The 56203-nt window shown below is 68.7% G+C and carries 56 protein-coding genes, 2 tRNA genes, 1 other RNA gene and 2 pseudogenes (1 of these 61 cut by a window edge); 41 read left to right on the top strand and 20 right to left on the bottom strand.

The window, feature by feature from the left end:
- From QMK34_RS27365 to QMK34_RS27350, 4 genes are all read left to right on the top strand, one after another.
- A protein-coding gene (locus QMK34_RS27365) for a type 1 glutamine amidotransferase (RefSeq protein WP_326417323.1) crosses the window boundary here: on the top strand, positions 1 to 35 show its 3' portion. It extends 721 nt beyond the left edge of the window; 35 of the gene's 756 nt are visible here — the last part of the coding sequence; the start codon falls outside the window, past its left edge; its stop codon occupies positions 33 to 35.
- Positions 36 to 127: 92 nt separating this feature from the next.
- A complete protein-coding gene (locus QMK34_RS27360) occupies positions 128 to 1261 on the top strand; it encodes an inorganic phosphate transporter (protein WP_326417322.1) in 1134 nt (377 codons plus the stop codon).
- 102 nt (positions 1262 to 1363) lie between these two features.
- Complete coding sequence (locus QMK34_RS27355) at positions 1364 to 4339, top strand: bifunctional [glutamine synthetase] adenylyltransferase/[glutamine synthetase]-adenylyl-L-tyrosine phosphorylase (protein WP_326417321.1); 2976 nt, start codon at positions 1364 to 1366, stop codon at positions 4337 to 4339.
- Positions 4340 to 4451: 112 nt separating this feature from the next.
- Positions 4452 to 4886 (top strand): acyl-CoA thioesterase, encoded by a 435-nt coding sequence (locus QMK34_RS27350; RefSeq protein ID WP_326417320.1) that lies wholly within the window; start codon positions 4452 to 4454, stop codon positions 4884 to 4886.
- Here the strand turns inward: QMK34_RS27350 and QMK34_RS27345 are convergent, their stop codons facing one another.
- Positions 4887 to 5198: an EthD family reductase gene (locus QMK34_RS27345; RefSeq protein WP_326417317.1), complete on the bottom strand. Its 312-nt coding sequence runs from the start codon at positions 5196 to 5198 to the stop codon at positions 4887 to 4889.
- 110 nt (positions 5199 to 5308) lie between these two features.
- Positions 5309 to 6733 carry a type I glutamate--ammonia ligase gene (gene glnA, locus QMK34_RS27340; protein ID WP_326417316.1) on the bottom strand — a complete coding sequence of 475 codons (1425 nt, stop codon included), beginning with the start codon at positions 6731 to 6733 and terminating at the stop codon, positions 5309 to 5311.
- Between the two features lie 269 nt (positions 6734 to 7002).
- Between glnA and QMK34_RS27335 the strand changes: the two genes are divergently transcribed.
- Positions 7003 to 7392 carry an RDD family protein gene (locus tag QMK34_RS27335; RefSeq protein WP_326417328.1) on the top strand — a complete coding sequence of 130 codons (390 nt, stop codon included), beginning with the start codon at positions 7003 to 7005 and terminating at the stop codon, positions 7390 to 7392.
- A gap of 44 nt (positions 7393 to 7436) precedes the next feature.
- Here the strand turns inward: QMK34_RS27335 and QMK34_RS27330 are convergent, their stop codons facing one another.
- Positions 7437 to 8372 carry a hypothetical protein gene (locus QMK34_RS27330; protein WP_326417315.1) on the bottom strand — a complete coding sequence of 312 codons (936 nt, stop codon included), beginning with the start codon at positions 8370 to 8372 and terminating at the stop codon, positions 7437 to 7439.
- Positions 8373 to 8483: 111 nt separating this feature from the next.
- Positions 8484 to 9212: a DUF4191 domain-containing protein gene (locus tag QMK34_RS27325; protein WP_326417314.1), complete on the bottom strand. Its 729-nt coding sequence runs from the start codon at positions 9210 to 9212 to the stop codon at positions 8484 to 8486.
- A gap of 65 nt (positions 9213 to 9277) precedes the next feature.
- Here QMK34_RS27325 and QMK34_RS27320 point away from each other — a divergent pair, with 65 nt between their 5' ends.
- From QMK34_RS27320 to QMK34_RS27295, 6 genes are all read left to right on the top strand, one after another.
- Positions 9278 to 11365: an ATP-dependent DNA helicase UvrD2 gene (locus tag QMK34_RS27320; RefSeq protein WP_326417313.1), complete on the top strand. Its 2088-nt coding sequence runs from the start codon at positions 9278 to 9280 to the stop codon at positions 11363 to 11365.
- Positions 11366 to 11581: 216 nt separating this feature from the next.
- A complete protein-coding gene (locus tag QMK34_RS27315) occupies positions 11582 to 11851 on the top strand; it encodes a hypothetical protein (protein WP_326417312.1) in 270 nt (89 codons plus the stop codon).
- 166 nt (positions 11852 to 12017) lie between these two features.
- On the top strand, positions 12018 to 12440 hold the full coding sequence (locus QMK34_RS27310; RefSeq protein ID WP_326417311.1) for a WhiB family transcriptional regulator: 423 nt from the start codon (positions 12018 to 12020) through the stop codon (positions 12438 to 12440).
- A complete protein-coding gene (locus QMK34_RS27305) occupies positions 12437 to 12697 on the top strand; it encodes a hypothetical protein (RefSeq protein WP_326417310.1) in 261 nt (86 codons plus the stop codon). Before QMK34_RS27310 ends, QMK34_RS27305 begins: the two co-directional genes overlap by 4 nt.
- Before the next feature lie 90 nt (positions 12698 to 12787).
- On the top strand, positions 12788 to 13660 hold the full coding sequence (locus QMK34_RS27300; protein WP_326417309.1) for a class I SAM-dependent methyltransferase: 873 nt from the start codon (positions 12788 to 12790) through the stop codon (positions 13658 to 13660).
- Positions 13657 to 13842 carry a hypothetical protein gene (locus QMK34_RS27295; RefSeq protein ID WP_326417308.1) on the top strand — a complete coding sequence of 62 codons (186 nt, stop codon included), beginning with the start codon at positions 13657 to 13659 and terminating at the stop codon, positions 13840 to 13842. Before QMK34_RS27300 ends, QMK34_RS27295 begins: the two co-directional genes overlap by 4 nt.
- 6 nt (positions 13843 to 13848) lie before the next feature.
- On the opposite strand, the gene QMK34_RS27290 is transcribed toward QMK34_RS27295, so the two are convergent.
- The 3 genes from QMK34_RS27290 to QMK34_RS27280 all read right to left on the bottom strand — a co-directional run bounded on the left by QMK34_RS27290 (position 13849) and on the right by QMK34_RS27280 (position 17386).
- Entirely contained in the window at positions 13849 to 14799 is a 951-nt protein-coding gene (locus QMK34_RS27290; RefSeq protein WP_326417306.1) for a hypothetical protein, read from the bottom strand.
- 128 nt (positions 14800 to 14927) lie between these two features.
- Positions 14928 to 16271, bottom strand: coding sequence for an ABC1 kinase family protein (locus QMK34_RS27285; protein ID WP_326417304.1), 1344 nt, complete (start codon positions 16269 to 16271; stop codon positions 14928 to 14930).
- A 77-nt stretch (positions 16272 to 16348) separates the two neighbouring features.
- Positions 16349 to 17386, bottom strand: coding sequence for a ThiF family adenylyltransferase (locus tag QMK34_RS27280; protein WP_326417302.1), 1038 nt, complete (start codon positions 17384 to 17386; stop codon positions 16349 to 16351).
- Between the two features lie 180 nt (positions 17387 to 17566).
- On the opposite strand from QMK34_RS27280, the gene QMK34_RS27275 reads away from it, so the two are divergent.
- Entirely contained in the window at positions 17567 to 18115 is a 549-nt protein-coding gene (locus QMK34_RS27275; RefSeq protein ID WP_326417301.1) for a M48 metallopeptidase family protein, read from the top strand.
- A 7-nt stretch (positions 18116 to 18122) separates the two neighbouring features.
- Here QMK34_RS27275 and QMK34_RS27270 read toward each other — a convergent pair whose 3' ends face one another.
- Positions 18123 to 19481, bottom strand: a complete 1359-nt coding sequence (locus tag QMK34_RS27270; RefSeq protein WP_326417300.1) for a zinc-dependent metalloprotease — start codon at positions 19479 to 19481, stop codon at positions 18123 to 18125.
- Positions 19482 to 19582: 101 nt separating this feature from the next.
- On the opposite strand from QMK34_RS27270, the gene QMK34_RS27265 reads away from it, so the two are divergent.
- Positions 19583 to 20704: a YlbL family protein gene (locus QMK34_RS27265; protein ID WP_326417298.1), complete on the top strand. Its 1122-nt coding sequence runs from the start codon at positions 19583 to 19585 to the stop codon at positions 20702 to 20704.
- Between the two features lie 86 nt (positions 20705 to 20790).
- Here QMK34_RS27265 and QMK34_RS27260 read toward each other — a convergent pair whose 3' ends face one another.
- The gene (locus tag QMK34_RS27260) at positions 20791 to 21345 is read right to left on the bottom strand and encodes a PPA1309 family protein (RefSeq protein WP_326417297.1); all 555 of its coding nucleotides are present in this window, start codon (positions 21343 to 21345) and stop codon (positions 20791 to 20793) included.
- A gap of 158 nt (positions 21346 to 21503) precedes the next feature.
- Between QMK34_RS27260 and QMK34_RS27255 the strand changes: the two genes are divergently transcribed.
- Both QMK34_RS27255 and QMK34_RS27250 read left to right on the top strand, forming a co-directional pair.
- Entirely contained in the window at positions 21504 to 24500 is a 2997-nt protein-coding gene (locus tag QMK34_RS27255; protein WP_326417295.1) for a UPF0182 family protein, read from the top strand.
- A gap of 70 nt (positions 24501 to 24570) precedes the next feature.
- Positions 24571 to 24644: transfer RNA gene (locus QMK34_RS27250), tRNA-Met, on the top strand.
- A 300-nt stretch (positions 24645 to 24944) separates the two neighbouring features.
- Here the strand turns inward: QMK34_RS27250 and QMK34_RS47925 are convergent.
- Positions 24945 to 25289 carry an FAD-dependent monooxygenase gene (locus tag QMK34_RS47925; protein WP_442785228.1) on the bottom strand — a complete coding sequence of 115 codons (345 nt, stop codon included), beginning with the start codon at positions 25287 to 25289 and terminating at the stop codon, positions 24945 to 24947.
- On the bottom strand, positions 25222 to 25365 hold the full coding sequence (locus QMK34_RS27240; protein ID WP_326417294.1) for a hypothetical protein: 144 nt from the start codon (positions 25363 to 25365) through the stop codon (positions 25222 to 25224). Before QMK34_RS27240 ends, QMK34_RS47925 begins: the two co-directional genes overlap by 68 nt.
- 322 nt (positions 25366 to 25687) lie before the next feature.
- On the opposite strand from QMK34_RS27240, the gene QMK34_RS27235 reads away from it, so the two are divergent.
- From QMK34_RS27235 to QMK34_RS27205, 7 genes are all read left to right on the top strand, one after another.
- Positions 25688 to 25764 (top strand) — tRNA-Met (locus QMK34_RS27235).
- 313 nt (positions 25765 to 26077) lie between these two features.
- Positions 26078 to 26578: a PadR family transcriptional regulator gene (locus QMK34_RS27230; protein ID WP_326417293.1), complete on the top strand. Its 501-nt coding sequence runs from the start codon at positions 26078 to 26080 to the stop codon at positions 26576 to 26578.
- 78 nt (positions 26579 to 26656) lie between these two features.
- Entirely contained in the window at positions 26657 to 27760 is a 1104-nt protein-coding gene (gene prfB / locus QMK34_RS27225; RefSeq protein WP_326417292.1) for a peptide chain release factor 2, read from the top strand.
- A 142-nt stretch (positions 27761 to 27902) separates the two neighbouring features.
- On the top strand, positions 27903 to 28592 hold the full coding sequence (gene ftsE, locus QMK34_RS27220) for a cell division ATP-binding protein FtsE (RefSeq protein ID WP_326417291.1): 690 nt from the start codon (positions 27903 to 27905) through the stop codon (positions 28590 to 28592).
- 63 nt (positions 28593 to 28655) lie between these two features.
- Positions 28656 to 29555: a permease-like cell division protein FtsX gene (gene ftsX / locus QMK34_RS27215; protein ID WP_326417290.1), complete on the top strand. Its 900-nt coding sequence runs from the start codon at positions 28656 to 28658 to the stop codon at positions 29553 to 29555.
- A 53-nt stretch (positions 29556 to 29608) separates the two neighbouring features.
- Complete coding sequence (gene smpB, locus QMK34_RS27210) at positions 29609 to 30091, top strand: SsrA-binding protein SmpB (RefSeq protein ID WP_326417289.1); 483 nt, start codon at positions 29609 to 29611, stop codon at positions 30089 to 30091.
- The gene (locus QMK34_RS27205; RefSeq protein WP_326417288.1) at positions 30088 to 30984 is read left to right on the top strand and encodes an amidohydrolase family protein; all 897 of its coding nucleotides are present in this window, start codon (positions 30088 to 30090) and stop codon (positions 30982 to 30984) included. The genes smpB and QMK34_RS27205 overlap by 4 nt, the downstream gene beginning before the upstream one ends.
- Here QMK34_RS27205 and QMK34_RS27200 read toward each other — a convergent pair.
- On the bottom strand, positions 30981 to 31403 hold the full coding sequence (locus QMK34_RS27200; RefSeq protein WP_326417287.1) for a winged helix-turn-helix transcriptional regulator: 423 nt from the start codon (positions 31401 to 31403) through the stop codon (positions 30981 to 30983). The genes QMK34_RS27205 and QMK34_RS27200 overlap by 4 nt on opposite strands.
- Positions 31404 to 31503: 100 nt before the next feature.
- On the opposite strand from QMK34_RS27200, the gene QMK34_RS27195 reads away from it, so the two are divergent.
- From QMK34_RS27195 to QMK34_RS27180, 5 genes and pseudogenes are all read left to right on the top strand, one after another.
- A complete protein-coding gene (locus QMK34_RS27195) occupies positions 31504 to 32331 on the top strand; it encodes an NAD(P)H-binding protein (RefSeq protein WP_326417286.1) in 828 nt (275 codons plus the stop codon).
- A gap of 27 nt (positions 32332 to 32358) precedes the next feature.
- A complete protein-coding gene (locus tag QMK34_RS27190) occupies positions 32359 to 32694 on the top strand; it encodes a hypothetical protein (protein WP_326417285.1) in 336 nt (111 codons plus the stop codon).
- Positions 32609 to 33004: a DUF5753 domain-containing protein gene (locus tag QMK34_RS47920; RefSeq protein WP_442785229.1), complete on the top strand. Its 396-nt coding sequence runs from the start codon at positions 32609 to 32611 to the stop codon at positions 33002 to 33004. The genes QMK34_RS27190 and QMK34_RS47920 overlap by 86 nt, the downstream gene beginning before the upstream one ends.
- Positions 32931 to 33125 carry a Scr1 family TA system antitoxin-like transcriptional regulator gene (locus QMK34_RS27185; RefSeq protein ID WP_326417284.1) on the top strand — a complete coding sequence of 65 codons (195 nt, stop codon included), beginning with the start codon at positions 32931 to 32933 and terminating at the stop codon, positions 33123 to 33125. The genes QMK34_RS47920 and QMK34_RS27185 overlap by 74 nt, the downstream gene beginning before the upstream one ends.
- Before the next feature lie 59 nt (positions 33126 to 33184).
- Positions 33185 to 33310: pseudogene (locus QMK34_RS27180) on the top strand (DUF397 domain-containing protein); the annotation flags it as partial.
- A gap of 443 nt (positions 33311 to 33753) precedes the next feature.
- Here the strand turns inward: QMK34_RS27180 and QMK34_RS27175 are convergent.
- The 4 genes from QMK34_RS27175 to QMK34_RS27160 all read right to left on the bottom strand — a co-directional run bounded on the left by QMK34_RS27175 (position 33754) and on the right by QMK34_RS27160 (position 36711).
- Positions 33754 to 33981, bottom strand: a complete 228-nt coding sequence (locus QMK34_RS27175; protein WP_326417282.1) for a hypothetical protein — start codon at positions 33979 to 33981, stop codon at positions 33754 to 33756.
- 194 nt (positions 33982 to 34175) lie between these two features.
- Positions 34176 to 34817, bottom strand: a complete 642-nt coding sequence (locus QMK34_RS27170; RefSeq protein ID WP_326417281.1) for a response regulator transcription factor — start codon at positions 34815 to 34817, stop codon at positions 34176 to 34178.
- Between the two features lie 59 nt (positions 34818 to 34876).
- On the bottom strand, positions 34877 to 36019 hold the full coding sequence (locus tag QMK34_RS27165; RefSeq protein ID WP_326417279.1) for a sensor histidine kinase: 1143 nt from the start codon (positions 36017 to 36019) through the stop codon (positions 34877 to 34879).
- The gene (locus QMK34_RS27160) at positions 36016 to 36711 is read right to left on the bottom strand and encodes a sensor domain-containing protein (RefSeq protein ID WP_326417277.1); all 696 of its coding nucleotides are present in this window, start codon (positions 36709 to 36711) and stop codon (positions 36016 to 36018) included. The genes QMK34_RS27165 and QMK34_RS27160 overlap by 4 nt, the downstream gene beginning before the upstream one ends.
- A 167-nt stretch (positions 36712 to 36878) precedes the next feature.
- Here QMK34_RS27160 and ssrA point away from each other — a divergent pair.
- Positions 36879 to 37253, top strand: a transfer-messenger RNA (tmRNA) gene (ssrA, locus tag QMK34_RS27155).
- Positions 37254 to 37619: 366 nt separating this feature from the next.
- Positions 37620 to 39659 (top strand): NB-ARC domain-containing protein, encoded by a 2040-nt coding sequence (locus QMK34_RS27150; protein WP_326417275.1) that lies wholly within the window; start codon positions 37620 to 37622, stop codon positions 39657 to 39659.
- 7 nt (positions 39660 to 39666) lie between these two features.
- Here the strand turns inward: QMK34_RS27150 and QMK34_RS27145 are convergent, their stop codons facing one another.
- Positions 39667 to 41241, bottom strand: coding sequence for a hypothetical protein (locus QMK34_RS27145; protein ID WP_326417274.1), 1575 nt, complete (start codon positions 41239 to 41241; stop codon positions 39667 to 39669).
- Positions 41242 to 41554: 313 nt separating this feature from the next.
- On the opposite strand from QMK34_RS27145, the gene QMK34_RS27140 reads away from it, so the two are divergent.
- Positions 41555 to 42574 (top strand): serine hydrolase domain-containing protein, encoded by a 1020-nt coding sequence (locus tag QMK34_RS27140; RefSeq protein ID WP_326417273.1) that lies wholly within the window; start codon positions 41555 to 41557, stop codon positions 42572 to 42574.
- A gap of 339 nt (positions 42575 to 42913) precedes the next feature.
- Positions 42914 to 43129: a hypothetical protein gene (locus QMK34_RS27135; RefSeq protein ID WP_326417272.1), complete on the top strand. Its 216-nt coding sequence runs from the start codon at positions 42914 to 42916 to the stop codon at positions 43127 to 43129.
- Here the strand turns inward: QMK34_RS27135 and QMK34_RS27130 are convergent.
- On the bottom strand, positions 43117 to 43902 hold the full coding sequence (locus tag QMK34_RS27130) for an IclR family transcriptional regulator (protein ID WP_326417271.1): 786 nt from the start codon (positions 43900 to 43902) through the stop codon (positions 43117 to 43119). The genes QMK34_RS27135 and QMK34_RS27130 overlap by 13 nt on opposite strands.
- A gap of 188 nt (positions 43903 to 44090) precedes the next feature.
- On the opposite strand from QMK34_RS27130, the gene hutH reads away from it, so the two are divergent.
- From hutH to QMK34_RS27090, 8 genes are all read left to right on the top strand, one after another.
- Positions 44091 to 45617, top strand: coding sequence for a histidine ammonia-lyase (gene hutH, locus QMK34_RS27125; protein ID WP_326417270.1), 1527 nt, complete (start codon positions 44091 to 44093; stop codon positions 45615 to 45617).
- Positions 45617 to 47269, top strand: coding sequence for a urocanate hydratase (gene hutU, locus QMK34_RS27120; protein ID WP_326417269.1), 1653 nt, complete (start codon positions 45617 to 45619; stop codon positions 47267 to 47269). The genes hutH and hutU overlap by 1 nt, the downstream gene beginning before the upstream one ends.
- Positions 47266 to 48465, top strand: a complete 1200-nt coding sequence (locus QMK34_RS27115) for an allantoate amidohydrolase (RefSeq protein WP_326417267.1) — start codon at positions 47266 to 47268, stop codon at positions 48463 to 48465. The genes hutU and QMK34_RS27115 overlap by 4 nt, the downstream gene beginning before the upstream one ends.
- Entirely contained in the window at positions 48462 to 49766 is a 1305-nt protein-coding gene (locus tag QMK34_RS27110; RefSeq protein ID WP_326417266.1) for a formimidoylglutamate deiminase, read from the top strand. The genes QMK34_RS27115 and QMK34_RS27110 overlap by 4 nt, the downstream gene beginning before the upstream one ends.
- Entirely contained in the window at positions 49754 to 50899 is a 1146-nt protein-coding gene (gene hutI / locus QMK34_RS27105) for an imidazolonepropionase (protein WP_326417265.1), read from the top strand. Before QMK34_RS27110 ends, hutI begins: the two co-directional genes overlap by 13 nt.
- Positions 50900 to 51026: 127 nt before the next feature.
- Entirely contained in the window at positions 51027 to 52196 is a 1170-nt protein-coding gene (locus tag QMK34_RS27100; RefSeq protein ID WP_326417264.1) for an FAD-dependent oxidoreductase, read from the top strand.
- A gap of 406 nt (positions 52197 to 52602) precedes the next feature.
- Positions 52603 to 53730 (top strand): inorganic phosphate transporter, encoded by a 1128-nt coding sequence (locus tag QMK34_RS27095; protein ID WP_326417325.1) that lies wholly within the window; start codon positions 52603 to 52605, stop codon positions 53728 to 53730.
- A 10-nt stretch (positions 53731 to 53740) separates the two neighbouring features.
- A complete protein-coding gene (locus tag QMK34_RS27090) occupies positions 53741 to 53962 on the top strand; it encodes a hypothetical protein (protein ID WP_326417263.1) in 222 nt (73 codons plus the stop codon).
- Here QMK34_RS27090 and QMK34_RS27085 read toward each other — a convergent pair.
- Complete coding sequence (locus tag QMK34_RS27085; RefSeq protein ID WP_326417262.1) at positions 53944 to 54693, bottom strand: hypothetical protein; 750 nt, start codon at positions 54691 to 54693, stop codon at positions 53944 to 53946. The two genes, QMK34_RS27090 and QMK34_RS27085, sit on opposite strands and share 19 nt — an antisense overlap.
- Positions 54690 to 54899, bottom strand: a complete 210-nt coding sequence (locus tag QMK34_RS27080) for a hypothetical protein (RefSeq protein WP_326417261.1) — start codon at positions 54897 to 54899, stop codon at positions 54690 to 54692. The genes QMK34_RS27085 and QMK34_RS27080 overlap by 4 nt, the downstream gene beginning before the upstream one ends.
- 37 nt (positions 54900 to 54936) lie before the next feature.
- On the opposite strand from QMK34_RS27080, the gene QMK34_RS27075 reads away from it, so the two are divergent.
- Together QMK34_RS27075 and QMK34_RS27070 are read left to right on the top strand one after the other, a co-directional pair.
- A complete protein-coding gene (locus QMK34_RS27075; RefSeq protein ID WP_326417260.1) occupies positions 54937 to 55644 on the top strand; it encodes a dienelactone hydrolase family protein in 708 nt (235 codons plus the stop codon).
- A 46-nt stretch (positions 55645 to 55690) separates the two neighbouring features.
- Positions 55691 to 56203, top strand: a pseudogene (locus QMK34_RS27070) (sensor histidine kinase); the annotation flags it as partial.

Here is a 56203-nt window from a genome sequence, read left to right as displayed (position 1 = left end):
CTGCGAGCGGTCAACACACCTTGCCATTGGTTTAACGCGGAAAAGCCTTCATCCAGACGGCGCCTTAACGGTTGACGTCACCCGTCAGGTACCTTGCGGAAGGAGTCTCAAGGGTTCGGAGGTCGGGGTGGAGCCCTCGCTGCTGGTCGTGCTCGTTGTCGCCACGGCCCTCATTTTCGATTTCACCAACGGGTTCCACGACACGGCGAACTCGATGGCGACATCGATCGCCACGGGGGCGCTGCGCCCGAAGGTGGCGGTAGCGATTTCGGCGGTGTTGAACCTCGTCGGAGCGTTCTTGTCGGTCGAGGTGGCCAAGACGATTTCGAGTGGTCTGGTAGACGACACCAAGGTCGGGCCGTCCATCGTGTTCGGTGGTCTCATCGGTGCGATCGTCTGGAACCTGTTCACTTGGTTCGTCGGCCTTCCGTCCAGCTCGTCGCACGCACTGTTCGGCGGGCTCATCGGCGCCACTTGGGTTTCGGTCGGGGCGGATTCGGTCCATTTCGGCAAGATTGTGGAGAAAGTCCTTATCCCCGCGGCCGTATCCCCGGTTATCGCCGGACTGGTCGCCATGACCGCGACCTATCTCGTCTACCGATTCATCGTGCGCCGTCGCGGCGGGGGCGTGGGATTCCGGACCGGCCAGGTCATTTCGGCTTCGCTGGTCTCCCTCGCCCACGGGACGAACGACGCGCAGAAGACCATGGGTGTCATCACCTTGACCCTGGTCAGCGCGGGCAGTCTTGCGCCCGGTTCCGCTCCGCCCACCTGGGTGATCATCAGCGCTGCCTGCGCACTCGCGCTGGGCACCTACCTGGGCGGCTGGAGGATCACTTACACCCTGGGCAGGGGACTCACTGACATCGAAGGCCCGCAAGGGTTCGCCGCGCAGACCAGTTCGGCCGCGGTCATCCTGGTGTCTTCGCACCTCGGCTTTCCCCTCTCGACCACGCACGTGTGCTCCGGCGGCATCATCGGCTCGGGTGTCGGCCGCAAGGAAGCGCCGGTGCGCTGGAAGATGGCCGGCCGCATGGTGGTGGCCTGGCTGTTCACGCTGCCGGCCGCTGCGGTCATGGGCGCGATCGCGGGCAAGCTGGCGTCGCTCGGCACCGCCGGCACCATCGGTGTCGGCGCCGGCGGAATCGCCATCGGCGTGACCATCTACGTGCTTTCCAGGCGGCGCCCGGTCACGGCCCACAGCTTCCACGTCCCGGAACCCTCGGCCCCGGATCCCGAACCCCGCCAACTCGCCGCCTGAAGCGGGAGCAAAGGACCTTTGCTCCCGCCGCGCGGCAGTAAGGGTCCCCTGCTCCGCGCGCCCGGATGTTGGGGTGGGTGAGGCCCGCTACGGTGGTGGGCGATGGTAGAGCGTGTTCGGCCGACCGCGTCCGCGGCGAGGTACGGCTTCACCGATGTCCGTGCCGATGGGCAGCTGCGTGCTGCCGGTTGGTGGGCCGAGGGCGGGCCGGTGGAGTCCGCGGCCGATGTGCTCGTGGCGCTCTCCCGATCCGCCGATCCGGATCTCGCCCTGCGGGGGTTCGATCGTATCCGCGAAGCCGACGAAGCCGGCTGGGATGAGCTCGACCAGGCGTTGCGTGCGAATCGCACGTTTCGCGGGCGCCTCATCGGTGTGCTCGGCACGTCCACGGCGCTCGCGGATTTCCTGGCCGCCAATCCGGCCGAGTGGCGTGGCCTGCTCGGCAAGAAATGCACGGATCCGGCTGAGTACGCGGACACCCTGCTTGCCCGACTGCGGCGTGACGGCGAATCGACGGTCACCGGAAACGAGGCGGAACATGTGCTGCGAGCCGGGTACCGCGGTCTCCTGCTCGGCATCGCCGCCGCGGATCTCGGACATCTCGTCGAACCCGGGCTCGAGCAGCCGCCCTATGCCGAGGTCGCCAGCCAGCTGACCATCCTGGCGGAAGCCGCGCTCAAAGCGGGCATCGCCGTCGCCGAAACAGAGACCGGCTCGACCACCGAGGGTTGCCTGGCGGTCATCGCCATGGGCAAATGTGGCGGACGCGAGCTGAACTACGTCAGCGATGTCGATGTGATCTTCGTCGGCGAGGGTGATCTGCAGGCAGCCACCCGGCTTGCCAGCACCATGATGCGAGTGGTCGGCAAGGCCTGTTTCGAGGTCGACGCCGCGCTGCGTCCGGAAGGCAAAGCCGGCGCGCTGGTCCGCACACTTGAAGGTCACACCGCCTACTACAAGAAATGGGCGAAGACCTGGGAGTTCCAGGCGCTGCTCAAGGCCCGGCCGGTCGCCGGAGACGCGGGCCTGGGCCGCCAGTACGCCGAGATGGTCGCGCCCATGGTGTGGTCGGCCGCGGATCGCGACAACTTCGTCTCCGAAGTGCAGAAGATGCGCCGCCGCGTCGAAGGACATGTGCCCGCCGAACACGCGGAACGCGAGCTCAAGCTCGGCCGGGGTGGGTTGCGGGACGTCGAGTTCGCCGTCCAGCTTCTTCAGCTCGTGCACGGCCGCGTCGACCCCGAGCTGCGGTCTCCGTCCACTATGGATGCCCTCGCCGCGCTGGGTGAAGGTGGTTACGTCGGCCGCGAGGACGCCGCGGAGCTCGGCATCTCGTACGAGTTCCTGCGTACGATCGAACATCGGCTCCAACTGAGGCAAATGCGCCGGACCCACCTCTTTCCTGAGGCTTCCGACTCAGCCGAGCTGCGGATTCTCGCTCGCGCGAGCGGTGTGCGCCCGGCCAAGGGCCGTGGCGAGGGCGACGTTTTGCTCTCCGAGTTCCGCCGTCACCTGCAGCGCATCCGGCGGTTGCACCAAAAGCTCTTCTACCGGCCGTTGCTGCAGTCCGTGGCCAATGTGCCGACCGAGGCGTTGCGGCTGACCACGAAGCAGGCGACCAGCCGCCTGGCGGCACTCGGCTACGCGGCGCCGGATGGAGCACTGCAGCACATCAAGGCGCTGACAGCGGGTATGTCCCGCCGTGCCTCCATCCAACAGGCCTTGCTGCCTGTCCTGCTCGAAATGCTCGCCGACACCCCTGATCCCGACGGCGGGCTCCTTTCCTACCGGAAGGTGTCCGAAGCGCTCGAGGAGACGCCCTGGTACCTCAGGGTGCTGCGCGACGAAGGTGCTGTCGTCGAGCGGCTGGCGTTCTTGCTCGGCTCCTCGCATCTGGTGCCGGATCTACTGGTCAGAGCCCCGGAGGTGCTTCAGCTGCTGGGCGATCCGGCCCGTCTCACCGGCCGGTCCCCCGCGGACGTCGCGACGTCGCTGCGTGCTGCGGTGCGTCGGCAGCCTGGGTTGAACGCGGCCGTCACGGCTGCCAGATCTCTCCGTCGGCACGAGCTGCTCAGGGTGGCGTGCGCGGATCTGCTGGGCCTGCTCGACGTGCCCGCGGTGTGCGAGTCCTTGTCGAGCGTGTGGGTCGCGGTCCTGCAGGGGACGCTGGCCGCCGCGTACCGGCAGCGTCAATCCGAGCTGGGGAGCACTCCGGCGACCATCGCTGTCATCGCGATGGGACGGCTCGGTGGGGCTGAACTCGGCTACGGCTCGGACGCGGACGTGCTGTTCGTTTGTGAGCCGACGGAAGGTGTCACTGATGCCGAAGCGGCGAAGTTCGCGTCGTCGGTGGCGGAGACCGTGCGCAAGATGCTGGGAGCTCCCAGTCCTGATCCCGCCTTGGTCGTAGACGCCGATTTGCGGCCCGAGGGCCGCAGTGGGCCTTTGGTGCGCACCCTCGAGTCGTACCGTGCCTACTACCGGCGCTGGGGCGAGGTCTGGGAATCCCAGGCCCTGTTGCGTGCTCGATTCGTCGCAGGTGACACCGATCTGGGTGATCGATTCCTCGCGATGATCGCTCCCCTCCGGTACCCGGACGGTGGGCTTGACCTGACGCGGGCGCGGGAGATCCGCCGAATCAAAACGAGAGTCGAGAAGGAGCGGATGCCCAAGGGCGCCGATCCGACCCGGCACACCAAGCTCGGTCGCGGCGGGCTCGCCGACGTCGAGTGGACGGTTCAGCTGTTTCAGCTCCAGCACGCGTATGCGGTGCCCGGCCTGCGGACGACGTCCACCTTGGCAGCCCTGGCCGCGCTCGAGGAGGCAGGTCTCGCCGAGCCCGCCGAGGTCGAGTCCCTGACCGAGGCGTGGTTGCTGGCGACCAGGGTGCGCAATGCCGGGATGCTGGTCCGCGGCAAGGCAGTGGACGAGGTGCCGAGTTCGGGACGCGACCTCGCCGCGGTGGCGAGGGTGCTCGGCTACTCGGCCGACGACGACCCCGGAGAGTTCCTCGACGCCTACCGCCGGACCACTCGCCGGGCGCACGCCGTGGTGGGACGCCTCTTCTATGAGGACTGAGTCACTCAGCCCGGCGTGGTATCAAGGCCTCTTTGCTGCTGCCCCGGCGACAGCAAAGAGGCCTTGATACCGCTGCGCGAGGATGGGGAGGGCTTCGGCTTACAGTGGTCGGGTGACTGAGCGCGAACCGTTTCGTACCCGGATTAAGGTGCGTCACTACGAGTTGGACACTCTGGGCCATCTCAACCATTCCGTGTACCACTCGTACGCGGAGGTGGCCAGACTCGAACTTCTTGAGCTGTCCGGAGCTCTTGGCGGAGGCTTGCGAGACGCCAGGCTCGCGTCGGTCCTGCTGGAATCGCACATCAGCTTCCGACGAGAACTGCGTGCAGGTGACGTCGTCGACGTCACCTGCGAGACCAAGTTCGGCAGTGGCAAGACGTTTCACATGGACTCGAACATCTACAAGCTCGACGGCACACTCTCCGCGGAGATCACCTGCACACTCGGGCTCATGGAGCTGGACCTGCGGAAACTGGTCGCGGATCCTCGGGGCCGCCTCGAACTGGCCGGTGTCGACACCAAGGTGCTCTCCGGCTCGGAGTAGTCAGCCCTCGTCCGTGTGCACCGGGTAGTTCAACGCGATGCTGCCACCGGTGGCGTAGTTCTCCACGTCAGCGAGGGTCGCCGCACCCTCCGGTGAGGACAGGGCCTTGCCCAGCGCCGCTGAATCCGCGAAATCGCCTTCGAAGATCGCGAAATACGGCGATTCGCCCGGGCCGGATGCGACCTCGAAGCTGTAGCGCCAGTCGAGCAGCCCTGGCAGCTTCTTGACCAGCGGCAGGTGCGTCGAGACGTAGTACTCGCGGAAGTGGGCTGGATCGGTCGGCGCCGGGTACAGGACAACGAGTTTGTGCATACCGGGAACCGTAGTCCCAGGAGTACGCCGGCGGGCACTCAAAAGAAACGCCGGCGGTGAGGGCGTTCAGCTCCTCACCGCCGGCGTGCTCGGTGTGCGTTACCGCAAGGTCACACGTCGTAGTACAACGCGAACTCGTACGGGTGCGGACGCAGCCGCAGCGGGTCGATCTCGTGCTCACGCTTGAGCGCGACCCAGGTTTCGATCACGTCGGGGGTGAACACGCCACCCTCGAGCAGGTAGTCGTGGTCGGCCTCTAGCGTCTCGAGCACAGTGCCCAGGTCGCCGGGAAGGACCTTGACGTTCTTGGCTTCCTCGGGCGGAAGCTCGTAGAGGTCCTTGTCGATGGGGTCCGGCGGCTCGATCTTGTTCTTGATGCCGTCGAGACCGGCCATCATCATGGCCGAGAACGCGAGGTACGGGTTGCCCGACGAGTCGGGGCAGCGGAACTCGGCGCGCTTCGCCTTCGGGTTGTTGCCCGTGATCGGGATACGCACACAGGCGGAGCGGTTGCGCTGCGAGTACACGAGGCTGACCGGCGCTTCGAAGCCCGGCACCAGGCGGTGGTACGAGTTCACCGTCGGGTTCGTGAAGGCCAGCAGGCTCGGGGCGTGCCGCAGCAGGCCACCGATGTAGTGACGCGCCGTGTCGGACAAGCCCGCGTAGCCGGACTCGTCATGGAACAGCGGCGTGCCGTCCTTCCACAGCGACTGGTGGCAGTGCATGCCCGAGCCGTTGTCGCCCGCGAGTGGCTTCGGCATGAAGGTCGCCGTCTTGCCCGCGTTGAAGACCGTGTTCTTCACGATGTACTTGAACAGCTGCAGGTCGTCGGCAGCGTGCAGCAGCGTGTTGAACTTGTAGTTGATCTCGGTCTGACCAGCGGTACCCACCTCGTGGTGCGCGCGCTCGATCTCGAAACCGGAACCGGTCAGGGCGCGGACGATGTCGTCGCGCAGGTCGGCGAAGTGGTCGACCGGCGGGACGGGGAAGTAGCCGCCCTTGAACTTCGTCTTGTAGCCCTGGTTGCCACCGGGCTCGTCGGTACCGGTGTTCCACCAGCCCTCGACCGAGTCGATCTCGTGGAACGAGGCGTGCTCGGCGGAGTCGAAGCGGACCGAGTCGAAGATGTAGAACTCGGCCTCGGGACCGAAGTACACGTTGTCGGCGACGCCGTACTCGGCGATGTACTGCTCGGCCTTGCGCGCGATGTTGCGCGGGTCGCGGCTGTACGCCTCCCGGGTGAACGGGTCGTGCACGAAGAAGTTCAGCGAAAGCGTCTTCGCCTTGCGGAACGGGTCGATGCGTGCCGTCTCCGGGTCGGGGAGGAGCAGCATGTCCGACTCGTGGATCGACTGGAAGCCGCGCACGGACGAGCCGTCGAACGCGAGGCCCTCTTCATACGCATCCTCGGTGAAGGCCTTCGCGGGAACCGTGAAGTGCTGCATGACACCGGGAAGATCGCAGAACCTGACGTCGATCGACTCAACTTTTTCGTCGGTGATCAGGCGCTGAATGTCGTCTGGAGTAGTGGGCACCCTCGGTGACTCCTTCTCGTTCGTTGCCGGCGGCAGTACTCTCTTCGGCTCACGCTAAGAGCGCGGTGTTGCCCGACCGTCACCCGAATGTTTCGCCGGTGTTAACGGGAGGTCGGATACCGGGTATCCGACCAGGGCGAACACCCTCAGCGCCACCGGCATACCCTGGATGGGTGGCGAGATGGACCGGTGAGTGGCTGCCCGGAACCGGCGATGGCGTGGCAGCCAGTAATGAAGGTACGCAACGCTGGCGTGGTGAGCGGCTCGGCCTGCCGGAAACCGGGGTCGGTTCGGTCGCCGCCGGCGGCGCCAGATTGCTGGGGCTTGTCCTCGACCTGGTGCTGGCGTCGCTCGTGACGACGCTGTTCGTCCACCCGAATGTGCAGGATCCTGCCGTGATGCAGTCGTTCAACCTCTGGTCAGGGCTCGTGTGGGCGGTGATCACCATCGTTTCCGCGGCCTTCTTCGGCTTCACCCCCGGCATGGGGGCGGTCGGCATCCGGGTCGGACGGCTCGACGGAGCCGCGCTGGTCGGTTTGTGGCGTGCTCTCGTACGCACGGCGTTGACGTTCGTGATCATCCCGGCCGCTGTCCGCAATATCGACGGCCGAAGCTGGCTCGACCGGCTGACCGGCACTGTCGTTGTGCGTATGCGCTGAGCAGAGGTGCAGCAAAGGACCCCTGCTGCTGCCTCCGGGCCCGCTCAAGCAGCCGGGTCGACGGTCACCTTGGGTGGTGGCCGCTGCGACGCGCGGTGGTAGGCGTTGCGGAGCTGCTGGACGGCTACGACAGGCTGGTTGCGCAGCTGTGACGGGTGCAGGGGCACCACTATCAGGCCGTCGGCTTTAAGTTGACGGTCTTCGACACGGGTGTTCGGCTCCAGCGCGTCTTCGCTGTGGAGCACCTGGACGGCCATCCCGACGTTCGACCACCAGGCGTCTGCGACACCAAGGGACGTCCCGGCAGGATCCCGCAGCTCCACATGCCAGGCGGGTGCAGGCAGGCCACTGTGCCCGACGACCTGTCGAAGTGAGTGCTCGGTTGCCGAGCGGACTCCTTCGTTCATCTCGCCCACCACTATGCGGGGCAGCGCCGAGCCGATGGTGCTCGCCTGGGCCAGCTCGTCCCGGAGATCCCGGGGATCGCACAGGCCCCTCTGGACAGCGTCGGCGATCATCGCGCGTACTGCCACCAGATCGTTCATGCGACGTGCCGCGTCTATCAGTGCGCGGGCAAGCGGTGCCACCGGCAGGTCGTCGACCGTCATCGGTTCGGGGAGGTGGATCGTCCGTTCGGTGACGGCGAAGCCCCAGGTGGCGACCTTGCTCTTGTGCGCGATCAGGGTGTGCACGCGCGGATCGGACGGCAGCTTGCGCACGCCGTGCAGCCGGGCCGCCGGAATTCCGGTGAGCATCGCCCGTGGACCGGCGTGAGCCAGCGCCGCCCGCATCAGCTGACCACGCGTGAGCGTGCCACCGGTGAAAGCGATGACGCCGGGGATGGGCCGCGACCATTGGCCGCCCTGCCTGCAGCGCCGGGAAATGCTCGAATGCGACCAGCCGAGCGCGACCAGGTGCGCCCGAGGGGCCACGCCACCCGGGAACAGTTCTGCCAACTCGTCGGCCTTCGGTCTACCCACACCGTCATGGTGCGACTACCCACCGACATTTCCTGGCGAAAACGAAGCAGGGGACCTTTGCTGCCGCCCGGAGCGGCAGCAAAGGTCCCCTGATGCTGTTTGGTGGGTCGGTCAGCGGCGGCGGATGGTGCGCTGCACGTTGCGCATCTTGGCGCCGGCGGGCATCGGGCCCTTGGGCATTGCCGCGCCGCGGTTGCCCAGTGCGGCCAGTTTGGCCTCGAGCGCGTCGACCTGGGCGGGCTTCAGGTTTCGCGGCAGCTTCATCAGGTAGCTCTGGAGCTTCTTCAGCGAAAGCTGGCCCTCTTCGTGGCCGATGATCACGTCGTAGATCGGGGTTTCGCCGATCAGCCTGGCGACGCGCTTCTTCTCCTGCGCGAGCAGCGCCTTCACCCGATGCGGCGCGCCCTCGGCGACGAGGATCACGCCGGGGCCGCCGAGCACGCGGTGCACCGCGTCGAGCTGGGTGGTCGCGGCGACCGTCGGGGTCACCTTCCACTTGCCTCGGAGGTTCTCCAGTGCCCAGGCGGCCGCGCCGGGCTGGCCGTCCGCCTTCGAGTACACGGTCTTCTGCACGCGCCGACCGAAGATGATCATGGCGGCGAGCAGGCCGAGAACGATGCCGAAGGGCAGCAAGGCCCATTCGATGCCGAAGATGAAGCCGATCCCGAACACCACACCGGCGATGACCACGATGGAGCCGGCCATCCAGGGAATGAGCGCCTTGTCTTCCTTGCGCTGCATCTTGAAGGCCTCGAAGATCTGCCCGCGCCGAGCCTTGCTCGCCGCGCGCTTCTCCTTCTTCGCCTGCTTGGCAGCTTCCTTGTCCTGCGTTCCCGCCATCTGGCCAGGATACGGCCGCGTGCCCTGCCACGGATCCGTCGGCCCCCTCTGCGAGGATCGGGGACGTGGCTAGCGCATCTTCACCGAAGACTCGTCCGGGCCTGCTCGACGGGCTTGACCCCGAGCAGCGTGCTGCGGCATGCGCGCCGAGGGGGCCGGTCTGTGTACTCGCGGGGGCGGGTACGGGCAAGACGCGCACGATCACCCATCGCATCGCCCACCTCGTCGGTTCCGGGCACGTCGCCGCCGGGCAGGTACTGGCGGTGACCTACACCGCCAGGGCCGCCGGCGAGATGCGTACCCGCCTGCGCGGGCTCGGGGTCGACGCCGCGCAGGCGCTGACCTTCCACGCGGCCGCCCGCCGTCAGCTGCGGTACTTCTGGCCGCGGGTGATCGGAGACCGGCCGTGGGACCTGCTCGAGAACAAGTTCCGGTACGTCGGCCAGGCCGCCAACCGGGCCGGTCTGAGCAGCGAGACCGAGGTGCTGCGGGACCTGTCCAGCGAGATCGAATGGGCGAAGGCCTCGCTCGTCGGCCCCGACGACTACCCGCTCGTCGCCGCGCGCACCCAGCGGGACATCCCGGCGCCCGCCACGCAGGTCGCCGAGGTCTACCGCAACTACGAGAAGCTCAAGACCGCCGCCCAGGTGCTCGACTTCGACGACCTCCTCCTGCACACCACCGCGGTGCTGGAGGAACACGGCATGGTCGCCGAGGAGTTCCGCGACCGCTACCGCTGTTTCGTCGTCGACGAGTACCAGGACGTCACGCCACTGCAGCAGCGGCTGCTCGACGCCTGGCTCGGCGGCCGTGACGACCTGACCGTCGTCGGCGACGCCAACCAGACCATCTACTCCTTCGGCGGGGCGTCCCCCCGTCCCCTCCTGGAGTTCACCCGCCGCTTCCCCGAAGCCACGGTCGTCCGCCTCGAACGGGACTACCGGTCGACGCCGCAGGTCGTGGCGCTGGCGAATCAGGTGATCGGCGCCGCTCGCGACCGGCCCGCCGGGTCCAGGCTGAAGCTCGTCGGGCAGCGGGAGCGAGGTCCTGAGCCCCGCTTCGCCGAGTACGACGACGAAGCCGCGGAGGCGGCAGCGGTCGCCGGGCGGGTTCGGGAACTCATCGACGGTGGCGTGGCCGCGAGCGAGATCGCGGTGCTCTACCGGGTGAACGCGCAGTCCGAAGCCTATGAACGGTCGCTGTCCGAGGTCGGCATCCCCTACCTCGTCCGTGGCGGCGAGCGGTTCTTCGCCCGCGCCGAGGTCCGGCAGGCGATGTCCGCGCTGCGAATGGCGTCCACCGACCAGAACGGCAGCGACCTGGTGACCACGGTCCGTTCCGTGCTGTCGCGGGTCGGCCTCACCGAGCAGCCGCCGGCCGGCGGCGCGGCCAAGGAACGGTGGGACGCGCTACTGGCACTGGTCGAGCTCGCCGAGGAACTGGCGGCGACGGTCGAGGACGCGGATCTCCTGCGCTTCGCGGCCGAGCTCGAACAGCGCGCCGCGGCCCAGCACCCGCCGACGGTCGAGGGCGTCACCCTCGCCTCCCTCCACGCGGCCAAGGGCCTTGAATGGGACGCCGTTTTCCTGGTCGGGCTGGCCGACGGAACGGTGCCGATCACGCATGCCGACGGCGACGACGCCGCCGTCGAGGAAGAACGGCGGCTATTCTATGTGGGCGTCACCCGTGCGCGCGAACATCTGTGGCTGTCCTGGGCGCTTTCGCGTACTCCCGGTGGTCGCAAAAACCGGCGCCGCAGCCGTTTCCTCTACGGCCTGATCCCGGAGGACCACCCCGCGGCGCGGGTCGCCCGCGCCCAGCAGAACAGGACGCCCGGTCTCAAGGCGCGCTGCCGGGTCTGTGGTGGTGCGCTGCTCGAAACGCTCGAAGTCAAGCTGGGCCGCTGTGGCCGCTGCCCGTCCAATGTGGATGAAGGTCTGCTCGAACAGCTCCGGGCCTGGCGTGGTGAGCGATCCCGCGAGCTCAAGGTGCCCGCCTTCGTGGTGTTCACCGACGCGACACTCGTCGCGATCGCCGAGCAGCGCCCGACCGACGACAGGGCACTGGTGGCGATCTCCGGGATCGGTGCCACGAAGCTCGAACGCTTCGGCGCGGAGGTACTCCAGGTCGTGCGCGCTTCGGTCGCTTCTTGACCGCGTTCCGACCATGATCCACGCGGCGAACCCGCTGCTCAGGGGTGATCTTCGTAGCTTCGATGAGTTTTCTCTAAAATAAGTTGCCCTGGCGTACCCAGGGCACATAACCTGCATGCACTGGGCGCGAAGCGCTCGGATGGGGATGACGATCGGGATGACAACGTCGGCCGCGGAGCGGTTGAGCGTGTGACAGCGAAAGGTGGTGCTGGTGAAGTGATCAACTCGATGAAGACGACGGAGCCGGGCACCTTGCTGTCTTGCGCCACCGAAATCCCGCCGGCCAAGCGCCGGGGTATCGGCGTGTTCGTGAGTGGCATGCCCGCGCGGGCCAATCAGGGCCTGGAGCAGTCGCGTTGGACCACGTTCAACGGGGCCATCGCGCACACCACCGCTGTCGTCCTGGGTTACGCCCAGGCCGACGCCGATCTTCCGACTATCAAGCAGTTCCGTGTTCCGTTGTCTCTACGGGAGCGAAGTCCCTGACGTCATAGTCAGGACGACAGGCTCACGAAGGCCGCGGAACCGGTAACCCGGATCCGCGGCCTTCGTGCTTTTTGGGGTACGAGGTTTGGCTGCACAACTGTAGGGGTCAGTTTTGTCCAGTTCCAAAGCCACTACGAAAACCGTTGCGACACAAAGGAGCATGGAAATGTCATCGGCAATCGCCTTCGCGGAGGCGCCACCCATCGTTTTCGCCGACACCGGAGTCGGCGACCTGCTCGACGCGATCAGCTCGCCTGAGCTCGACCTTCCCTGCCGGTCCGGGGACGCCGACCTCTGGTTCGCCGAGTCGCCTGCCGAGCTCGAGCGAGCCAAGGGCTTCTGCGGGGACTGCCCGGTCCGCGCGGCTTGCCTCGCCGGGGCTCTTGCCCGGCGTGAGCCGTGGGGTGTCTGGGGTGGCGAGATCTTCGAGCGCGGCGTCGTCGTCGCGCGCAAGCGCCCCCGTGGCCGGCCCCGGAAGAACCCGGTCCTCGAGCCCGCGGTCGCCGAGCGGGTCGTCGAGCCTCGTTCGGTCGGGCGCAACTCCGAGCGCGAGCAGCCGGTCGTTCGTGAGCGGAGTGCCGCCGCATGATCGCCGAACCGCTGACCACCAGGGATTACGAAGCGCGCACAGTCCACCAGGACATCGCGCCGTCCAAACTGAACGAGATCAAGGTCGAGGAGACCAGCGAGATGTTGCTGTACGAAGAACTGTCGAAGGCCCGAATACGAGACCTCGAAGAGGGTGTCCGCAGGCAGCGGGTACGTAGCGGCCCGCGCGCCGCGCGCCGGTGGCACCGGGTCGCCCGCTGGGCGGCTCGGCGCGCCGAAAGCTACAGCCAGGTCTGATGGCGAGGAGGTGGGGAAGGGACAGGCGTTCCTTCCCCACCTCCCGTTTTCGTACCCGCGGCCGCCCGGCCGGTCGTGTTGAATGTCGTCATGGCGGCACACGCGCACGACGGCATCGACTGGGGCGAACGACTGCGCTGGCTTCAGCTGGCCGAAGCCCTGGACGCGGACGCGCTTTCCCTGGCGGCTCTGCGCCTTGCCGCCGAGCTGCCTGATTCGCCGACGATCGTCGACGTCGGTTGCGGTACCGGTGGCATGAGCGTGCTGCTGGCGCGCGAGCTCGTCGGGCGAGCAGGCGGCCGGATAGTCCTCGTGGACGTGACCGAGCCGTTGCTGGCTGAGGCGCGTCGCGCCGTCGAAGCCGCCGCCGGAGGTGTGGTGACGGTGGAAACTGTGCACGCCGACGTCTCGGACCCTGCCTTGCCGGGCCGGGTGCCCATGGCTGACCTGCTCTGGGCTTCCTCGATGGTGCACCACCTTCCCGACCAGCAGGCCGCGCTCGGCACCCTCGCCGAGATGGTGCGGCCGGGAGGCATGGTCGCCATCGCCGAAGGCGGCTTGGAAACCCAAGGTCTGCCCTGGGACCTCGGCCTCGGCAGGCCGGGGCTGGAACGCCGGTTGCTCACTGCGCAGGCCGAGTGGTTCGCCGGAATGCGCGCCGGGATCACGGACTCCGTCTCCATGCCCTACGGCTGGAATACGGCGATGCGCCAGGCCGGGCTCACCGGGGTCACCTCGTTCGGGGTGCTGATCGACCACCCGGCGCCGGGTGATGACCAGGTGCGGGAGTACGTCGTCCAGCTGGTCCGGCGGGTCGCCGAGACGGCCGGGGAATGGCTGGCCGCGGACGATCAGGAGGTGCTGGCGGCTCTGCTCGACCCGGACGGCGCCCACTATCTCGGTGCTCGGACAGACCTCTTCCTGCTGGGAGCCCGGACGATCCACCACGGGCGGCAGCCATGACCGAACCCGGCCCCGTCCTCTGCTCGCGGTGCGGGCTGGCCCGCCCGTCCGACGAAGCTCCGGCCGTCGCGCTGGCCTGGGCTTCGAGCCGTGAGCGGGGCGAGCTGCGCTGGCTGTGCCCCGGCTGCGCACGTCAGCACGTGCGGGACATCGAGGGAAAGCTCCCCGACGAGTACTGGTGAGCACGGTCATGCCGCCGCGTTGTCGATCCGCCGCAGCGCCCGCACCTTCGGGCGTGCTCGGCGTCCTGCGTCCCCGAAAGCGGCGGCCAGCTCACGGGTGACCTCCAGCGTGGAGTTCTCGAGCTGTTCGGCCGTACACCGCACGAGAACGATCCCGGTCGCGAGCAGGGCGAGATGGCTGAAGCTCGGCTGGCCCTCGTTGGCGCCCGGCGCGCGGAACTGCCAGGCCAGCCCGATCTCGTCCCACCAGGCGTCCGCGATGCCGAGCTGCTTGCCACGGAGGTCGCACACCGAGACGTCCCAGCTCGGCGGGGGGAACGGGGCGAGGTCGAGGATCTTCCTGGCCAATCCCTGGGCGTAGGTGTCGTCGGTTTTCAGTTGGTGAAGCGCCCTTCGCACCTTCGCCGAGCCGCGCTGGTTTCCCTCGTCGAGTTCGGTGCGAAGCTCGGCCGCGGTGCACGCGCCCCAGTACAGCGGCAGGGTCAGCAGGTGCTCGATCCGCTGGGGATCGAGCTCGGACCGGGCCATGTCGAGCACCGCCCGGGCCGGCGGCGCGTAGGGGATGCCGTCGACCACCTTGGCCACCTGCAGGCGCGCCGTCCGGTGCGCCACCATGCCCGGATCCGAGGTGAGCCTGCGGTCCGACGGGACCAGGATCTCCACTTCCCGGGTGGTGAGGCAGTCGACGCCGTGCGCCCGCAAGGTGTCCGTGCCGGTGATCACGGCTTCCGGGCCGAACTTCGCGATCGCCGCGTGCAGCAGCTGCCGCCGCGTCGGCGCCGTGTCGTCGAGCAGGACCACACCGGGGAGGAGCCGGCGCCAAGTTCCACCGGGGCGGCACAGGGTGGCCGTCCGGCGAGCCGAAACTCCCGCCTCCCGCAGCTGTCTGCTGGTGATGACCCCGCTGGTCGCGGCGTCACTGATTGCCGTCAAGTCGGCACGATCGGTAGTGGTCATGAACCGAGGATGACCGGTGCGCCATCCGGGTGGAACCTACTTCGCCAAGGTGTGGACAACTCGCCCGAGCGAGCGGAGTTTTCGTGCGTTTCCGGCCCCGCCTGTGGATAACTTTCGGCGGGTGAGGCTCAGCTCGCGAACCCGGGCTGCCACTGTTCCACGATCGCCCGTGCCGGGATCTCGGCGTCGAGCTGACACAGGATGCCGGTCGACCCGGCCGTCACCCGATGGATCATCAGGTACTCGGGCGGCAGGTTGAGCGACCGGCCCACCCGGAAGTCCGGGCCGCGGGTGTCGCCGACCCGGCCGGCCTGCCGCTGCATCCAGCGCCGGGTGAAGTGGAACGTCTCCCCGGCCAGCGGCTCGGTGAACGGCGCCAGGTAGGCCAGCACGTCCTCCGCCCGCAGATCGGCGTCGCGCCGGACGAAGCCCGACTTCCTGAGCAGCTCCATCAGCTCGCCCGAGCGGCCGTCGAGCGCCAGCCTGGTCATTTCGCCGAAATGTGGCGGGATCCCCTCGGGCAGGCGGGCGACGCCGCCGAAGTCGATCACGCACAGCCTGCCGTCGTCGGTCAGCATGAAGTTGCCCGGATGCGGGTCGGAGTGCAGCAGGTGGGCGCGCACCGGCGACGAATAGTGGAACGTGGTGAGCAGTCGGCCCGCCCTGTCGCGGGTGTCCCGGTCGCCGTCGGCGATGATCTTGGACAGCGGGGTGCCGGTCACCCATTCGGTCACGATGACCTTGGGCGCGCTCGCGACCACGCGGGGGATGAGGAACTCGGGATCGTCCTCGAAGGCCTTCACGAAGGCACGCTGGTTCTGCGCCTCGGCCTGGTAGTCCAGCTCCTCGTTCATGCGCTCGGAGAGCTCGGCGAGCAGTGGCTTGACCTCGGTGCCCGGCACGAAAGCCTGGAACAGCCTGCTGAATCGCTGGAGCTGGCGCAGATCGCTGCGCAGCGCCTCGTCGGCTCCGGGGTACTGGACCTTGACCGCGACCTCGCGGCCGTCGTGCCAGGTCGCGCGGTGCACCTGGCCGATGCTGGCGGCCGCGGCCGGCACGTCGTCGAACTCCTTGAACCGGTCGGCCCACGAGCGGCCCAGCTGTTCGGCGAGGACCCGGTGGGTCTGCCGGATGGCCATCGGCGGCGCCGCGGCCTGCAGTTTCGTCAGTGCCTCGCGATACGGTGCGGCCATCTCGTCGGGGACGGCGGCCTCGAACACGCTCAGCGCCTGGCCGAACTTCATCGCGCCGCCCTTGAGCGTGCCGAGGACCTCGAAGAGCTGTTCGGCCGCTTTCGCCGACAGGGTGGCGCTCACCTCTTCGGCGCTCTGCCCGGTCAGGCGTCGCCCCCAGCCGCCCACAGCACGCCCCGCTATACCCAGTGGGAGACTGGCCAGCTTCGCCGTGCGGGCAGCGCCTTTGCGCGGCATCGCGGTTTCGCGGTCATCGGTCCGGTCGCGGGAGTCGGTCACCTGGTCGATTCTGCCCTGTTGTCCCAGGCGCGCGCAGCCTGCCGGTGGCGTGGATGTGGGATACGTCGCCGGAAGTACTACCGGGCGCCGCATCCGCAGCCGGGATGAGGCAGCCATTCGCGGTGGCGCACGGCGCCGTCGTAGGAGTCGATCTCAAGGGTCGCGTTCCACGCCGGCGGCGGGAGTTCGTCCGGCGAGAGCAGCCGCAGGACCTGCGCGGTCGCGAGCGCGGCGCAGCTCTGCACCGCGCCGAGATCCGGCCGCTGCGCCCGGCCGGCGAGCTGGCTGGCGACCCTGGGCCAGCACGAATCGAGCGAGGTCCGGTGCAGGTCGGCGCAGCGCAGGCAACTGCTGCGGCCCGGCACCACCAGCGGGCCGACGATGCCGGTGCCGTCCCTGACCCGCACGGGCAGGTGCGCGATGCCGTCCGTGACCAGCTCGCTGACCAGCTCCGGAGCCGGGACCACAGCGTCGGTGAGCAGGACGAGTTCAGGCCTGTGGGCGCCGAAGATCCGGGTGGTCACGGTCTCCGGGCCGATCCGGTGCACGGCCTGGATGATCGCCGCCCGGCGCGGCATGCCGAGCTCCGCGTCGGTGTAGCCGGAACCGAGGTCCTGCTCGGTCACCGTGCCCGACGCCTTGATGTCGAGGTGCCCGATCCCGGCGTTCGCCAGCAGCACGGCGACGGCCACGGCGAGCCTTCCGTCGCCGTGTACGGCCACCGAACTGTGCTTCCGGCGTTCCTGGAGGGCCTGCTGGTAGTGCCGGGCACGCAGTGACCAAAGGCCGGTCTCGGCTCCTGGCCGAGCGCTGTGCCTGGGCGGATCCGCTTCGGTGAGCAGCCCGCGAGCGGTCATCTCGGTGAGCAGTTCCCGCAGTTGTTCACCGTGTTCGCTCTCGGCGAGCAGGAGCACCGAGTCGATGCTTCGTTTGCCGTCGAGTCCGCGCAACGCGGTGATGACGCCGGGCGTCAGCCCGGCGGCGACCACGGCGTGCCGGGGATCGAGCCCGATCTGGACCTCACCAGGGCCGCGTTCCAGCACGTCGAGCCCCGGAAGCAGGCGTGGACGGCGTGGCAGCTTAATCGATGTGGGCTCGCTCACAAGATCGTTCATGGAGCCAGCATGACACCGGCCGGTGGGCCGGAAGGGCCGGAGAAGCCGAGTTATCCACAGGTGGTTCCCGATGTGGACAACTCAAGGCTGTGACCTTTCGGCTCTCGGAGTTGTCGGTGACTGGCCTTACGGTTGTCGAGTGGTCGAAGCACGGATGCCCTCTCTGAGGAGCGGGACAAGATGAAGTCCCCATCGGACACCCCTGAGCACAAGGTCGAGGTGCGGCGGAGCCAGCGTCGCCGCCGGACGGTAACGGCGTATTGGGAGGAAGACACGCTGGTCGTGCTCATCCCGGCCAGGATGACGCGAGCGGAGGAGAAGCATTGGGTCGCGGAGATGGAACGCAAGCTGTTGCGTGCCGAGCCGCGCCGGGCGGCGCCGGCCAAGGCCTCGGACGAGGCGCTGCTCATCCGCTGCGCCCAGCTGTCGGGAAAGTATCTCGACGGCACCGCGACGCCGGCCAGCGTGCGCTGGGTGCCGCCCATGCGCACACGGTGGGCGTCCTGCACGCCTGTCGACGCCACCATCAGGGTGAGCGAGCGGCTCCAGCGCGTGCCGGCGTGGGTGCTGGACTACGTGCTGGTGCACGAGCTCGCGCATCTGCGGGAGCCAGGCCACGACGCACCCTTCTGGGCGCTCGTGCGACGCTACCCGAAGACCGAGCGGGCCATCGGGTACCTCGAGGGACTGTCCTCCGCCGCCGGCTGGGGAATAGCGACGGAGGACTGATACCGTCTCAGCTGGGGCTTTCGCCCTTGTCAGCGTCGCCGCCCTCACGCTGGGCCTGGTCGCGTTCCTCGCGCTCGGTGCGCTCCAGCTCGGCGATCGGGTCGAGGTCGGCGATCGTGTCGCCGCCGTCGCCCATCTTCTCGGAGAAGTCGAGCGGCTCGTCGAGGTCGGCGGCGGTCGGCATCAGGTCGGGGTGCGACCACAGCCCGTCGCGCTTCTCGGTGCCGTGCTGGTCACCGACCAGCTTCCACAGCGACGAGGCGGCGCGCATGCGCCGCGGCCGGAGTTCGAGCCCGACCAGGGTGGCGAAGGTCTGCTCCGCCGGGCCGCCGGTGGCGCGGCGGCGGCGCAGGGTCTCCCGCAGCGCGTCGGCACCGGGCAGCCTGTCGCCGATCGCCTCGGCGACGACGACGTCGACCCAGCCTTCGACCAGCGCGAGCAGGGTCTCGAGCCGGTTCAGCGCGCCCTGCTGTTCCGGGGTCGTCTTGGGCTCGAGCAGGCCGGAGGACATGGCTTCTTCGATGCTGGCCGGGTTGGCCGGGTCCACCTGGCCCGCGAGCTGCTCGAGGGCCGAGGTGTCGACGGTGATCCCTTTGGCGAACTCCTCGACGGTCGCGAGCAGCCGCTGCCTGAGCCACGGGACGTGGGCGAACAGGCGCTGGTGCGCTGCTTCCCTGGCGGCGAGGAACACCAGCACCTCGCTGCTGGGCAGTTCGAGGCCCTCGGTGAACTTCTCGATGTTCGCCGGCAGCAGCGCGGAAGTGGCGTCCGGGCCGAGCGGGAGCCCGACCTCGGTGGAGGTGAGCACTTCGGAAGCCAGTTGACCGAGGGCGTTGCCGAGCTGGGAGCCGAAAGCCATCCCGCCCATCTGACCCATCATCGACAGCAGCGGGCCCGCGGCCTGCTTTGCCTCTTCGGGCAGCGCTTCGATCCAGGCGCCGGAGACCCGCTGGGCGACCGGGTCGCAAAGCCGCTGCCACGTGGGCAGGGTCTTCTCGACCCAGGTGCGGGCGGACCAAGCGACCGTCGAGGTGGCCCCGGCGGGCAGGATCGTCGCCGCGTCGAGCCAGAGCTCGGCGAGATGGGCCGCGTCGCGGACAGCGGTGCTCGAATCACCGGAAGCGCCGGAGGACGAGAAGCCGATCTTGCCGTCGTCGCTGCCGCTGAGGTTCTGCAGGGCGATCTGCTTGGCGAGGTCGTAGTTCACCGGCCCGGTCGAGCTTCCCGCCTGGCTGAGCATCTGGCCCAGCTGGCTGAGCATCTGCCCGAGCTGGTTGAAAGCTTCGGCGCCGCCGGCGTCCGACGGGTCGTTCTCGCCTCGTTTGTCGGGATCGGACGGTCCGAAGCCGAACGGGGGTTTACTCATACGACCACCGTACGCGGATACGACCATTCCGAGCGCGTCAACCGGGATGATGTGCGTGGCCTTCACCGGGAAGCGAACATGGTCACCGTACGCTGTCAGGCGTGACCAAGTCCCCCGAGGAGACCGATGTCGCGCCGATCCGGCCGGAGGCCGTGGAGAAGCGCGCCGACTCCGGTACGCGTATGACCCGCCGTGGCTGGACCCTGCTGGTCAGCGGCGTTCTGTTCGTGGTGTTCGCGGTGCTGGGCTTCTTCGTCCAGGTGCCGTACGTCGCGATCAGTCCCGGCCCGACCTACGACACGCTCGGTACCGACGCGTCCGGGGCTTCGGTGATCCAGGTCGACGGACACGAGGTGTACAAGACCACGGGCGAGCTGCGGATGACCACCGTGTCGCTGCACGACGGGATCACTCTGTTCACCGCGCTCGGGCTCTGGGCCAGTGGCGACTACGCGCTCGCGCCGCGCGAGGAGTACTACAAGCCCGGCGAGACCAACGAGCAGGTCAAGCAGGAGAACATCCAGCAGCTGCAGGACTCCCAGACCAACGCTCAGGTGGCCGCGCTCCGGCACCTCAAGTACCCGGTGAAGGTGCTCACGCAGGAGATCGTCGAAGGCAGCCCGGCCTACAACGTGCTTTCGCCCGGCGATCGGTTGCTGACGGTCAATGGCAAGAAGATCGCCGAGGCCGGAGACGTGCGCGCGGCGCTGAACGGCTCCAAGCCCGGCCAGACGGTGCAGATCACGTTCCAGCCGGACGGCCGTCCCGAACGGACGGTGCCGCTCACGCTGGCCCAGCGCGCCGATCGCGCCGAAGGGTTCATCGGGCTCACCGCGGTGGACCGCGCGGTGGCGCCGTTCAACGTGAAGATCTCGCTGCAGGACGTCGGCGGCCCGTCCGCGGGGCTGATGTTCACGCTCGCGATCGTCGACAGGCTGAGCCCAGGCGGGAGTCCGGAGGCGGATCTCGCGGGAGGCCGGCACATCGCGGGCACCGGCGAGATCACCGCAAAGGGTGAAGTCGGCCCGATCGGCGGAATCTCGTTCAAGGTCGTCGGCGCCCGCGCGGCCGGGGCGACGGAGTTCCTGGTGCCCGCGCAGAACTGCGCCGAGGCGAAGACGACCGCGCCCGACGGCCTGAACCTGATCAAGGTGTCCACACTGGACGACGCGATCACCCAGCTCGAGAACCTCAAGGCGGGCAGGCCCACCGCCTCCTGCTGACCGGCCCGGGGGGAGCAGGGGACCTTTGCTCCCGCCACGGCGACAGCAAAGGTCCCCTGCTCCTCTTTTGGGTCGGGGTGGGTCAATCAGGGGTTGAAGGTCGCCTTCAGGGCATCGAGCAGGTTGGGCGCCAGTTCGGGGTTTTCGATGATCTCGTCGACGGCTTCTTCGCTGCCTTCGGACTTGCCGCCCAGGCCGCGCAGCCGCATCACGCAGGCCGTGGTGCCTTCGCGCAGCACGGCCGCCACGAGCCGGGCTTCGGTGCGGCGGGGGTGGTCGGCGGCGGCCTGGCGCAGGCGCTCCGCGTCGGACTCGGCGGGGAGTTCGGCCTCGGCGTCCGGGGGCAGGACGATGATCTCCTGTGCCAGGGCGCAACCCAGCACCAGATCCGGCCACGCGATCGTGGCCAGCGCTTCGCCGAGGTCGCCGGTCGGCAGTGCTTCCTGCGCCACCGGGGTCAGCGGGCTCGACGGATCGAGCTGTCCCGCCAGCTCCGGCTGCTCGTCCAGCAACGCCGCGGTCGGCACCAGCGCGAACAGTTGCGGCGGCTGGTCCCAGCCGCCTGCGGTGACGAATTCCTCGACTTCGCGGGCCAGTCCGGCCACGGCCGTGCCCGCGGGCTGCTGCTCACTCGGTGCCATGGACCTATCGTCGCAGGCCCGCCGGGGAGACGTCGCCCCACGCCCGTTTTGGGCGGTCCCGGGAACTCGGAGGGCTATCCGTAGAGTTAGAGCATCAGGGGCCGCTCCCAGTACCGGCGCGCCTCGCGAACGAGTTCACGAAACCAGGAGTGTGTGCAGTGGCCACTCGGCCCCCTGTGAGCCTGCCGAAGCTGTCTCGGCGAAGCCGGATATTGCTCATCATCGCCGCAGTGATCATCCTGGCACTCCTGCTGGGCGCCAGATTGCTCGACACCTACGTCGACTGGCTGTGGTTCGGCGAGGTCGGCGCCCGGTCGGTGTTCACCACCGTCGTCGTCACCCGGATCATCCTGTTCTTCGCCGTGGGCCTGTTCGTCGGCGGCGCGCTCGCGATCAGCCTGATGGTCGCCTACCGCACGCGGCCGGTGTTCGTGCCGGTCTCCGGCGCGGACGACCCGCTCGCGCGGTACCGGACGGCCATCGTCACCAAGATCCGCCTGGTCGGCATCGGCATCCCGGTGCTCACCGGCCTGATCGCCGGTGCGTCGGCACAGGCCGACTGGCAGGTCGTCCAGCTGTTCATGAACGGCACCCGGTTCGGGCAGACCGATCCCGAGTTCGGCAACGACCTCGGGTTCTACGCCTTCGACCTGCCGTTCTACAACTGGCTGCTCGGCTGGCTGTTCATCACGGTCGTGATCTCGTTCATCGGCGCCCTCATCGCGCACTACATCTTCGGCGGCATCCGGCTGGCGGGCAAGGGCGGCCAGCTCGCCGGGCCCGCCCGCGTGCAGCTCGCCATCACCGTCGGCATCTTCGTGCTGCTGAAGGCGGTCGAGTACTTCTTCGACCGGTACAACCTGCTGCTGTCGGACCGGAACCCGCTGTTCATCGGCGCCACCTACACCGACCTGAACGCGGTGCTCCCGGCGAAGCTGATCCTGCTGTGCATCTCGGTCATCTGCGCCATCGCCTTCTTCGCCGGCGCGTTCCTGCGCAACCTGCAGCTCCCGGCCATCGCGCTCGTGCTGCTGATCCTGTCCAGCGTGCTCGTCGGCGCCGCGTGGCCCGCGGTGCTCGAGCAGTTTTCGGTGCGGCCGAACGCCAACGACAAGGAAGCGACGTCGATCCAGCGCAACATGGACGCGACGCGGCAGGCCTTCGGGTTGAACAAGGTGAAGTACCAGGAGTACTCCGGCAAGGCCACCGCCACCTCCGCCGAGGTGAAGGCGGACACCGGCACCATCCCGAACATCCGGCTGCTGGACCCGAACATCCTCAGCGACACCTTCACCCAGCGCGTCGGCCGGGAAAACTTCTACGGCTTCCCGACCAAGCTGGACATCGACCGCTACAACGTCGGCGGCGTCACCGAGGACTACATCGTCGCCGCCAAGGAAATGAAGACCGACGGTCTCACCGGCAACCAGACCTCGTGGATCAACAAGCACCTCGTCTACACGCACGGAAACGGGTTCGTGGCCGCCCCGGCGAACACGATCGACCGCGCGGTCAAAGACTCGAACGCCGACGGCGGTTATCCGATCGCCACGACCAGCGACACGCAGAACCCGCAAGGGGCGGGCGTGACCACTCCCGGCGGGCCCGGCATCAAGGTCGACGAGCCGCGTATCTACTACGGCGAACTCGCTTCCGAGTCCGCGTACGCGATCGTCGGCGGCAAGTCCACCCAGACACCCGGCGAATACGACACGGCGGCCGACCGCGGCTACATCTACAAGGGCAGCGGCGGTGTTTCGGTCGACAACTGGTTCAACCGCCTGGCGTTCGCCGCCGAGTACGGGGAACGCAACATCCTGTTCTCCGACGCCATCGGTGACGGCTCCAAGATCATGTACAACCGCGAGCCCCGGGACAGGGTCAGCAAGATCGCGCCCTGGCTCACCCTCGACGGTGACCCGTATCCCGCGGTCGTCGACGGCCGGATCCAGTGGATCGTCGACGGCTACACCACGCTCAACAACGTCCCGTACGCGCAGCAGACCTCGCTGGGCGAAGCGACGAACGACTCGCTCAACGGCGTCGCCAAGCAGGCGAACAGCTCGATCAACTACATCCGCAACTCGGTCAAGGCGACCGTGGACGCCTTCAACGGCAACGTCACGCTCTACTCGATCGACGACAACGAGCCGGTGCTCAAGGCCTGGGAGAAGGTCTTCCCTGGAGTGGTGAAGCCGAGCTCCGAGATCTCCGACGACCTGCGCGCGCACTTCCGCTACCCCGAGGACCTGTTCAAGGTGCAGCGGGAACTGCTGTCTAAGTACCACGTGAACAACCCCGGCGAGTTCTACGCCCAGCAGGCCTTCTGGAGCGTTCCGCAGGACCCGACCCAGGAAGGCGGCGCGAATCCCACCGCCGCCGGGGTCGCGAACCAGCCCGGGTACTACGTGCTCGCCGACGCACCCGGTCAGGAACGCCCGACCTTCCAGCTGACCAGCTCACTGACCGGCCTCCAACGGCAGTACCTGGCGTCCTGGATGTCCGTCTCCTCCGATCCGAAGGACTACGGGACGATCAGAGTCCTGACGTTGCCCACCGCGGCCAGCGGAGCCACCCAGGTCGAAGGTCCCGTCCAGGTGCAGAACAGATTCCAGAGCGATCCACAGGTCGCCTCGGACCGGACGCTGTTCAACAACCCGAACGTCACGGTGAACTACGGCAACCTGATCACCCTCCCGGTGGCACAGGGCTTCCTCTACGTCGAACCTGTCTATATCCGCCAGCGCAACCAGAACAGCTATCCCCAGCTGGCCAGGGTCCTCGTTTCGTTCGGACCGAAGGTCGGCTACGCGCCTACCTTGCAGGAAGCCCTTGACCAGGTCTTCGGCGCGGGAACCGGGCAGGGCACCACCACCCCACCGACCACGCCCGGCCAGCCGACGACGACACCCACCACCCCGTCCACCGGCACCATCCCGCCGTCGCCGCCGACCGGCAACGCGGCACTCGACAAGGCCGTCATCGACATCCAGTCGGCACTCGCCAAGCTGAAAGCCGCGCAGTCCTCCGGCAACTTCACCGACCAGGGCGCCGCGCTGGCGGCACTCGACGCGGCGTCGAAGGCGTACGAAGCGGCGAAGCCGGCGGTCACGACAACGCCCGCCGCACCACCCGCCACCCAGCCGGGAGGGTGACCTCGCTTACGTAAGTGACACCTGCTTTGCGTCCGGGCGAAACCTGGGCGTAAGGTAGGTGTCACACCAACGCGGGGTGGAGCAGCTCGGTAGCTCGCTGGGCTCATAACCCAGAGGTCGCAGGTTCAAATCCTGTCCCCGCTACAGAAGTAAGAGGCCCGTATTCGCGGAAAGCGCGAATACGGGCCTCTTACGTATTGTCCTGGAGGTTCTTACCGGCTGGATGCGGTCGCTGGGGGCCGAAGTGGGTCTTCGGGCTTCTGGGAGGTCTGGGGTTTCGGGGGACTCGGTCCAGGTCGTGTAGCCGTCGGGGCGAGTGAGGATCGCTGTCGTGTCGGGCCGGTGGGCCACCGGCGGAAGCTGGGCCAGTTCGGCGAAAAGTGTTCGGAGGGCTTGGCGCTTCTTCGGTGCCGGGGGTCAATGCCGTTTGGGCCGCCACGTGGCTCAGCACGTGCGCCGCCACCGGGTGACGTTCGGACTCGTAGCTGTCCAGTAGACGGGCCGGGCCCAGCCGTTGATGTCTGCGGCCAGTTTCCAGCCCAGGTTGAGCCCCTGGCCACCCGCGGGCAGGTGGATGTGGGCGGCGTCGCCCGCCAGGAGGACGCGGCCAACGCGGTGGCTTGGCGTGAGGCGTCCGAGAAGCGCGACGCCCAGCGGATGTCCGACACGGCCAGATCGTCGCCGTACTTGGCTCTGAGCGCCGTCATGACCTCTTCGGGGGTCACCCGGCGCGCGCAAGTCCGCGGGACGTCGAGCCCACCAGGTACGCGGCGCGCACCCGGACGTCACCGGAGGGGTCCCGCACCAGCGCGATGACGGCCTCCGCGTCCTGGGTGAACTCCGCGAGCTCGTGCCCGCGGCGCACCCCCGTGCCCAGCTCGGCGAGGCGTCAGCTCTTCCATGACCTCTCCTTAATGACATTAAATTGAGCTACGGCCAGGATGTCCTTAAGGTTGTTAAATTGTCAAGGAAGTGCCACGGGCGGGGGGAATCCGAGGCCTGCCGTGACGGGGCGGAGGGTCCGGTCCGGACTGGCCGGGAGTCGGTTCGCCAAGGGGCACCATGGCGTCCGAGCATGGTCCGACGCGAAATTTCGGCATAGAGGCAGGTCAGGGTCGCGGCCAAGCCTTAAGAGGGGGCGCCGTCAAGGCTCCTGTGGCCCCATGTAATCTATTGATACACAGCAACGCGGGGTGGAGCAGCTCGGTAGCTCGCTGGGCTCATAACCCAGAGGTCGCAGGTTCAAATCCTGTCCCCGCTACCAGTGCAAGAGGCCGATATTCGCAGAAAATGCGAGTATCGGCCTCTTTTTTCGTGGCTCGGTGAGCTCTGGTCGCTCGAGCGGCCCGCTCGACTTTGTCATCCCGGTACGAGCCCGTTGCCCCGCGAACGCGCGCGCGAGTGCAGGTGCAAGTGCAGATGAGGTGGGCCGTTCAGGGGGTCGTGGTTGCGTAGCGTGGCCGGGTCCTTTGTGGACTGGCTGTGGATTGGGCCGAACGAGCGGAACTCACTAGCCACAATGGACAGATCTGATGACCACTGTGGACACAGGGCGGGATAAGTGGCACCGTAGAGGCGTGTCTGAATTGAATGCAACAGCCGCCGCTCTGCTTGGTCTGCTCCACGACGGTCCCGCCACGGGCGGGCAACTGGTCGCGGGAGCGGGTGAACGTTTCGGTGCCTTCTTCAGCGTGACCCGCAGCCAGGTCTACCGCGAGCTGCCCGCGCTGTCCAAGGAAGGCCTCGTCCGTCTCGGCAAGCAAGGGCCGCGCTCCAGCCAGCAGTACGTGCTGACCGCCGCCGGGAAGAAGGCCTTCAAGACCTGGCTGACCTCCGAGGCCGGTCCCGACCACCTGCGCAGCCCGCTCATCCTGCGGCTCGTGCACGCCGCCGCGCTCACCGCCAAGCAGCGGTCCGCGCTGGTCGACAGCGCGCGTGCCACCTACACGCTGCAGCTCGACGACGCGAAACTCGCGGCGAAGGGCGCCGACGGCCCCTACGCGAAGGCCGTCGCCGAATTCGCCCAGGCCCAGGCCAAGGCGGCGCTCAAACTGCTCGACTCGGTCCCGCTGGCCTGAAGCTTTTTTGGCCCCTGAAGGGCGCCCACGACCGGTTCCCCGCAACCGGTCGTGGGTTTTGCCGTAACCTTGACCGACGTGAGTGTTGAGTTGGATGCGGATCTCAAGGAACTGGCCGGCAAGCTGACCCAGGTCGAGTCGGTGATGGACCTGGAATCCCTGCGGGCCCAGGTCGCCGAGCTGGAGGCGCAGGCGTCCAGCCCGAACCTCTGGGACGACCCCGAGGCGGGGCAGCAGGTCACCAGCCAGCTGTCGTACCGGCAGAGCGAGCTGCGCAAGGTGTCCGAACTGCGCCAGCGGCTCGACGACATCGGCGTGCTCTACGAGCTGGCCGAGGACGAGCACGACGCCGGCAGCCTGGGCGAGGTCGCCGCCGAGCTCGCGTCCCTCGCCAAGGACATCGACGTGCTCGAGGTCCGCACGCTGCTTTCGGGGGAGTACGACGACCGCAACGCAGTCGTCACCATCCGCTCGGAGGCCGGTGGCGTCGACGCGGCCGACTGGGCCGAGATGCTCATGCGGATGTACCTGCGCTGGGCCGAGCGCCACGGGTACCCCACGGACGTCTACGACATCTCCTACGCCGAGGAAGCGGGCATCAAGTCCGCCACCTTCAAGGTGACCGCCCCGTACGTCTACGGCACGCTGTCGGTCGAGCAGGGCACCCACCGGCTGGTGCGCATCTCGCCGTTCGACAACCAGAGCCGCCGCCAGACCTCCTTCGCGCACGTCGAGGTGCTGCCGGAGGTCGAAGAGGTCGACCACGTCGAGATCCCGGAGAAGGACATCCGCGTCGACGTGTACCGATCGTCAGGGCCCGGTGGACAGAGCGTCAACACGACCGACTCCGCGGTGCGGCTCACGCACATCCCGACCGGCGTCGTCGTGTCTTGCCAGAACGAGAAGTCGCAGCTGCAGAACAAGGCGGCGGCGATGAAGGTGCTCCAGGCGAAGCTGCTGCTGCGGAAGAAGGCCGAGGAGCGGGCCGAGATGGACGCGCTGAAGGACGGCGGCTCCAGCTGGGGAAACCAGATGCGCTCGTACGTGCTGCACCCGTACCAGATGGTCAAGGACCTGCGGACCGAGCACGAGGTCGGCAACCCCTCCCAGGTGCTCGACGGCGAGATCGACGGCTTCCTTGAGGCGGGCATCCGCTGGCGCAAGCAGTCCGCGAACGCCTGATCCGCACGCCGGGGGAGCAAGGGACCTTTGCTGCCGCCTGCCCGGGAGCGGCGGGAGTAAAGGTCCCCCGATATCCCCGCCGAGCCGGTTGAGGGGCCACGCAACCTCGGCTTAACCCCACCCATGAGTAGGATGCCGAATCGTGATCCGGCTCGAAGATGTATCCAAGAACTACAAGACCTCGACCCGCGCTGCTCTCGATCACGTGACGGTCGAGATCGACAAGGGTGAGTTCGTCTTCCTCATCGGTCCCTCGGGGTCGGGGAAGTCGACCTTCCTGCGGCTGCTCCTGCGTGAGGAGGTGCCAACCAAGGGCCGGGTCATGGTGTCCAACTTCGACGTCGCCAAGCTCGCGCGCCGCAGGGTCCCCCGCCTGCGGCAGACGATCGGCTGCGTCTTCCAGGACTTCCGGCTGCTCGCGAACAAGACCGTCGCGGAGAACGTCGCGTTCGCCCTCGAGGTCATCGGCAAGCCCAAGCTGACCATCCGCAAGGTGGTGCCGGAGGTCCTCGAGCTCGTCGGGCTGGACGGCAAGGCCGACCGGCTGCCCAACGAGCTGTCCGGTGGTGAACAGCAGCGGGTCGCGATCGCCCGCGCGTTCGTGAACCGGCCGCTCGTGCTGCTCGCCGACGAGCCGACCGGGAACCTGGACCCCGACACCAGCCAGGACATCATGCTGTTGCTGGAACGGATCAACCGCACGGGCACCACCGTGCTCATGGCCACCCACGACCACTCGATCGTGGACTCGATGCGCCGCCGGGTGGTCGAGCTCGACCTCGGCCGGGTGAAACGCGACGACGCACGAGGGGTTTACGGCGTCGGTCGCTGACCGGATCCCGACCGCGCCCCACCCCTCTCCGACAGCCCCCGACCCACAAGGGACACTCCCCCGATGCGCGCCAGTTTCGTCTTCAGCGAGGTCCTCACCGGCCTTCGCCGGAACATCACGATGACCATCGCGATGATCCTCACCACCGCGGTCTCCCTCGCCATGCTCGGCGGCGGGCTCCTGGTGGTGCGGACGATCGACAAGATGAAGGTCAACTTCCTCGCCGACATCGAGGTGACCGTCCAGCTGGTCGACGACATCAGCGCGGGCGACAAGAACTGCGCGCAGCAGCTGTGCCAGTCCATCCGTTCGAAGCTGCAGGAGAACCAGGGCGTCGAGTCGGTGGTGTTCGAGAACCGCGACCAGGCCTACGAGCGGTTCAAGAAGATCTTCCAGAGTCAGCCCGAGCTGGTGGCCCTCGCCCGGCCGGAGGCGCTGCCCGCGTCGTTCCACGTCAAGCTGAAGGACCCGCAGCGCACCGACTCCATCGTCAAGGAGTACGCGACCCAGCCGGGTGTCGCCAAGGTGACCGACCAGAGTGCCTACCTCGACAGGTTCTTCGGCGCGCTCAACGTCGTCCGTAACTTCGCCTTCTTCGCCGCGCTGCTGATGGCTGTCGCCGCCCTGCTGCTGATCGCCAACACGATCCAGCTCTCGGCGTACACGCGGCGCACCGAAGTCGGCATCATGCGCCTGGTGGGCGCGACGCGCTGGTACACGCAGCTGCCCTTCCTGCTGGAGGCGGTGGTCGCCGGCGTGGTCGGTGCGATCCTCGCCGTCGGCATGCTGATCGGGGCCAAGTTCCTCTTCATCGATTCGCTGCTCCAGCTCGCCGGCGCGGTGTTCCCCCCGGTCTCACTGCTCGAACTGCTGTTCCCGGTCGCGCCGATCCTGATCGCCGTGTCGACGCTCATCTCGGCCATCACCGGTTACGTCACGCTGCGTCTGTACGTCCGCAACTAGCGGCGGACGATAACCACCTGCTCACCCAGAGGAAGACACGTAGAGTCGCCGTTATGCCCAAGGAACGTGGCCACAAGGTGATCGTGTCGAACCGCAAGGCTCGCCACGATTACTCCATCCTCGACGTCTACGAAGCCGGTCTGGTCCTCGTGGGCACCGAGGTGAAGAGCCTGCGCGAGGGAAGGGCCTCCCTCGCCGACGCGTTCGCCACCGTCGACGACGGTGAGGTCTGGCTGCGCAACGTGCACATCCCGGAGTACGTGCAGGGCACGTGGACGAACCACACGCCCCGGCGCAACCGCAAGCTGCTGCTGCACCGCCAGGAGATCGAGAAGCTGATCGGCAAGACCAAGGAGAGCGGCCTCAGCCTGGTCCCGCTGTCGATGTACTTCAAGGACGGCAAGGTCAAGGTCGAGATCGCGCTGGCCAAGGGCAAGAAGTCCTACGACAAGCGCCAGGATCTGGCCAAGAAGGACGCCGACCGCGACATCAGCAAGGCGCTGGGACGGGCACTGAAGGGCCGGTTCACGGAGTGATCCCCGGCCCGGAGTCCGACGCCGAGGTCGCCGCCTGGGCGGCCTCGCTGGGCGTCGACGGGCTGGTCGACATCCACGTGCACTTCCTGCCGGACCCGGTGATGGACAAGGTCTGGGCGTATTTCGACCACGCCGAGGAGCACTACGGCACTCCGTGGCCGGTGCACTACCGCACTTCGGAGCAGGAGCGGCTGGAGACGTTGCGGGCGCTGGGTGTCCGGCGTTTCGCGCCGCTGGTCTACCCGCACAAGCCGGGGATGGCGCAGTGGCTGACGTCCTGGGCGCTGGAGTTCGCCGAGCGCGTCCCCGAGGCGGTGCCGACAGCGACGTTCTACCCAGAGCCGTCGGCGGCGTCCTCTGTGGACGAAGCGCTGCGGGCGGGCGCGCGGTGTTTCAAGGCACACGTGCAGGTCGGCGCGTACGACCCGCGTGACGAACTCCTCGCCACGGCCTGGGGCGCGCTGGCCGACGCCGGGGTGCCGGTGGTGATCCGCTGTGGACACGGACCGCTGCGCGGAGACTTCACCGGGTTACGGGTTTTCGAGGAGGTGCTGGCGAAGCATCCGCGGCTGACTGCGGTGCTCGCCCACGCCGGGATGCCCGAGTTCGAGCTCGCGTTCGAGCTGCTGCGCCGTTATCCCCGGGTGCACCTCGACACCACGATGGTCGGGGTCCCGTTCGCCGAGCGGATGTCCCCGCTGCCCGCGTCCTGGGCGGACGGCCTCGCCGAGTTCGCGGACCGGGTCGTGCTCGGCACCGACTTCCCGAACATCCCGTACAGCTACGCCACCCAGCTGCGGGCGATCGCCGGCTGGGCGGCCGACGAGCGGCTGGGGGACCCGTTCCTGCGGGCCGTGGTGCACGACACGCCCGCGAAGCTGCTCGGCTTCTAGGGGCGGGGGCCGGACGAGCTCCGGCGGCCGCGTGCAGGCTCCCTGGCGTCGTAGTCGGCTCTGGCCAGCTCGACCTTGCCGAGGTTGACCGACCATTCGGAGAGGCTGGCGAACAGCGGCGCCAGGCTGCGCCCCAGGTCGCTGATCTCGTACTCCACCCGCGGCGGGACCTCGGGGTGGTAGGTGCGCACGACCAGGCCGTCGCGCTCCAGCTGCCGCAGCCGCTGGGTCAGCACCTTGGGCGTGATCGTGGTGATGCGGCGTTCCAGCTCCACGAACCGGTGCCGCCCGTACTCGTGGAGCGCCCACAGGATCGGCGTGGTCCAGCGGCTGAAGACGATGTCGACCACCGGGGCGACCGGGCAGGCCTGCTCCGGATCGGCGTCGGCACGGGGTGCTCGCGTTGTGCTGTCGGTCACAGCAGGCCCTTCTCGCCATTACTTTCCTCTAGGTACCTACTATCCCGGAGAAGGTAGCTTCCGTCGAGTCAGCAATCGAACTCGACGACTGGGAGTGAACATGATCGTGGTGACCGGGGCGACGGGCAACGTGGGACGGCCGCTCGTGCGGGCACTCGTGGCGGCCGGTGAGCAGGTGACTGCGGTTTCGCGAGGGATCTCCGCGCCGGACGTCCCGGCCGGGGTGCGGTACCGGCAGGGCGATCTGGCCGAGCCGGAGGGCCTCAAGCCCGTTCTCGACGGCGCGGACGCGCTGTTCCTGCTGACCTCCGGCGAGTGGGTGTCGACCGGTGGCGACCTCGGCGGTGTTCTCGAGGCCGCACGGGCCGGCGGTGTCCGGCGCGTCGTCCTGCTGTCCTCGCAGGGCGTCGGGACGTCGCGTCATCTGCCGCGGCTGGAGGACGCCGTCAAGCAGGCGAGTCCTGAATGGACGGTGCTGCGGCCGGGAGGCTTCGACAGCAACGCTTTCGCCTGGGCCGAGCCGGTCCGCACGCGGCGGGAGGTCGCCGCGCCCTTCGGCGACGTCGCGCTGCCGACCGTCGATCCGGACGACATCGCCGAGGTCGCCGCCGCCGTTCTGCGCGGCGCCGGGCACGGTGGCCAGACCTACGAGCTGACCGGGCCGTCGCCGATCTCACCCCGCCGGCAGGCCGCGTCGATCGGGGAGGCGCTGGGGGAGCCGGTGGTGTTCGTCGAGCAGAGCCGCGCGCAGGCCCGGGAGCAGATGCTGCGGTTCATGCCCGAGAGCGTCGCGGACGCGACCCTCGACATCCTGGGCGCGCCGACGGAAGCCGAGCAGCGGGTGAGCCCCGACGTCGAACGGATTCTCGGCCGCCCGGCCCGCACGTTCGCCGACTGGGCGGCGCGCAACGTCGTCGCCTTCAAGTAATCCGTCGTCCGACTCGGAAGGAGCGCCATGCCTGTCGTACCCGTTCTCGATTCCGCGATGTCCCACCGGGAGACCGGCGCCGGGGTGCCGATGGTCTTCCTGCACGGCAATCCCACGTCTTCGTATCTGTGGCGGCACATCCTGCCCGCCGTCGGCGATCCCGGGCGGCGGCTCGCGCCGGACCTGATCGGCATGGGGGATGCGGGCAAGCCCGCAGCAGCAACGTCAGCCAGCCGCGCTACTGGAGCTGGAGCGAGACGCCACCCGGGTCGTCAACGTGTCCCCGTTGCTGATTCCTGGCCTGCTCCAGACCTCTGGCTACGCGCGGTCGATCATCGGTGCAGGCGGTGTACCCGCCAGTGAGATCGAGACTCGCGTTGCTGTCCGCGTCGGCAGACGTGACGTGATCATGCGCCGTGAGCGGCCAGCGGAGCTACTGGCGATCATTGACGAGACCGCGCTGCGACGCGGCATCGGCAGCTCGGCAGTCATGGCCGACCAGTTGCGCGCGGTGGACGAAGCGAGCCGGCGGGGGAACGTCGAGGTCCGAGCGGTTCCGGTGTCGGCTGGCTGGCATCCCGCACTTGAAGGGCCTTTTTGTGCTTCTGGAGTTCGTCGACCGCACCCCTGTGGTGCAGATCGAGAACCGACGATCAGCCCTGTTTTTCCATGAGCCCGTCGACGTGGAGGCCTACCAGCAGGCCGTAGATAGAGTTCGTGATGTTGCGATGAGCCCCGCCGACACGCAAGGGCTCATCGCGAATGTCATCAAAATTCTGGAGACGACAACATGAACCTACCGCGAGACCCCGGCCGCTGGCGCAAGTCCAGCCGGTAACAGAACACCTCTGATTGCGTCGAAGTTGCGTTGACAATCGATACCGTCGGAGTCCGGGACACCAAGGACCGGACGGCCGGACACCTGGCAGTCAAGTCGGATGTCTGGTTGGCCTTCCTCGCGAAGGTGTCCGCCAACTAGGTATTGCACACAGAACAGGGCCCCGGCGACCCGTGAACGCCGGGGCCCTGTTCTGTGTTTGGGGCTCAGGGTCGCGCCGCGGCCAACGCGACGGCGAGGACCACGACGTTCCAAGAGGGCGTCCGGCCGCCTTCAGCCGGTCTCACGGCTGTCTGCTCGAGCGCGGCTCTCCGCACGGGATTTTCGTCGGCAGCGACGCGGAGCGCCGCTGGCACGATGACGAGGCTTACATGTCTGCCTTCCGTCGTCGGGCTGTCCTGGGAACCTCGTGTTGATCATGGTCTGTGTTACTGCCTGTCCCTGCCGCCGCGCGCGGCCGGTGTGGTGACCTGCATCTGGCTGGTGTGCATGGCTGAAAGCCTGGTTGTTCCGGCGCGTGGAAACAGCGGTGCCCACCGCCGTATCGGGGTTCCGGTTTTCCCCGTTCGCGGGTGGGGCCTGCCCTACCCTTCGCGGGACTCGCCGTCGGTTTCGGTCATCGCGCAGAGCCGGTACTCCCAGCCGCCGCCATGCCTGCCGAGCTCGTAGTGCGTCTCGATCTTGGGCCCGTCGTGCAGGTGGACGTGCCGCAGGACGGTGCCGGGCACGGGTTCGGCGTCGCCGAGTTCCTGGACGCGGCCGTCGAGGGGCCCGCCGAAGAAGCGGGCGCTCTGCGCGGAACGGCCTGGCATCGGGGACTCCTCACTCCGGCGGGTGCGACGTCCGCCCATGGTAGGTGAGCGGACCAGCCGGTGCCGCCGCCAGAACGGGTGACCGGGGGCGGCCGGGGAGGGCACGCGGCGTGCGTCCGCGCGGGGCCGGAGTAGCAAGGGACCTTTGCTCCCGCCGGAACGGGAGCAAAGGTCCCTTGCTACTACTTCGCAGGTCAGCGGCCCAGATAAGTGAGCACCGCGCGGACCCGGCGATGCTCCACGGCACTCGCCTCGAGGCCGAGCTTCGCGAAGATGTTGCCGATGTGCTTCTCGACCGCGCCGTGCGAAACGACCAGCGAGTTCGCGATCGCGGTGTTCGACAGGCCCTGGGCCATCAGGCCAAGCACCTCCGACTCGCGCGCGGTCAGCGCGTCCAGCGGGTTCTTGCGGCCGCGGGCCATCAGCTGCGCGATCACGTCGGGGTCGATCGCCGTGCCTCCCGCCGCGACCCGGCGCACCGCGTCGACGAAGTCCGTCACGTCGGCGACGCGCTCCTTGAGCAGATACCCGACGCCGCCCGCGCCGCCGGACAGCAGCTCGACGGCGTAGCTCTCCTCGACGTACTGCGAGAGCACCAAGACCGGCAGTCCTGGGATTGCCTCGCGGGCGCCGATCGCGGCGCGCAGGCCCTCGTCGGTGAACGTCGGGGGCATCCGGACGTCGACGATCGCGAGATCCGGCTTGTGCTCCTTGACCGCGCCGAGCAGGTCGTCGCCGTTGTCGACTGCCGCGACGGTCTCGATCCCCTCGTCGGCGAGCAGCCGGATCACCCCCGCCCGCAGCAGTACAGCGTCTTCAGCGATCACAACCCGCATCCGGCCCCCAGCCTGAGTGAATGGCAGTGCTCCTACACAGCCATTCACTCACGGCCGGGTCACCACTCGCACGGCAGGTCCGCGCGGATCACCGTCGGGCCGCCCATCGGGCTCACGACGGTGATGACGCCGTCGATGGTCGCCGCGCGGTCCGCCAGCCCGGCCAGCCCGCCGCCGGGCTTGATCTCCGCGCCGCCGTGCCCGTTGTCCGTGATCTCGACGACGACCAGTGAGTCGGTCCGCCACACCTTGACCCTGGCCTCGGTCGCACCGGCGTGCTTCGCGATGTTCGTCAGTGTCTCGCCGACGATGAAGTACGCCGTCGTCTCCACCGCCGCGGGCGGGCGTGGTTCCACGTCCACCGTGACGTCGACGTGGATCGGCGACTTCGCCGCCTGCGCGGACAGCGCCGCGTCCAGGCCCCGGTCGCCGAGCACCGCCGGGTAAATGCCCCGCGCGAGGTCCCGCAGCTCCGAGACCGCCAGTTTGGCGTCCAGATGCGCCTCGTCGATCAGCTCACGCACGGAGTCCGGGTCGTGGTCGAACTTCGCCTTCGCCCGGCCGAGGCTCATCGCGACCGCCACCAGCCGCTGCTGCGCGCCGTCGTGCAGGTCACGCTCGATGCGGCGCCGTTCCGCCTCGGCCGCGTCCACCCCGCGCGCCCTCGACGCCTGCAGCCGCTCCGCCTTCTGTTCGAGCCGCTTCGTGCGGTTCGGGCCGAGCATCGTCAGCGCCAGCTGGCCGTGCATCCAGCCGATCCACGGGACCACCCAGATCGCCATCGGCAGCAGCACGATCGACGCCAGCGCGATCGGCAGCTCCGCGCAGGCCAGCGGGAACGTGATCAGCAGGTACAGCAGGTCCCGCCAGGTCGTCGGGTCCGTCAGCCGTCGCTGCCAGCGCTGTGTCAGCGACAACCCGGCCAGCGGCAGCCGCTCGGCAGGCGGCAGCGGGGTGCCCAGCCGCGAGCCGATCCAGCGCCGCTCGAGGTCACCGGACCAGCGGATGAAACCCGTCGTCCCCAGCAGGATCGGGAAGCCGATCCAGACCACCGCGGTCGACACCCCCACGGCGATCCCGGTCACGATCAGCACGAACTGGACGAGCCGCAGCACGAACGTCGAGATCATGTACAGGATGGCCTTGGCCGGTCGCGGCCACGGCTGATCCGGCCGCACCTGCACCTGCTGCCCGGCCGTCATCCACCCACCGCGCTCATCCGTTCGGCCTCGTCCCAGGAAGCTTCCAGCCGGCGCCGCTGGGCCGAAGTCGGGCCGAGCAACGCCGCGGCCAGCCGGGCATGTGTCCCGGCCAGCGCCTTCGTCAACGCTACCGACAAAGCCGCGAACAAGATGCCCAAAGCGGCCCACGGGAGCGCGCCGACCGTCGAATCCACGGTGAACCAGACAAAGTCATCCGACGGGAACCGGTACACCCCACCCGGCAGGAACCGGTAGTAGATCGGCAGCGCCGCCAACCCGAGACTGGTCGCCCAGAACGTCGTGACCAGCACGAACTCGACGATCCCCAGCGGGAACAGCAGGAAGAGGTACACCAGGTCACGCCACGTCGTCACGTCCTTCAGCCGCGCCTTCCAGCGCAGCCGCTGCGTACCGTCCGGCAGCGCGGCGTACGGCAGCGTGATGAACCGGTCCAGCAGCGCGTAGACCCGCGCCCGCTCCAACCGGGCCGCCCCGCGCACCGAAAGGACCAGCAGAGCCAGCAACGGCACGCCCAACCAGACGACCACCGTGCCCAGCCCCGACGCCGTCAGCGTCACCAGCCACACGAAAGCGAACACCCCCAGCGGCAGGTTCATCAGCAGATAGGCCAGCGAACCGCCGAACGACGGGTCCAGCCCCCTGCCGTCCCGCTCGACCGGTGTCGTAGTCATGGCCGGGCTCCTCTCCGTCGCGATGATCCCAGCTTCGTCCGCCCCCGCCCCGGTCGACAGGGTGCCCGCGGGCATCTCCCGGGTGGGGCTAACCCCACCCCGGCCGCGCCGGGAATCAACCGGCTTGCCCGACGCGTTATGCTGTACAGGTTGTGTCCCAACCCCCAGGGGGTGAACGGTTTCGACTCTGGACGTCGAGTCAGGAGAAGCGTGCTGGTGCAGGCGAGAGACCACCACAAGCGTCATCGCAAACCAATAAGCGCCAAGGCTAATAACCAGCGCGACTTCGCTCTTGCTGCCTAAGTAGCAGAGTGCGAGTCTGTCGGCCCGGGTTTTCCTCTGACCCGGTCGCCGGCATCAGCTAAGAGGATTACCGCCAGTCCCGGCCACGGGTCCTGGTTGGGAAGCAAACAGTGGCTGGGCTCGTCACTTCAGCTTGTTCACGTGACTGAAGGGGCCAAGTAGAGACACAGTGAACTGCGCACGGAGAAGTCCTGGTGAAACGCTAGAGGACCCGGGTTCAATTCCCGGCACCTCCACGCTTTGGGAGGCCCATGCCCACGGAGGGCGTGGGCCTTCTGTGCGTTTCGGGCGTTGCCTGGGGGCCGAGCCCCCAGACCCCCAGCCGGGAGGGCTTCGCCCCCCGGCCCCCCCACCGTGGTCGCGTTGCGTCGTTGGTGCGCTTGTGGTGCGCTTGTGGTGTGCTGGTGGGGTGTGACTGTGTGTGTGCTTCTTGTGCTTTTTTGTGTTCTTGTTGCTCTTAGTGTCGGGGTTCTGTCGTAGGGTTTGCCAGTACTGGATGGCGAACTCGGGGGGAACTGGGCGTGGCTGAGGGTGGCGTTGGGAACGATTTTTCGGGGACTGCTCAGAATGTCGCCATGTTCGGGCGGGCTGAGACTGTCAACTTCGTGAACCAGCAGTTGCTGCCGGAGCTGCCTGGTGGGTTGTCCTCCTGGTCACTTGAGGCGCCGGTGGGCGACTTTACTGATCGGCACGGTTATGTCGCCGACGTGAAGCGGGTCGCCGAGGGCGGAGGCAGTGGGCCCAAGGTCGTCGTCATCCATGGGCGCAGTGGGCTGGGGAAGTCCGCTTTGCTGCTCAAATGTGCTGCTGAGCTGCGGGAACTGTTCGACAAGAGCGTGCTGATCGACTTCCGGCCGTTGCGGCACAAGGGCGGAGTGAGCGTCAGTGACGCGCTGGCGGGGGCGCTCCCTGCTTTCGGGGTGGCCCAGCACTGGATTCCGGCGGATCTGCCGGGCAGGCAGAGTCTGTACCGGTCGACCCTCGAAGGGCAGCGGGTGCTGGTGCTGCTCGACAACGTTTCCGACGTTGCGCACATCGCCGCTTTCCTGCCCAACTCTTCGCGGGCCCTGGTGCTCGTGACCAGCGACTTCGCCATCGACGAGGTGTACGAACTCGGCTACCCGCATCTCCTGCTCAAGCGGCTGGACGACGACTACGGGGTCGAGCTCCTGGCCAAGATCTGCGCGCAGGATCGTGAGCTCGGCGAAGCGGAGCCCGTGCGCAGGCTGGTCGATCTGTGCGCCGGTTCGCCCTTCGACCTCCGGGTGATCGGCGGGCAGCTGCGGATGCGGCCCGAGTTGTCCGTCGCCGAACTGCTCGCCGACCTCGAAGCCGATTTGGCACGCATGCCGGACGGCGCCTCGAAACGGACACTTCGCATGACTGAGCGCTTCAACCCGGCCTACGACAGGCTGTCCGCGTCGCAGGCGCACCTGTACCGCGTGCTCGGGATCCTGCCGGGTCTGTGGCAGCCGCCGGGCATTCTCAGCGCGGCTCTCGACCTTCCCGAACGGGTGGTCCGGGCCGGGCTCGGCGAGCTGGTGTTCGCTAACCTCGCCGAGAAGAGCGGGGACGGCTACCTGCTGCCGGGCACGCTCCACTCCCACGCGAGGTGGGCCGCGAACTCCGGCGAGGATCCGGACGAGATCCCCCGTATCTTGGAACGCGCTGTCCGGGCGTGGCTGGCGGACGCTGTCGAAGCGGATCGGGCCGCGGGTCGTAATCGCTGGCGGGTGGAGAAGCTGCCTGCCGAGGCCGCGCCGCCCAACCTGACCAAACAGGCGGCGCTCGCGTGGTTCGCCAGTCAGCACGACAACCTGCTCGCCGTGCTGCGGCTGGCCGCGGAACAGCACCTGTACGGCGTGGTGTGGCGGCTGTTCGAGGCGATGTGGCCGTTCTACAGCAGCAGCGTCCTGTATGAGGCCTGGCAGGAGGCCGGTGAGCTCGCGGTCGTCGCGGCGGCGAAGTGCGAAGACAGCCGGGCCGAGGCCCGCGTTCGGTGCCTGCTGTCGCGGGCCTTCGTGGATCGGCGCCGGTTCGCCGAAGCCGACGCGCACCTGCTGGCCGCACGTGAGCTCGCCGCCGGTGATCGGCTCCTGTTCGCTTCGGTGCTCGACTTCGCCGGTCAGTCCCTGTTCAAGCAGGGTGGCGAGCAGGTCGTGGCCGCGCTGGCCGCTTTCCGCGAAGCGGTGGCGATCAACGAGGAGTTCGAGGACGAGCGTGGCATCGCGCTGCAGTCCCAGTTCGTCGGCCGGTGTCTTGGGGCACTGGGAGACGTCGAGGGCGCGCTCGCGGCGTTCGACCGGGCGGACGGGCTGATCGTGAGGTTCGAGGACCTCCGGACGCAGTCGCGGATCGCGCTCAGCCGGGGGAAGGTGCTCTACATCGTCGGCGGCCGCGACGCCGAAGCCGTTGCCGCCCTGCACGACGCCATCGACTTCGCCGACAGGATGAGCCAGCACGGCACGACGGGGTTGACGGCCCTGGTCGACGAGCCGCTCAAGCTCCTGATCGAGATCGCCCGTCGCCAGGGCGACGCCGGTGCCGAACGGACGTATCTGCAGCGCAGGCACCAGCTGCACACCGCCACCGGATCGCCGGAGGCGGACGAGCTCCGGTCACGGCTGGCGGCGCTGCCCGAGTAACCCCGTCCTAGCCGTCGGCGACGAGGTGCGCTGTTGCCGTGGCCGCTCCCGCGCTGATCCTCAACGTGGCTGAACGGCTGAGCTCGCGGCAGGTGACCAGGCAGGTGTACAACGCCGACACGGCGAGCTCGGCGGCGAAATCGTTGGCCTTGTCAGACAGTTCCCAGGTGACGACCCGGTCGTGACGCGGCCAGGTCGTCACGAGCCTGTCCCCGGTGATGGTGGCGAGCAGCTGGCATTCTGAGTAGGCGGCCAGGGTGTTCTTGGCCCAGGCGTGGTGCGGCTCGTCGCCGGTGTCCCTGAAGATGATCGCCGCGCTTTGTCGCAGCCTCTCGTCGTCTTCGTCGTCCGCCACGATCAGGTGACGGTTTTTGTTCGGGCGCCCCAACTCCGCGAGCACGGCGGGGAACCGGCGCAGGGTGACTCCGGCCCGGTCGTGTCGCACCTCGACGGTGAAGGACCGTGGGCGGCGAACAGGCGGGATCTCGCGAGGGAACGGGTGGTGACGCGGCGGCAGGACGGGTGAGAGGCCGAGGAGTTCGTAGAACAGCTTCTGCAGCACGTCGAGCGACTGGCCGGGCAAGGCGAAGACCCGGTCCGCCAGCGCCTGGTGCGAGGCCTTGTCGTAGGTGGCGATCGCGTCGTCGACCTGGTCCGCCAGCGAAGGCTCCGGAACCAGCCACGGCGTCACCCGGCCGAGGTCCGCCATCGGGGTGCCGGGCGGGACCTCCTCGGCACCGAACGCGGCTAGCAGGAGCGGAATCCGCAGGCCTGTCGCGTAGGCCGAGAGCGAGCCGTGGTCACCGACGAGGCAGTCGGCAGCGAGCAGGCCCAGCTGCCAGGCGCCTGCCGGTGGGAGCACGATCAGCCCGGCTTCCTCGGCCCGCCTCAGCCAGCGGTGGAGCTCCCAGCGGCTGTGCCGGGTCCACACATTGGGATGCAGCACCGCGGCCAAGCGGAACTCGTCGGCTGGGAGTTCGGCCGCGAGTCGTGCGGGCAGGTCCGGCCAGCTGCCCAAGGTCGACCTCGCACCCCAGGTCGACGTCACGGTGACGAGCTTCTGGTGGGCTGAGACGCCCAGCGTTCGCCGGTGTGCGGCTCGACTGCGGCGGGCGGCCTTCAGCCTGTCCAGGCACGGGTCTCCGGCCACGATCGCGCGTTCATCCAGGTGAGGCGCGACTTCGTGGAGCTGGGCTCGCTGGTTCTCGTGCGACAGAATGATCCCGGCCAGCTTGGTCGCCCCGTCCGGCCGCAGAGCGTCTCTCGCCAGTCCGGACAACTCGCCGGGCTTTCCGGCGGGCTGGGCGTACTTCTGGTACCCGGCTCCGTGGGGCAGCAGGACCAGCGGGCCGTTCAGTTCGTGCAGGTCCCCGTGGTCGCTCGCGGAGAGCACCAGGTCGAACTCGCGCTCGACCGCCTCCGCCCAGGAAATCGGCCGTGCACCGAGGCTCCGAAGCTGGAGCCCGACCCCGTCGCTGAATTCCGAACCCTCGTCAACGGTGAAGAAGATTTCGATCCGGAGGTCGTCGGAAAACACCGGCAATACGTCGAGCAACCTGTTCAGCGAGGTCAGGGTACGCACGACCGCCAATACCTTGCGTCGCACCACGATCGTGTCCCGTGGGCCGCTCATCGGCGGGCCCGGTCACGTAATTTGTAATTTGTAATTTGTAATTTGTAATTTGTAATTTGTAATTTGTGGCGATTATTATAGCATATAATTGCCGGAAAGAATGGTCCTCGGCGCCGTGCCGTCGTGGCTGCCATCGTGAGGTTTCCATTTCTGCCCGTCGTCTGTCCGGCCGGTCGTTCGCACTGGTCACGGTAGTCGATCAGCCCGCCCGGCCGCCCAAAAGGGAGCGCGAGGTGTCGGCCACATCTCCTAGGGTGACCGGATGGCGTCAACGGCTGAAGAGCTCGAGCGGATCGCCGGGGAGACCGGGTTCTCCGGGGCGGTGCGGGTCGAGCGGGGCGGCGTGGTCGAGTTCGAGGGCGCGTTCGGGCTCGCACACCGGGGGTACGGGGTTCCCAACACCGTCGGCACGCGGTTCGCGGTGGCCAGCGGGACCAAGGGGTTGACCGCGGTCGCCGTGCTGGCGCTGGTGCAGGACGGGGTGCTCGAGCTCGGGACGACCGCGCGGTCGGTGCTGGGCGGGGATCTGCCGCTGATCGACGACGCGGTGACCGTCGAGCAGCTGCTGGGGCACCGGTCCGGCATCGGGGACTACTACGGCGAGGACGACAATCACGTCATCACCGACTACGTGCTGCCCGTGCCGGTGCACGAACTGGCCGAAACCGAGCAGTTCCTGGCCGTGCTCGGCGGGCTTCCCCAGGAATCCGCTCCCGGTGAACGGTTCGTCTACAACAACGGTGGCTACGTCGTGCTAGCGCTGATCGCCGAGCGGGCCGGTGGGGTGGACTTCCACGACCTCGTCCGGACGCGGGTGTGCGAGCCCGCGGGGATGGCCGACACCGAATTCCTGCGGTCGGACGAGCTCCCGGGGCGGGCCGCGCTCGGATACCTCCCGCTCGACGGCGGCGCGCGGAGCAACGTGTTCCACCTGCCCGTCCGAGGGACCGGTGACGGCGGGATCTACTCGACCGTCGCGGACTTCGGCGCGTTCTGGGCCGCGCTGTTCGGCGGCAAGATCCTCTCGCCGGACTCGGTGGCGGAGCTGGTCCGTGCGCGGAGCGACGACCCGGATTCGGGCCGCGGCTACGGGCTCGGGTTTTGGCTGCACCGCGACGGGCGGGTCGTGCAGCTGGAGGGTTACGACCCCGGCGTCTCGTTTCGGAGTACCCACGACACGGACAGCGGGCTGACCTGCACCGTCGTCTCCAACACCACCGACGGTACTTGGCCGGTCACGCGACGGCTGGAGGCTGAGCTGTTCGGCGTCAAGCCCGCGTGACGCGCGCGTCGAGATCCGAACAGTAGGTGCCCGGCAACTCACGCGGCCACAGCAGAGGCTTGCGGCCGCGAGTGCGCGCCGCAGCAGCGAGTTTCGACGTCCTTCGCAGTGGGACGGAGTTGATGTTGGGATGGATCACTCCGCACCGCGTGAACGTAGCTCCTGGCGGTGGTCTGATCGTGGTCGACGTCTTACCGACTGTAGTCGATTGTCCACCGTTTTAGTCTCTTTTCGCCCGCGCCGGGGACAGTCGGAGGAGGAGATGTCATGCTAAGTGTCCAACCATGGCCCTCGACCGGACCGATCACGTGTCGTCCGAGGGCCGGAAGAAGGTGCCAGATGACCTGGGCAAGGCATTCGAGCCGACCTAATCCCGCTGAAGACCAGAGCTGGTTGGCTGGAGTTCGGGCAGAAGAAGAGGTACGGCTCACCGCGCAGAACGGCCGGGCGGCACGCATCGTCGCAGGTCACTCCTCCGACGCGCTCGACTGCGCGGAGCTGCTCGCGATGCTGGGTCTTGAAGCTGAAGAAGGCAGGCGCGCTCAGCTCGCCTGACCACCGATCCTGGTGGTCAGTTCGGTCGCGGTCAGCCGGACCTGTTCAGCCAGTTCAGGCCAGGTCTCTGCGCAGCCGCCCGGTTCCGGGCAGTGGTGACGCAGAGTAACGCTGATCGCGGCCAGTGGACGGCCGCCATGGTCGAACACCGGGCACGCGACGGAAGCGAAGCCGGTCGTGACATGGCCGTCCTCGACAGCCCAGCCGAGCCGTCCCTCCGCGCTCAACGTCCGTCGTAGCTCAGCCAGGCCGCGTGGACCACGTTCCGTCCGCAGGACGAACGCCGACGCGGCGGGGAACAGGGCTCGCACGTGTGCCGCGGGCAGGTGCCGCAGGATGGCCCGCCCAGACGCGGTGAGCTGCCCCGGCAGGCGCACGCCCACCTCGGTGACCAGCGTTTCCGGCCGAGCCGGACGTTCCTTCACCAGGTAGAGCGACTCGTTGCCGTGCAGCACACCCAGGTGGGCGGTGTGCCCGACGAGGTCGACGAGCTTGCGCAGCAGCGGCCCGGCCAGGCGTTCCAGCGGATCGTGCCGCAGGTAGGCCGAACCGAGCTCGAACGCGGCGATGCCGAGGCCGTACCGGCGCTCGGCGGCCAGGTGTGCGACGAAACCGGCGGCTTCCAGCTCCGTGAGCAGGTGATACGTCGTCGAGCGCGGCAGCGCCAGCTCCCGCGCGATGGCCGCCGCGGACACCGGCCCGGCCCGCCCGCCGAGCACGCGCAGCACGGCGAGACCGTTGCGCAACGCCGGCACGTCGCTGCTCCCACCCATCCCGGCACCCCCCTTGACCTGCGCTTTTACCCGCTGCGGGAGCAAAGGTCCTTTGCTCCCACTTCCCGAAACGGGAGCAAAGGACCTTTGCTCCCGCGTGGCGGAGTCGGGGTGGCTTGTCTTGGATACCAGACAGAACCCGCCTTCGGGTGATTTTGCACCGCGGCGCCGCGCTGTCCAATGGGGGCATGCCGGAAACTGTGTTGCTGGGCTCGGAGCCGTTGCGCGCCGAGCAGGTCGTCGCCGTCGCCCGTGGCCACGCGCCCGTGGCGCTCACCGAAGCGGCCGAGAAGAACCTCGCCGCTACGCGTCAGCACATCGAGGACCTCGCCCATGCCGCTACGCCCACCTACGGCGTCTCGACCGGGTTCGGGGCGCTCGCCACGCGGCACATCCCGCCGGAGAAGCGCACTGAGCTGCAGCGGTCGCTGATCCGCTCGCACGCCGCCGGTGCCGGGCCCGCCGTCGAGCCCGAGGTTGTTCGCGCGCTCATGCTGCTGCGCCTGCGCACGCTGGCCAGCGGGTACACCGGGGTCCGGCCGGGGACCGCGAACGCGCTCGCCGCGATGCTCAACGCGGGCATCACGCCGGTCGTGCATGAGTACGGCTCGCTTGGCTGCTCCGGCGACCTCGCGCCTCTAGCCGCTGTCGCGCTCGCGCTCATGGGAGAGGGCGAAGTCGACTTCAACGGCCAGCGCGTCCCTGCCGCCGAAGCGCTGAAGCAGTCTGGCCTCGAACCTGTCGTGCTGGCCGAGAAGGAGGGCCTCGCGCTTACGAACGGTACCGACGGCATGCTCGGCATGCTTCTGCTGGCCGCTGCCGACTTCGCGAGGCTGCTCGACGTCGCCGACATCACCGCGGCCATGAGTGTTGAGGCGCTGCTTGGCACCGACCGCGCGTTCGCCGCCGATCTGCAGACGCTGCGCCCGCATCCCGGCCAGGCCAGGAGCGCGGCGCGGATGTTCGCGGCGCTCGCCGGGTCCAAGATCGTCGAGAGCCACCGCGGTCCGGACTGCAACCGTGTCCAGGACGCCTACTCGCTGCGCTGCTCGCCGCAGGTGCACGGCGGCGCGCGGGACTCGCTGACGCACGCCGAGCTCGTCGGCGGTCGTGAGCTGGCGTCCGCTGTGGACAATCCCGTCGTGCTCGCCGACGGCCGGGTCGAGTCGAACGGCAACTTCCACGGCGCGCCCGTCGCGTACGTGCTCGACTTCCTGGCCATCCCGCTCGCGGACGTCGCCAGCATCGCCGAGCGCCGCACCGACCGGATGCTCGACAAGACACGTTCGCACGGCCTGCCGCCGTTCCTCGCCTACGACCCCGGTGTCGACTCCGGGCACATGATCGCGCAGTACACGCAGGCCGCCGTGGTCAGCGAGCTCAAGCGGCTCGCGGTGCCCGCGTCCGTCGACTCGATCCCGAGCAGTGCCATGCAGGAGGACCACGTCTCGATGGGCTGGTCGGCCGCTCGCAAGCTGCGCAAGGCCGTCGACGGGCTCACCACCGTGCTCGCCATCGAGCTGCTGACCGCCGCTCGCGCGCTCGACTTCCGCGCGCCGCTGGAGCCGTCCCCGGTCACCGCGCGCGTGCGGGATCTGTTGCGCACCAAGGTCGAGGGCCCCGGCCCCGACCGTCACCTTGCGCCGGAGATCGCCGCCGCCGAAGCACTCGTCGCGTCCGGCGCCGTACTGGCCGCCGCCAAGTTGGAGGTCTGATGTCCCGCACGATCCGTGCCGCCCGCGGCACCACACTCACCGCCAAGAACTGGCAGACCGAAGCCGCGCTGCGGATGTTCCACAACAACCTCGACCCCGAGGTCGCCGAACGGCCCGAGGACCTGGTCGTCTACGGCGGCACCGGCAAGGCCGCGCGCAACTGGGCCAGCTTCGACGCGATCACCCGGGAGTTGACCGCGCTCGAGGCCGACGAGACGCTGCTCGTCCAGTCCGGCAAGCCGGTCGGTGTGTTCCGCACGCACGAGTGGGCGCCTCGCGTGCTGCTCGCGAACTCCAACCTCGTCGGCGACTGGGCGAACTGGCCCGAATTCCGGCGCCTGGAGCAGCTCGGCCTGACCATGTACGGCCAGATGACCGCCGGTTCGTGGATCTACATCGGCACCCAGGGCATTCTGCAGGGGACGTACGAAACCTTCGCGGCTGTGGCGAAGAAGCGTTTCGGTGGCACGCTCAAGGGCACCCTGACCGTGACCGCCGGGCTCGGCGGCATGGGTGGCGCGCAGCCCCTCGCGGTCACCATGAACGACGGCGTCGCGCTGGTCATCGAGTGCGACCCGGCACGCGCGCACCGCCGCGTCGAGGGCCGGTACCTGGACGAGGTCGCCGACGACTTGGACGACGCCATCCGCCGCGTCACCGCCGCGAAGCGCGAGAAGCGCGCGCTGTCCGTCGGCGTTGTCGGCAACGCCGCCGAGGTGCTGCCGGAACTGCTGCGCCGCGACGTCGAGGTCGACATCGTCACCGACCAGACGTCCGCGCACGACCCGCTTTCCTACCTGCCCAAGGGTGTCAGTATCGAGGACTGGCAGGACTATGCCGCCAAGAAGCCCGACGAGTTCACCGACCGGGCCCGCGAGTCGATGGCCGACCATGTCGAGGCGATGCTCGGCTTCATGGACAAGGGCGCCGAGGTCTTCGACTACGGCAATTCCTTGCGCGGCGAGGCGAAGACCGGCGGTTGCGAGCGCGCGTTCGACTTCCCCGGCTTCGTGCCCGCGTACATCCGCCCGCTGTTCTGCGAGGGCAACGGCCCGTTCCGCTGGGCGGCGCTGTCCGGTGACCCCGAGGACATCGCGGCCACCGACCGCGCGATGCTGGAACTGTTCCCGGAGAACGAATCTCTCGCCCGCTGGATCAAGCTCGCCGGGGAACGTGTTGCCTTCCAAGGGCTTCCGTCGCGGATCTGCTGGCTCGGCTACGGCGAGCGGCACGTCGCGGGGCTGCGGTTCAACGAGATGGTCGCCAGCGGCGAGCTCAAGGCGCCGGTCGTCATCGGCCGCGACCACCTCGACTCCGGCAGCGTCGCGTCGCCGTATCGCGAGACCGAGGGCATGGCCGACGGTTCCGACGCGATCGCCGACTGGCCGCTGCTGAACGCGCTGGTCAACACCTCGTCCGGGGCGAGCTGGGTGTCGATCCACCACGGCGGCGGGGTCGGCATGGGCCGGTCCATCCACGCCGGGCAGGTGTCGGTCGCCGACGGGACGCTGCTGGCCGCGCAGAAGCTCGAGCGCGTCCTCACGAACGACCCGGGCATGGGCGTTATCCGCCACGTCGACGCCGGGTACGACAGCGCCGCCGCTGTCGCCGATGAGCGCGGTGTGCGCATCCCCATGCGGGACCAGGCGTGACCGCAACGGGACTGCTGGACGAGATCGACGGCGTCGGGCGGGATCGGGGCCGCGGCGGGTACTCGCGGCACGCGTTCGACGCCGCCGAGGGCGAGCTGCGGACGTGGTTCGCCGAGCGCGCGCAGCGGCTCGGGCTGGCCGTCGAGACCGACCGGAACGCCAACATCTGGGCCTGGTGGGGCACCCCCGGCCCGGACGCGGTCGTCACCGGCAGTCATCTCGACTCCGTGCCCGGCGGCGGCGCGTTCGACGGCCCGCTGGGTGTGGTCAGCGCGCTCGACGCCGTGGAAATCATGCAGTGCAAGGGTTTCCGTCCGGTCAAGCCGTTCGCGGTGGTCGTGTTCGCCGAGGAGGAGGGCGGCCGTTTCGGCGTCCCGTGCCTCGGTTCCCGGCTGCTCACCGGCGCGATCGACGCCGACCGCGCGCGCTCGCTCAAGGACCCCGACGGTGTCACGCTGGCGGAAGCGGCTGCTAAGGCCGGGCACGACCCGGAGCGGTTCGGTGCTGATCCTGAGTCCCTCGCGCGGATCGGGCAGTTCATCGAGCTGCACGTCGAGCAGGGGCGTGGGCTCATCGACCTCGGTTCGCCGGTCGCCGTCGGCAGCACCATCATCGCGCACGGGCGCTGGCGGTTCGCGTTCTCCGGTCAGGGAAATCACGCCGGGGCGACGCTCATCGGCGACCGCCACGACCCGATGCTCCCGGCCGCCGAGGTCGTCGCGGCGGCCCGGCGGCTCGCGCGTGCGACCGGTGACGGCCGCGCCACGATCGGTCGGCTCGTCCCCAACCCCGGTGGCACGAACGCCATCGCGTCCACTGTGGAACTCTGGCTGGACGCGCGGATCCCCGGCGACGACCGGACCCGGACCCTGGTCGCTGAGCTGAGCGGGCTCGCCAAGGAGGCGGCGGACGCCGAAGGGTGCCTTGTCGAGATCGCCGAAGAGTCCTATTCGGACACTGTCACCTTCGATCCCGCGCTGCGGGACCGGCTCAGCGGCTGGCTCGGCGGTGTCCCCGAGCTGCCAACTGGTGCCGGGCACGACGCGGGGATCCTCGCCGCGCACGTCCCGACCGGCATGCTCTACGTGCGTAACCCCACCGGCATCAGTCACGCGCCCGAGGAGTTCGCCGAGGACGAGGACGTCGACCTCGGCGCGAAGGGGCTCGCGAAGGTGCTGGAGCACCTGTCGACATGACGACATACTGGTGTGAACACGCCTGGCTGCCGGACGGTGTCGCGGACGCCGTCCGGATCGAGGTCGCCGACGGCCGGTTCACGTCGGTGACCGCGGGGGCGTCCAGGGCCGGGACTGTCCTCAAGGGACTGGCGCTGCCCGGGTTCGCCAACGGTCACTCGCACGCCTTCCATCGCGCGCTGCGCGGCCGGACGCACCATGGGCGCGGCACCTTCTGGACCTGGCGCGAGCGGATGTACTCGCTCGCGTCGCGGCTCGATCCGGATTCGTACTACCGGCTCGCGCGCGGGGTCTACGCCGAGATGGTGCTGGCCGGGTACACCAGCGTCGGCGAGTTCCACTACCTGCACCACGCGCCCGGCGGAAAGCCTTATGCGGAGCCGAATTCCATGGGTGACGCACTCCGCCGGGCCGCCGCGGACGCGGGCATCCGGCTGACCCTGCTCGACACCTGCTACCTCGCGGGCGGCGTCGGCGTGCCGCCGGACGAGGTGCAGCGACGGTTCTCGGACGGCACGGCCGAGCGCTGGGCGCAGCGCGTCGCGGACCTGCGTGAGGGTGACACCTTCCGGGTCGGCGGTGCGATCCACTCCGTCCGCGCCGTGCCCGCCGATCAGCTCGCCGCCGTCGGCACGGGGGTTCCGGCGCCTCGCCCGCTGCACGTCCACCTTTCCGAGCAGCGGGCGGAAAACGAGCAGTGCCTGGCCGCGTACGGCCGTACGCCCGCCGGACTGCTGGACGAGCACGGGGTGCTCGACGACCGGCTGACGGCCGTGCACGCCACGCATCTGACCGACGACGACGTCAAGCGGCTGGGTGACGCCCGCAGCCGGGCGTGCTTCTGCCCGACCACCGAACGTGACCTCGGCGACGGCATCGGGCCCGCGCGGACCCTGCTCGACGCGGGCGTCCGGCTGTGCCTGGGCAGCGACAGCAACGCCGTCATCGACGCCTTCGAAGAGACGCGCGCACTGGAACTCAATGAGCGGCTCGCCAGCGAGCAGCGCGGCCGGTTCTCGGTGGACGAGCTCCTGGGGGCCGCGACCGAACACGCCGCGATCGGCTGGGACGAGGTCGGCGAGCTGGCGCCCGGTGCCGGGGCGGATCTCGTGACGGTGGACCTCGGTTCGCCGCGGACAGCGGGGATCGAGCCGTCCGGGATCGCCTACGCCGCTTCGGGCGCGGACGTCCGTGACGTGGTGATCGCGGGTCGCGAGATCGTCCGGGATCGGGTACACCTGGGTATTGAGAATCCCGAAACGTTGCTGGGTAAGGAGATCGAGGCGTTGTGGCAACTCTAGTCACCGGAATCGGCGAGCTCACCACGAACGACGCCGAGCTCGGCAAACGGCACGACGCGGCGTTGGTCATCGACGGTGACCGCATCGCGTGGGTCGGGGCCATGGCCGACGCGCCGGACGCCGACGAGCGCGTCGACGTCGAGGGCCGGGCCGTGCTGCCCGGCTGGGTGGACAGTCACACGCACCTCGTCTTCGCCGGGGACAGGACCGCCGAGTTCGAGGCGCGGATGGCCGGAAAGCCTTACACTGCGGGCGGAATCGCGGTCACGGTGAATGCCACCAGGGCCGCGACCGACGCCGAGCTCGCCGCGAACCTGCGCCGCCACGTCGACGAGGCGGCCGCCCAGGGCACGACCTGCCTGGAGACCAAGACCGGCTACGGGCTCAATGTCGCCGACGAGGCGCGCTCGGCGCGGATCGCCGCCGAAGTCGCCGACGAGGTGACCTTCCTCGGCGCGCACCTGGTGCCGTCCGGTGCCGACGCGGAGTCCTATGTGGACCTCGTGTGCGGCGAGATGCTCGACGCCGTGGTGGATCGCGTCCGCTGGGCCGACGTCTTCTGTGAGACCGGCGCGTTCGACGAAGCGCAGTCCTCACGCGTGCTCAAGGCCGCGCGGGAACGCGGGCTCGGCCTGCGGGTGCACGGAAACCAGCTCGGCGAGGGGCCTGGGGTCCGGCTCGCGGTCGAGCTCGGCGCCGCCAGCGTCGACCACTGCACCTACCTGTCCGATGCCGATGTCGAGGCACTGGCGGGCTCGGACACCGTCGCGACCTTGCTGCCCGCGTGCGACCTTTCGACGCGCCAGCCGCTGGCCCCCGCGAGGCGCCTGCTCGACGCGGGCGCGGCCGTCGCGCTGGCCAGCAATGCCAACCCCGGCAGCTCGTACACGACGTCGATGGCGTTCTGCGTCGCGACGGCGGTGCTGCAGATGCGGATGACGATCGACGAAGCTGTCCTGGCCGCGACGGTGGGTGGCGCGCGGGCGCTGCGGCGCGACGACGTCGGCGTTCTGCGGGTCGGCGCTCGGGCGGATCTGCAGGTGCTCGAAGCGCCGTCCGTCACGCATTTGGCTTATCGGCCAGGGGTTCCTCTCACCCGAATGGTGTGGCGCAAAGGGATAAGGGTGCGCTAACTTGGAGAGACAAGGACGCGCGAAGACACTCTGTGAATGCACGGAGTCCGGTATGGGTTAGTCCGGGCGATCGGGCTTACCTGTGCGTCCCTTCTCCGCCGTGATCGGTAAGAGGGGACATGGGGTTATGTCTGATTTATCAGTACTTGTCGTGGGCGCCGGACTGGGCGGCCTCTGCTTGGCCCAGGGGCTCCGCCGCGCCGGAATCCCTTGTGCGGTCTACGAACGCGACGCGTCACCGGCCTCACGCCTGCAGGGCTATCGGCTTCACATCGACGTCCATGGCGATAACGCGTTGCGGGCCGCGCTACCGCCGGAGTTGCACGCGCTGTTCCGCGACACCTCGTTCGTCGCCCGGCCGGAATCGCCGGTCTACGACACGCAGCTCACCCAGGTCACGTCGTTCGCGATGCCAGGCCCGGTGCACCTGAACATCAATCGCTACACGCTGCGCCAGATCCTGTTGCACGGCATCGAAGACGACGTCCATTTCGGCAAGCAGTTCGTCCGGTACGAAACCGGGCGGGACGGGGTGACCGCGTATTTCGCCGATGGGACCACCGCGACCGGTACGATCCTGGTCGGCGCGGACGGGGTGGGCTCCCCGATCCGGGCGCAGTACCTTCCGCGGATGCGCGTCGTCGACACCGGCCTCCGGACGTTCTACGGCAAGATCCCGCTCACCCCGGCCAGCCGGGAACTGTTCGACGACGAGATGTTCGCGGTGTTCAGCATCATCACCGACCTGAACGGCACCATGCTCGGCGTCGCGCCGGTGGAGTACCCGCGCCCGGTCGCGGAAGCCGTGGCGCAGTGGGCCCCCGGGCTGCGGATCCGGGACCACGACCACTACATGACCTGTTCCTTCAGTGTCAGGAAGGAAACCCTCACGCAGTCCGACGACGAACTGCGCGAACTCTCCGGGCGGGAACTCGGCGAGATCATGCTCGACCGGCTCAGGGGCTGGCACCCGCGCGTCCGCGCGATGGTCGAGAGCTGCGACCTCGACTCCCTGTTCACGCTGCTCCTGCGCACCAGCGTGCCGATCGAACCTTGGCGGAGCACCGAAGTCACCCTGCTCGGCGACGCCGCCCACGCGATGAGCCCGGCCGCCGGGATGGGCGCCAACACCGCGTTGCGGGACGCCGGTGTCCTCGCCGAGGCGCTGACGACCCACTCACCCCTCGACGCCATCGAACGGTACGAAAAGGACATGACGGACTACGGTTTCGCGGCGGTACGGCAATCCGCGGCGAACGGGCTGCGCTTCGTCGGCCAAGACCCACTGCCGCTCTAGCCGGACCTGACGTGCTCTGAAGGCCACCATGAGGGACTCTAACGCCCTCAAGGTGGCCTTCAGGGACCCGCGAACGCGGAAGCGGGAGCAAGGGACCTTTGCTGCCGTTTTCGGGAGCCGTGCCCGCTGGGGGCGTGAGCCAGTGCCCTGAAGGCCACCTTCACGGCGTTAGACGCCGTCATGGTGGCCTTCAGGGACCTTCGAAACGGGAGCGCGGGAGCAAGGGACCTTTGCTGCCGTTTTTGCGGGGAGCCGGGGGAGCCGGGGGATCGGGGGAGCAGGGCGAGCCGCGTCGGGCCGGTTCATACAGAGTTCAACAAGCTGACACTCGTGTGGGATCGGGTGTCGCCCGATCGGTGGGTAGCGTCCAAGGAGACCCGAGCCGCCCGTGACGGGAGACGCGCCGATGGACTTTTCGCTGATCGTCCTGGTGGTGATCGTCGCGGCGCTGGCCTTTGACTTCACCAACGGGTTCCACGACACCGCGAACGCGATGGCGACCTCGATCGCCACCGGCGCGCTGAAACCGAAGGTGGCGGTCTCCATCTCCGCCGTGCTCAACCTGGTCGGCGCCTTCCTCTCGATCGAGGTCGCGAAGACCATCTCCGGCGGCATCGTGGACGACACGAAGGTCACCCCGGTGATCATCTTCGCCGGGTTGGTCGGTGCGATCATGTGGAACCTGGTGACCTGGCTCGTCGGCCTGCCGTCGAGCTCCTCGCACGCGCTGTTCGGCGGCCTGATCGGCGCCACCTGGATCGGCTCCGGCGCCGACGCGGTGCATTTCGCGAAGGTCGTCGAGAAGGTGCTGATCCCGGCGCTGGCGTCCCCGCTGGTCGCCGGGGTCGTCGCCATCGCCGGCACGTTCCTGGTCTACCGGATCACCGAGAAGTCGAGGGCGGACGTCGTCGGCAAGTCGTTCAAGACCGGCCAGGTGCTCACCGCGTCGCTGGTTTCGCTGGCACACGGCACGAACGACGCGCAGAAGACCATGGGCGTCATCACGCTGACGCTGATCGCCTCCGGCTCGCTCGCCCCCGGATCGAGCCCGCCGATCTGGGTGATCCTCAGCGCGGGCACCGCGATCGCGCTCGGCACCTACCTCGGTGGCTGGCGGATCATCCAGACGATGGGCAAGAAGCTCACCGAAATCCAGACGCCGCAAGGCTTCGCGGCCGAGACCAGCGCCGCGGCGGTCATCCTCGCCTCCTCCCACCTCGGGTTCGCGCTGTCGACCACGCACGTGTGCTCGGGCGGGATCATCGGTTCCGGCATCGGCCGCAAGCTCGCCGAGGTCCGCTGGGGCGTCGCCGGGAAGATGGTCGTGGCCTGGGCGCTGACGCTGCCCGCGGCGGCGGTGGTCGGCGCGCTCGCGGCGGCGATCTCCACCCGCGGCAGCTGGGGCACCGCGCTGGTCGGCGCCGTGGGCGTGGCCGTGGCGCTGGGCATCTACCTGGTGTCCAAGCGCAATCCGGTCAACGCGAAGTCCGTCACCGAGCAGGAACCGGAACCGGCCACGCCGGTGACGGTCTAGGAGGTTCGCGATGACCATCGACTGGGCGGCACTGGGCACCGTTTTCGCCATCGCGCTGGGTTCCGTGGTGGTGCTCACGAGCCTCTTCGCGTTCGGCGTGCGCGGGCTGTCCGAGCGCGAGGTGGCCCGCGAGTCGGGCGGTGCGGGCACGGCCGCGTTCACCGGCGCGATCATCTGTTTCGCGATCTGCGCGGTGATCGTGGCGTACGGGATCTACTTGATCATCGCCTGAGCCTGCGCGCGCAGGCTTTCGGGCAGCGTGTCCAGGAACGGCAGCAGCACCTGCCGCCGCGCCGGGCTCAGGTGGGTCAGCATGTCCAGCGCCGGCGGGGCGAGCTCGGGGTCGGTGACCGTCACCCGCAGCAGCCCGATGAACCGCTTCTCGGGCAGCAGCCCGACGACGTGATCGATCCGGCTCTTGTCGTCCAGCACGAACGCCACACGCAGCAACGCGGCGTCGTCGATGACCCGCAGGGCCTCCCGGACCGTCGGGTCCGGCAGGTGCCCGACGAACCGGCCGAGGGTGATCCAGTCCTCGCGGCGGACCAGTTCGGCGGCGACCTCGACGACTGTCCCCAGCGGGATCCCGCTGATGATCGCGCTCGCGCGGCGCGGGTCCAGCTCGGCTGCGACCTCGGCCAGGAACCGCGGCGAAAGGCGTTTCGCGACGTCGACCCCGCGCGAGGCGTCCACCAGCCCGGCGATCCGCGCGCACAGCAACGGCCCGAAGACCTTCTCGGCGATCTTCGCCAGCACCGGGGCGGGGACCAGCCTGCTGGCCAGCGCCATCCGCTGCAGCACGTAGAGGTTCGCGTCGAACAGCGTGTCGGTGATCGACTCGCGCAGGGCCCGCAGCTCCGCCGGGTCGACGCGGGCGAGGTAGGCGAGCCGCTCGGGTTCGGTGCCCAGCACCCTGGCCAGCTTGAGGATCTCGCCCTGCGCGGCCAGGTTCGGGCCGGTCACAGGCCCACCGCCTTGCGGACCGCGCCCCGCAGCAGCGCCGGGACGTACTTGAGGCCCTCTTCGCCCGCTTTCCCGAGTGCCTCGGCCTGCCGCCGCCGGGCGTCGCGCAGGGCGTCCGCGAGGTCTTGTTTCTCGTGCTCTTCCAGTGCCTCGATGCCGTCCGGGACGGGACCACCGAGCTGCTCGGCAAGGGTGCGCTCAGCCATGGTCGAACCGTACCCGCGCGGACGATAGCGTGGCCGCATGAACATCGAAACCTCCACGATCCGCATCGGCGAACTCGGCGCGTACCTGGCCCGGCCCGAAGGCGGGTCCGAAGCCGGGATGCTGCTGCTGCCGATGATCACCGGCATCGGCGAGCGGGTCCGCCACTTCGCCGACGAGATCGCCCGCACCGGCGTCACCGCGCTGGCCTGGGACACCTGGCACGGCGACAGCACCGACGACACCTCGCGCGACGAGCTCGCCACCCGGCTCGGCACGCTCGACGACGACGTCTGCCTCGCCGAACAGCACGCGCTCGCGGATCACCTGTTCGGCGAGCTGGGCTGCACGAAGGCCGGGGTGATCGGCTGGTGTCTCGGCGGCCGGTTCGCGCTGCTGCTCGCGGCGCGCGACCCGCGGCTGGCCGGGGTCGTCGCCTACCACCCGACCATCCTCGAGACCCCGCCGCCGCACCACCGGCTCGACGCCGTCGAGTCGGCCGCGTCGATCACCGCGCCGGTGCTGGTCCTGTACCCGGAGGCGGACACGCTGGTGACGCGCCCGGTGTTCGACCGGCTCCAGGCGTCGCTGCAGTCGAGGGCGGCCGGCGCGAGCCTGCTGCACATCTACCCCGCCGCCCAGCACGGTTTCAGCGATTCGATCCAGCACGGCAACCCGGTCAACAAGGCTGCGTACGAGCTTTCCTGGCCGCAGGCGCTGGCCTTCGTCAAGACCACGACCGCATGACTTTCGTTCATGGCGTGCCCGCGGAGGGACTTGTAGCGTTCGGCCGGTGAGGGGCAACGGGGTGCTGCGCCGCCGGTGGCGGGGGATTCTCGCGGTCTGCTGGTGGGGCGGGCTGTGCGGGCTGACCGCCATCGACGCGGGCAGCGGCGCGGACTGGGCGCAGCTCGCCGTCGGGCTGCTGCTCGTCACGGTGGCTGTGGTGGCCGCCCGGCGGGTTCCCGCCCTCTCGCTGGCCGTGGGGCTGGCCAGCGGGTTCGTGGTCGTGTTCGACTTCGGCGGCCATTACCCGGTGTGGCAGATCTTCCTGATGGTCTCGGCGTCGTATTTCGCCGGTCGCCGCAGGGCGCGCTGGCAGCCCACGCTGGGGGTGTTCGCCGCGGTTTCACTGGCGGGAATCCCGTTCGCCCTGTTCGTGCCGGGGACCACCGGGTTCGGCGGCTGGGGCGCGGCGATGGGCTTGCTGGTCTTCGCCGGGATCTTCCCCTGGCAGCTCGGCCGCTACGTCCGGACGCGCGAGCAGATGGCGCTCACCGGCTGGCAGCGCGCCGAGGAGATGGAG

Origin of the sequence: Amycolatopsis sp. H20-H5, from assembly GCF_035828755.1 — a bacterium.
Taxonomy (GTDB): Bacteria; Actinomycetota; Actinomycetes; order Mycobacteriales; family Pseudonocardiaceae; genus Amycolatopsis.
Note: the sequence above shows the minus strand (reverse complement) of the source record. Positions and strands in the feature narration are given on the sequence as shown.

Coding starts and splice junctions, on each gene's coding strand:
- hutH (WP_326417270.1), top strand. CDS start 44,091: ATGCCGGAAACTGTGTTGCTGGGCTCGGAGCCGTTGCGCGCCGAGCAG.
- QMK34_RS27305 (WP_326417310.1), top strand. CDS start 12,437: ATGATCGCCGAACCGCTGACCACCAGGGATTACGAAGCGCGCACAGTC.
- QMK34_RS27130 (WP_326417271.1), bottom strand. CDS start 43,902: ATGGGTGGGAGCAGCGACGTGCCGGCGTTGCGCAACGGTCTCGCCGTG.
- QMK34_RS27275 (WP_326417301.1), top strand. CDS start 17,567: ATGAAGTCCCCATCGGACACCCCTGAGCACAAGGTCGAGGTGCGGCGG.
- QMK34_RS27090 (WP_326417263.1), top strand. CDS start 53,741: ATGACCATCGACTGGGCGGCACTGGGCACCGTTTTCGCCATCGCGCTG.
- QMK34_RS27095 (WP_326417325.1), top strand. CDS start 52,603: ATGGACTTTTCGCTGATCGTCCTGGTGGTGATCGTCGCGGCGCTGGCC.
- QMK34_RS27170 (WP_326417281.1), bottom strand. CDS start 34,817: ATGCGGGTTGTGATCGCTGAAGACGCTGTACTGCTGCGGGCGGGGGTG.
- QMK34_RS27190 (WP_326417285.1), top strand. CDS start 32,359: ATGCCTGTCGTACCCGTTCTCGATTCCGCGATGTCCCACCGGGAGACC.
- QMK34_RS27290 (WP_326417306.1), bottom strand. CDS start 14,799: ATGACCACTACCGATCGTGCCGACTTGACGGCAATCAGTGACGCCGCG.
- QMK34_RS27165 (WP_326417279.1), bottom strand. CDS start 36,019: ATGACGGCCGGGCAGCAGGTGCAGGTGCGGCCGGATCAGCCGTGGCCG.
- QMK34_RS27295 (WP_326417308.1), top strand. CDS start 13,657: ATGACCGAACCCGGCCCCGTCCTCTGCTCGCGGTGCGGGCTGGCCCGC.
- hutU (WP_326417269.1), top strand. CDS start 45,617: ATGTCCCGCACGATCCGTGCCGCCCGCGGCACCACACTCACCGCCAAG.
- QMK34_RS27075 (WP_326417260.1), top strand. CDS start 54,937: ATGAACATCGAAACCTCCACGATCCGCATCGGCGAACTCGGCGCGTAC.
- QMK34_RS27100 (WP_326417264.1), top strand. CDS start 51,027: ATGTCTGATTTATCAGTACTTGTCGTGGGCGCCGGACTGGGCGGCCTC.
- QMK34_RS27325 (WP_326417314.1), bottom strand. CDS start 9,212: ATGGCGGGAACGCAGGACAAGGAAGCTGCCAAGCAGGCGAAGAAGGAG.
- smpB (WP_326417289.1), top strand. CDS start 29,609: ATGCCCAAGGAACGTGGCCACAAGGTGATCGTGTCGAACCGCAAGGCT.
- QMK34_RS27110 (WP_326417266.1), top strand. CDS start 48,462: ATGACGACATACTGGTGTGAACACGCCTGGCTGCCGGACGGTGTCGCG.
- QMK34_RS27300 (WP_326417309.1), top strand. CDS start 12,788: ATGGCGGCACACGCGCACGACGGCATCGACTGGGGCGAACGACTGCGC.
- QMK34_RS27195 (WP_326417286.1), top strand. CDS start 31,504: ATGATCGTGGTGACCGGGGCGACGGGCAACGTGGGACGGCCGCTCGTG.
- QMK34_RS27160 (WP_326417277.1), bottom strand. CDS start 36,711: ATGACTACGACACCGGTCGAGCGGGACGGCAGGGGGCTGGACCCGTCG.
- QMK34_RS27080 (WP_326417261.1), bottom strand. CDS start 54,899: ATGGCTGAGCGCACCCTTGCCGAGCAGCTCGGTGGTCCCGTCCCGGAC.
- QMK34_RS27175 (WP_326417282.1), bottom strand. CDS start 33,981: ATGCCAGGCCGTTCCGCGCAGAGCGCCCGCTTCTTCGGCGGGCCCCTC.
- QMK34_RS27310 (WP_326417311.1), top strand. CDS start 12,018: ATGTCATCGGCAATCGCCTTCGCGGAGGCGCCACCCATCGTTTTCGCC.
- QMK34_RS27270 (WP_326417300.1), bottom strand. CDS start 19,481: ATGAGTAAACCCCCGTTCGGCTTCGGACCGTCCGATCCCGACAAACGA.
- QMK34_RS27280 (WP_326417302.1), bottom strand. CDS start 17,386: ATGAACGATCTTGTGAGCGAGCCCACATCGATTAAGCTGCCACGCCGT.
- QMK34_RS27140 (WP_326417273.1), top strand. CDS start 41,555: ATGGCGTCAACGGCTGAAGAGCTCGAGCGGATCGCCGGGGAGACCGGG.
- QMK34_RS27135 (WP_326417272.1), top strand. CDS start 42,914: ATGACCTGGGCAAGGCATTCGAGCCGACCTAATCCCGCTGAAGACCAG.
- QMK34_RS27355 (WP_326417321.1), top strand. CDS start 1,364: ATGGTAGAGCGTGTTCGGCCGACCGCGTCCGCGGCGAGGTACGGCTTC.
- QMK34_RS27345 (WP_326417317.1), bottom strand. CDS start 5,198: ATGCACAAACTCGTTGTCCTGTACCCGGCGCCGACCGATCCAGCCCAC.
- ftsX (WP_326417290.1), top strand. CDS start 28,656: ATGCGCGCCAGTTTCGTCTTCAGCGAGGTCCTCACCGGCCTTCGCCGG.
- QMK34_RS27260 (WP_326417297.1), bottom strand. CDS start 21,345: ATGGCACCGAGTGAGCAGCAGCCCGCGGGCACGGCCGTGGCCGGACTG.